Annotated in this window: 34 protein-coding genes and 1 pseudogene; 18 read left to right on the forward strand and 17 right to left on the reverse strand. The window is 39.1% G+C overall.

All coding sequences use genetic code 11. From position 1 onward, the window contains the following. On the forward strand, positions 1-547 hold a 547-nt coding region (locus KIT27_08560; protein MCW5589697.1), incomplete at its 5' end, for a hypothetical protein. Positions 548-784: 237 nt separating this feature from the next. Here the strand turns inward: KIT27_08560 and coaE are convergent. The 10 genes and pseudogenes from coaE to KIT27_08610 form a co-directional block, all read right to left on the reverse strand. Beyond that, entirely contained in the window at positions 785-1,381 is a 597-nt protein-coding gene (gene coaE, locus KIT27_08565) for a dephospho-CoA kinase (GenBank protein MCW5589698.1), read from the reverse strand. After that, entirely contained in the window at positions 1,381-2,280 is a 900-nt protein-coding gene (locus KIT27_08570) for a prepilin peptidase (GenBank protein ID MCW5589699.1), read from the reverse strand. Before KIT27_08570 ends, coaE begins: the two co-directional genes overlap by 1 nt. Before the next feature lie 23 nt (positions 2,281-2,303). Then, on the reverse strand, positions 2,304-3,530 hold the full coding sequence (locus KIT27_08575; GenBank protein MCW5589700.1) for a type II secretion system F family protein: 1,227 nt from the start codon (positions 3,528-3,530) through the stop codon (positions 2,304-2,306). 3 nt (positions 3,531-3,533) lie between these two features. Then, positions 3,534-5,252 carry a type IV-A pilus assembly ATPase PilB gene (pilB, locus tag KIT27_08580; GenBank protein ID MCW5589701.1) on the reverse strand — a complete coding sequence of 573 codons (1,719 nt, stop codon included), beginning with the start codon at positions 5,250-5,252 and terminating at the stop codon, positions 3,534-3,536. A gap of 474 nt (positions 5,253-5,726) precedes the next feature. Next, positions 5,727-5,846: pseudogene (locus tag KIT27_08585) on the reverse strand (prepilin-type N-terminal cleavage/methylation domain-containing protein). 123 nt (positions 5,847-5,969) lie between these two features. After that, on the reverse strand, positions 5,970-6,386 hold the full coding sequence (locus KIT27_08590; GenBank protein ID MCW5589702.1) for a prepilin-type N-terminal cleavage/methylation domain-containing protein: 417 nt from the start codon (positions 6,384-6,386) through the stop codon (positions 5,970-5,972). Between the two features lie 228 nt (positions 6,387-6,614). Further along, positions 6,615-6,911: an integration host factor subunit beta gene (locus tag KIT27_08595; GenBank protein MCW5589703.1), complete on the reverse strand. Its 297-nt coding sequence runs from the start codon at positions 6,909-6,911 to the stop codon at positions 6,615-6,617. Positions 6,912-6,963: 52 nt separating this feature from the next. Continuing rightward, complete coding sequence (locus KIT27_08600; protein MCW5589704.1) at positions 6,964-7,926, reverse strand: hypothetical protein; 963 nt, start codon at positions 7,924-7,926, stop codon at positions 6,964-6,966. Continuing rightward, positions 7,910-8,575 carry a hypothetical protein gene (locus KIT27_08605; GenBank protein ID MCW5589705.1) on the reverse strand — a complete coding sequence of 222 codons (666 nt, stop codon included), beginning with the start codon at positions 8,573-8,575 and terminating at the stop codon, positions 7,910-7,912. Before KIT27_08605 ends, KIT27_08600 begins: the two co-directional genes overlap by 17 nt. Beyond that, positions 8,575-12,810: an AMP-binding protein gene (locus KIT27_08610; protein MCW5589706.1), complete on the reverse strand. Its 4,236-nt coding sequence runs from the start codon at positions 12,808-12,810 to the stop codon at positions 8,575-8,577. Before KIT27_08610 ends, KIT27_08605 begins: the two co-directional genes overlap by 1 nt. A 362-nt stretch (positions 12,811-13,172) precedes the next feature. Here KIT27_08610 and KIT27_08615 point away from each other — a divergent pair, with 362 nt between their 5' ends. After that, a complete protein-coding gene (locus tag KIT27_08615; GenBank protein ID MCW5589707.1) occupies positions 13,173-13,736 on the forward strand; it encodes a TetR/AcrR family transcriptional regulator in 564 nt (187 codons plus the stop codon). On the opposite strand, the gene KIT27_08620 is transcribed toward KIT27_08615, so the two are convergent. Together KIT27_08620 and KIT27_08625 are read right to left on the reverse strand one after the other, a co-directional pair. Beyond that, positions 13,733-16,051 carry a non-ribosomal peptide synthetase gene (locus KIT27_08620; GenBank protein ID MCW5589708.1) on the reverse strand — a complete coding sequence of 773 codons (2,319 nt, stop codon included), beginning with the start codon at positions 16,049-16,051 and terminating at the stop codon, positions 13,733-13,735. The two genes, KIT27_08615 and KIT27_08620, sit on opposite strands and share 4 nt — an antisense overlap. Then, on the reverse strand, positions 16,048-17,040 hold the full coding sequence (locus KIT27_08625) for a diiron oxygenase (protein ID MCW5589709.1): 993 nt from the start codon (positions 17,038-17,040) through the stop codon (positions 16,048-16,050). Before KIT27_08625 ends, KIT27_08620 begins: the two co-directional genes overlap by 4 nt. A 170-nt stretch (positions 17,041-17,210) precedes the next feature. Between KIT27_08625 and KIT27_08630 the strand changes: the two genes are divergently transcribed. The 6 genes from KIT27_08630 (at position 17,211) to KIT27_08655 (ending at position 22,037) form a co-directional block, all read left to right on the forward strand. Next, positions 17,211-18,857, forward strand: coding sequence for a response regulator (locus KIT27_08630; GenBank protein ID MCW5589710.1), 1,647 nt, complete (start codon positions 17,211-17,213; stop codon positions 18,855-18,857). Positions 18,858-18,866: 9 nt separating this feature from the next. Continuing rightward, positions 18,867-19,181: an integration host factor subunit alpha gene (locus KIT27_08635; protein MCW5589711.1), complete on the forward strand. Its 315-nt coding sequence runs from the start codon at positions 18,867-18,869 to the stop codon at positions 19,179-19,181. Beyond that, positions 19,181-20,086 carry a response regulator gene (locus tag KIT27_08640; protein ID MCW5589712.1) on the forward strand — a complete coding sequence of 302 codons (906 nt, stop codon included), beginning with the start codon at positions 19,181-19,183 and terminating at the stop codon, positions 20,084-20,086. The genes KIT27_08635 and KIT27_08640 overlap by 1 nt, the downstream gene beginning before the upstream one ends. A gap of 5 nt (positions 20,087-20,091) precedes the next feature. Further along, positions 20,092-20,685, forward strand: coding sequence for a rhomboid family intramembrane serine protease (locus tag KIT27_08645; GenBank protein ID MCW5589713.1), 594 nt, complete (start codon positions 20,092-20,094; stop codon positions 20,683-20,685). 45 nt (positions 20,686-20,730) lie between these two features. Then, on the forward strand, positions 20,731-21,378 hold the full coding sequence (locus KIT27_08650) for a M15 family metallopeptidase (protein ID MCW5589714.1): 648 nt from the start codon (positions 20,731-20,733) through the stop codon (positions 21,376-21,378). A gap of 377 nt (positions 21,379-21,755) precedes the next feature. Then, positions 21,756-22,037 carry a hypothetical protein gene (locus KIT27_08655; GenBank protein MCW5589715.1) on the forward strand — a complete coding sequence of 94 codons (282 nt, stop codon included), beginning with the start codon at positions 21,756-21,758 and terminating at the stop codon, positions 22,035-22,037. A gap of 448 nt (positions 22,038-22,485) precedes the next feature. Here the strand turns inward: KIT27_08655 and KIT27_08660 are convergent, their stop codons facing one another. Both KIT27_08660 and KIT27_08665 read right to left on the reverse strand, forming a co-directional pair. Further along, entirely contained in the window at positions 22,486-24,246 is a 1,761-nt protein-coding gene (locus KIT27_08660; GenBank protein MCW5589716.1) for a hypothetical protein, read from the reverse strand. 317 nt (positions 24,247-24,563) lie between these two features. Further along, positions 24,564-25,238, reverse strand: coding sequence for a helix-turn-helix domain-containing protein (locus KIT27_08665; protein MCW5589717.1), 675 nt, complete (start codon positions 25,236-25,238; stop codon positions 24,564-24,566). Positions 25,239-25,461: 223 nt separating this feature from the next. Here KIT27_08665 and KIT27_08670 point away from each other — a divergent pair, with 223 nt between their 5' ends. Beyond that, positions 25,462-25,722 carry a helix-turn-helix transcriptional regulator gene (locus tag KIT27_08670; protein MCW5589718.1) on the forward strand — a complete coding sequence of 87 codons (261 nt, stop codon included), beginning with the start codon at positions 25,462-25,464 and terminating at the stop codon, positions 25,720-25,722. A 265-nt stretch (positions 25,723-25,987) separates the two neighbouring features. Continuing rightward, positions 25,988-26,509, forward strand: a complete 522-nt coding sequence (locus KIT27_08675) for a hypothetical protein (GenBank protein MCW5589719.1) — start codon at positions 25,988-25,990, stop codon at positions 26,507-26,509. Between the two features lie 140 nt (positions 26,510-26,649). On the opposite strand, the gene KIT27_08680 is transcribed toward KIT27_08675, so the two are convergent. Then, positions 26,650-27,903: an O-antigen ligase family protein gene (locus tag KIT27_08680; protein ID MCW5589720.1), complete on the reverse strand. Its 1,254-nt coding sequence runs from the start codon at positions 27,901-27,903 to the stop codon at positions 26,650-26,652. 163 nt (positions 27,904-28,066) lie between these two features. Between KIT27_08680 and KIT27_08685 the strand changes: the two genes are divergently transcribed. The 5 genes from KIT27_08685 to KIT27_08705 all read left to right on the forward strand — a co-directional run bounded on the left by KIT27_08685 (position 28,067) and on the right by KIT27_08705 (position 32,391). Further along, on the forward strand, positions 28,067-28,831 hold the full coding sequence (locus tag KIT27_08685; protein ID MCW5589721.1) for a polysaccharide deacetylase family protein: 765 nt from the start codon (positions 28,067-28,069) through the stop codon (positions 28,829-28,831). A 7-nt stretch (positions 28,832-28,838) separates the two neighbouring features. Continuing rightward, positions 28,839-30,020, forward strand: coding sequence for a cation:proton antiporter (locus tag KIT27_08690; GenBank protein ID MCW5589722.1), 1,182 nt, complete (start codon positions 28,839-28,841; stop codon positions 30,018-30,020). A gap of 2 nt (positions 30,021-30,022) precedes the next feature. Then, positions 30,023-30,571, forward strand: coding sequence for a 1,6-anhydro-N-acetylmuramyl-L-alanine amidase AmpD (gene ampD, locus KIT27_08695; GenBank protein ID MCW5589723.1), 549 nt, complete (start codon positions 30,023-30,025; stop codon positions 30,569-30,571). 66 nt (positions 30,572-30,637) lie between these two features. Then, positions 30,638-31,504, forward strand: coding sequence for a regulatory signaling modulator protein AmpE (gene ampE, locus KIT27_08700; GenBank protein ID MCW5589724.1), 867 nt, complete (start codon positions 30,638-30,640; stop codon positions 31,502-31,504). After that, the gene (locus tag KIT27_08705; protein ID MCW5589725.1) at positions 31,492-32,391 is read left to right on the forward strand and encodes a cobalamin-binding protein; all 900 of its coding nucleotides are present in this window, start codon (positions 31,492-31,494) and stop codon (positions 32,389-32,391) included. The genes ampE and KIT27_08705 overlap by 13 nt, the downstream gene beginning before the upstream one ends. A gap of 115 nt (positions 32,392-32,506) precedes the next feature. Here KIT27_08705 and KIT27_08710 read toward each other — a convergent pair whose 3' ends face one another. Both KIT27_08710 and KIT27_08715 read right to left on the reverse strand, forming a co-directional pair. Next, positions 32,507-34,957, reverse strand: a complete 2,451-nt coding sequence (locus KIT27_08710) for a hypothetical protein (GenBank protein ID MCW5589726.1) — start codon at positions 34,955-34,957, stop codon at positions 32,507-32,509. A gap of 202 nt (positions 34,958-35,159) precedes the next feature. Beyond that, positions 35,160-35,549, reverse strand: a complete 390-nt coding sequence (locus tag KIT27_08715; protein ID MCW5589727.1) for a hypothetical protein — start codon at positions 35,547-35,549, stop codon at positions 35,160-35,162. Positions 35,550-35,711: 162 nt separating this feature from the next. Between KIT27_08715 and aceE the strand changes: the two genes are divergently transcribed. Genes aceE through lpdA form a run of 3 tightly spaced genes read left to right on the forward strand, consistent with a single transcriptional unit; the run spans position 35,712 to position 41,402 of the window. Then, positions 35,712-38,378, forward strand: a complete 2,667-nt coding sequence (aceE, locus tag KIT27_08720) for a pyruvate dehydrogenase (acetyl-transferring), homodimeric type (protein ID MCW5589728.1) — start codon at positions 35,712-35,714, stop codon at positions 38,376-38,378. Between the two features lie 18 nt (positions 38,379-38,396). Beyond that, positions 38,397-39,965, forward strand: coding sequence for a dihydrolipoyllysine-residue acetyltransferase (locus KIT27_08725; protein MCW5589729.1), 1,569 nt, complete (start codon positions 38,397-38,399; stop codon positions 39,963-39,965). A 9-nt stretch (positions 39,966-39,974) separates the two neighbouring features. Next, entirely contained in the window at positions 39,975-41,402 is a 1,428-nt protein-coding gene (lpdA, locus tag KIT27_08730; protein MCW5589730.1) for a dihydrolipoyl dehydrogenase, read from the forward strand. Positions 41,403-41,565: the final 163 nt, after the last annotated feature.

Here is a 41,565-nt window from a genome sequence, read left to right on the forward strand (position 1 = left end):
GATGGTTTCACATGGAGGTGGCTCGAAAAATATATTACATATCGTAGCTAATAAAAATAACCTCTTAACTTTAAATTTGTCTCCAAACAATATTGTAGATATATTTATGCAAAATAAAACATCTGCGGCGAGAGAATATGTTGAAAAATTATGTGGGGGTGCAGTAACTACACTCGGCAGAAATCAAGCAATGGCTAGTCTTATTGGATCGGTTTTTGGAGCAGATAATTCTGATCTAGATATTGACGATAATTCTGACTTAGATATCGACGAGGATTCCTCTGTTTCAAATCCGCCTCCTCGAAAAAGAAATAAAACAGCAGCTGGTGTTAATCCTGTCAATTTTTCTACCTCACAACCAGTTTTAATGGGATCTAATCGAAATTCATTTTATCATAATCAACGTGGAGGTAATTCATCAGCAGGTTCTAGCTCTCAAGGCCAGAATAATGATACAAACTCAAATAATACAGGTAATCGACCAACAGATTCTAGTTCTCAAAGCTCGAATAATAATCGTAAAAGTATGAAACGTTTTCGACAATAAAGATGCCAAGGAGTGTATGTTGAAACACATACCTCCACAGTTTCAGCTCGTTAACAAAGCCTAAAATTGCTAAAGATTGGGTAGCCATAGAACGTTTTGGAAAATCACACCGAAAGTACTTGGAGCAATTTTTCATACTTAAACAAAGAGATACCTTCGCATGATACCTTTCAAGACAGGAGTTTCGCACTTGTGCGAAACTCCCGCAAGATTAATTTAGCTGCGATTGCTCTGAATCTATCGGCTTAAGATTAATAATTGTTGATGCAGCTTTTCGACTTGTTGAATTAAATGATGTATATCTTGGTTGTTATCAATAATACTATCGGCTTCTTGTAAACGATAAATTTTTGCAGGTTGGCTTTGGATAATTTTTTGGATGTGCTCAGGAGTGCATTGATCGCGGAGGCTGGCGCGTTTTATTTGTAAGGTTTCGTCGCTTTCAACAGTGATTAAATAATTTAAGGCACGGCGTAATGGTGAATTTGTTAATAAGGGAATTAAAATCAAACAATAAGGACTTTTCACGCTAGTGGTTTTTAATAAGGTGGTTTCTCCAATTAAGGGATGTAATAAATTTTCTAGCCACACGCGTTTTTCATCATCATTAAAAATAATATCGCGTAATTTGCTACGATTAAGATGTTGATTGGGTTGAATAATCTCAGGTCCAAAATAATCGGTAATTTTTTTTAAGGCGGGACTATTGGGGGCGACCACTTCACGGGCGATATGATCGGTGTCGATTACCTCAATGCCACGTTCTGCAAATAAACCGGCGACAGTGGATTTGCCACTGCCAATACCGCCACTTAAGCCCACTAAATATGTCATTAGAATTGATACAGTTGTAAATAAAATTGTGTGATCGCTGGTCCCCATAATAATGCAACCCAACCCGCTAGCGCAAGATAGGGACCAAAAGGAATCGGTTGGTGAGCTTTATTAATTCGTAATGCAATTAAACTAAGACCAATTACTGCGCCAAGGAATGCTGAGCATAAAATAATAAAGGGGAGTAATTGCCAGCCGAGCCATGCACCTAACATCGCCAGTAATTTAAAATCGCCATGACCCATGCCAATTTTTCCGGTGATTAATTTAAATAGCCAAGTGACCAACCATAACGAAACATAGCCTAAGATTGCACCTAATACGGCGCTGGTGATATCGGTAAAAATCCCATAAATATTTAATAATAATCCCAACCACAACATGACTAAGGTAATATTATCGGGCAATAATTGATGTTCTGCATCAATAAAGACTAAACAAATTAACGTCCACGTAAAAAAAATAGCAAAAATACAGGCCAGCGTAGCGCCGAATTGCCAAGCAACAATTAAAGAAATAATCACAGTTAATAACTCAACCAGAGGATAGCGCAAGGCAATAGGCTGTTTACAACACGCCGATTTTCCTCTTAAAAATAAAAAACTCACAATAGGAATATTATCAATTAATCGAATAGCTTTGTGGCAATGGGGACAATGCGACGCAGGTACAATTAAATTATACGGTTGAAGAGTATCATTGAGTGGTTCAGTGCGCGGCTGTTGATTTAATTCGTCGAGAAATTCTTCACATTGTTTTAACCAATCGCGTTTTAACATAAGCGGTAATCGATGAATGACTACATTTAAAAAACTGCCGACAAGAAGACTGAATATTCCCACCGTTAGCAAGAAAATGAAGGGATGGCTTTGTAAAATTTCAATGAACTCTAATCCCATGTTTGTAATCCTTTCTGAAGCAATTAAACCACGCTGCCTAATTGGAAAATAGGCAAATACATGGCAACGACCATGCCGCCAATGATGACTGCTAAAATAACCATAACTAACGGTTCAATCAAGGTGCTTAAATTATCCACGGCCACATCCACCAATTCTTCATAATATTCGGCAACTTTGGTTAACATGGTTTCTAAAGCACCCGATTCCTCACCAATGGCGACCATTTGAATCACCATATTGGGAAATAGTTGTGAATCTCGCATGGCTTGTTGCAATTGCGTACCCGAGGTGACTTTATCACGAATTTGAATAATAGCATCGCGAAAAATTCGATTTCCGGCAGCACCTGCTACGGCTTCTAAGGCATCGACTAATGGCATGCCGGCTGCAAACGTAGTGGAAAGAGTGCGCGCATAGCGTGCAATAATTGCTTTATTAAATAAATCACCAAAAATAGGAGCGCGGAGCATATATTTATCGATAGCGTAAGCAAATTTTTCCGAACGTTTCATGGCCGTCATAAACGCATAAACAGCAGCGCCCACGCCACCAAAAAAGATATACCAATACTCTTGCATCCATTCGGATAATACCACGACGTATTGCGTTAACGCCGGTAATTCGGCACCAAATCCCGCAAACACTTCTTTAAATTGTGGCACCACAAAAATTAATAACCCTGCACTGACTAATAACGAAATAACTAAAACAATGATCGGATACATTAACGCTTTTTTGATTTTCTTTTTTAAGCTTTCCGTTTTTTCTTTATAAAGGGCGAGTCGATTTAACATGCTTTCCAGCGCGCCAGATTGTTCACCCGCATAAACTAAGCTACAAAATAAATTATTAAAATGATCAGGATGTTTTTGAAAGGCTTCTGCAAGCGAACATCCTGCCTCAATATCATTTTTAATGCCAATGACTAATTTTTGCATGCTGGGATTTTCATGCCCACGTCCCACGATTTCAAACGATTGAGTGAGCGGAATACCTGCGCCAATCATGGTGGCTAATTGACGGGTAAATACCGTTAAATCTCGACTCGTAATTTTTTTTTCAGCGGGTGCAAATAAGCCGGTAGGTTTCTTTTTTACTTTACTCGCCAGGATACCTTGTTTGCGTAATTCTGCTTTAATTAACGCAATACTGGTGCCATTAATTTCGCCTTTGACTTTCGCGCCATTTTTATTGGTGCCTTCCCAAACGAATTCTACTATTTTTACAGCTGGTTTTTTCGCATTCATACATTAATCCTTCGTTACTCGGTTGGCTTCTGCTAAAGAAGTAATACCTTGCATCGTTTTAATTAATGCCGAACGACGTAAGGTTTGCAGGCCTTCTTCAACCGCTTTATCACGAATTTGAATGGAGTTTCCGCCATCCATAATAATTCTGCTGACACCCTCGGTGATTAACATCACCTCATAAATTCCTAATCGCCCTGAGTAACCATTGGTGCAGCGATCGCAGCCCACGGGCTTATATAATAATAAATTAGGATCATTGGCTTCTTCGGGTAAAAAATCTTCGCGCAGTAAAATTTCTGGTGGGGGTAATTCCATGGGTTGTTTGCAATGCTCGCATAATCGGCGTGCTAATCGTTGGGCAATAATTAAAGAAACTGAGGTGGCAATGTTGTAACCTGGTATTCCCATATTCGCTAAACGGGTGAGTGTTTCAGGTGCGCTATTGGTGTGTAAAGTGGATAACACTAAATGTCCGGTTTGCGAGGCTTTAATACAAATTTCTGCGGTTTCTAAATCACGGGTTTCCCCCACCATGATGACATCGGGATCTTGGCGTAAAAAGGCGCGAAGTGCGAGTGCAAAAGTAAATCCGGTTTTGGGATTGACTTGCACTTGGTTAATTCCTTCCAGCGGTAATTCAACGGGATCTTCTGCCGTGGAAATATTACGCTCCGTGGTATTTAAAATATTTAACGCCGTATAGAGCGACACGGTTTTACCACTTCCTGTGGGGCCAGTCACTAACACTAATCCTTGTGGGCGATGGATGGCATTCATGAACAGTTCGCGTTGAAAATCTTCATAGCCTAACTTATCAATGCCGACTTGTGATTGTGAAGCATCTAAAATCCGCAATACCACTTTCTCACCATACGTAACCGGGGTGGTATTCACCCGAAAATCCACGGAACGTCGCCGTGATAATTTCATTTTGATGTGACCATCTTGGGGAATTCTGCGTTCAGAAATATCGAGTTTTGCCATCACTTTTAAGCGAGCGGTAATGCGAGATGCTAAATTAATCGGAGGATTGGCAATTTCATATAAAATACCATCAATGCGAAATCTAACGCGATAATTTTTTTCATAAGGTTCAAAATGAATGTCGGATGCGCCTTTATTAATGGCATCGAGTAATACTTTATTGACAAAACGTACAATGGGCGCGTCATTGGCATCGGTAGCATTAACTTCTTGTTCGCTTTCATTCTCTTCTTCAATATTTAAATCGTCGAGCGACTCATCGTCGAATCCTGAAAATGAAGTATCTTCTTGTTGAGTTAAAATTTCTTCAATTAATTTGGTTAATTTATCTTCTTCAACTAAAACACTATAAGTATTAATTCCAGTATGAAATTTAATTTCATCTAAAGCATTTAAATTAGTGGGATCGGATAAAGCGACGTATAAACGATTGCCGCGCTGAAAAAGCGGTAGAGCATGATGCTTGCGAATGAGTTTTTCTTCGACTAAGGTTTTTGGAATTGCCTCGTGATCAAAATGTTCTATATCAATTAATGGCACGCCAAAATCCGTCGCGGCGGCGTGAGCAATTTGAGTGGCGGCGAGAATTTTTTTACTGACTAGATAGGTGACAAAAGGGACGTGCGCTTGGCTGGCATCTTTGGCGGCTTCTTTGGCTTGATTTTCATCTAACAGACCATCCAGCACGAGCCTGCGTGCGAGTCCGCTATAAGAAACTTTGGATGGTGTCGACATCTATCCTTCTCGCTTATTAAAATTCCACTACGCCGCTGAAAAAAAGTTTTCCTCAACTATAACTATAGACAATTCGCGAGCGTTAGCAATTCGTGGTTTGCTGGATTTTTCAGAGTATTAAGCGTATTCCGAGAGGTGATTTTTGCCTAGAGAGTGCAATGTTATCCGTTATTGTTTAATTAAGCCGCGGGTTACTGCACCGCCCGTGGCATCCCAACGAATGCGATTGTTAGAAACGACAGTCGGGGTAAGAATTAAAGTATCGGTCGCCAGTAGACCATTTTGAGCAACTGGGGTTACTGTAATCACGCCATCAGTCACGGTGAGACTGCTTATGCCGCCTTCAGGCACAGTAATATTGTTGGGCATGCCATTACTGCCTCCGGTGCAACCGGTGAGTGTCGCCCGATCATGCAAACATTCGGCAACACTGGCTTTCCAGGGTGCTGAAGCCAGAATAATTTCTGAAAGTCTCGCCCGCATCAAATAATTTTGATAAGCCGGAATCGCAATCGCAGCGAGAATACCAACAATGGCTACGGTAATCATGAGTTCGATTAAAGTGAATCCGAGAGAAAATTGTTGATGAATCATGGCGGTGGCTCCGGTTAATCTGTGCTGCTTACTGCGCCATTCTATAGAATCCACTTCTGTTTGCGGCTTCAAGCTCCTCCGGTAAGTGGAGGAGCTTGCACATTAGAACATCAATGTTAAACCTTATTGTTTAACATAACCATTAGTGACTGATCCACCCGTTAATCCCCAGTTGACGCGGTTACCGGCAGTTACAACGGGAGTGGCAACTAAGGTATCAGTGGCTAATATGCCATTTTGCGCAACAGGTACTACGGTTATCACCCCATCCGCAACGGTTAATGAAGTGATTCCACCTTCAGCTGCGGTAATATTAGCAGGAATACCATTGGTACCACCGCTGCAACCGGTTAAGGTGCCAAGATCTTGCACGCATTCGGCAACGGCGACTTTATACGGAGCCATTGAGAGCGTAATTTCCGAAAAACGGGCGCGGATCATGTAGTTTTGATAAGCAGGAATGGCGATAGCGGCGAGAATGCCCACGATGGCCACGGTAATCATGAGTTCGATCAGTGTAAAACCAGATTGCTTCGTCATAGTCAATGTCTCCTATTGGGTTACCTCGTCTGACGAAGTTAATGTTGCAGGATACATGCCAATATTGATAGAAGCATAAATGGTTATAATGATTTTTTGCTAACTATTTGTTTAAAAAAGCAATAGCGGGTGTATTTTATATGCACTAAAAGACACCATAAACTGTGGTAAGTGCAAAAAGTGACGTAAAATGGTTAGCAGTTGACGAAAAAGGTCAGTTTTTACAATTTACGCATCGCTACGTTGCAAATGATTGACACGCTCTTTGAGTTCTTTTCCTGGTTTGAAATGAACAGCGTATACCGAAGGTGTGCGCCAGGATTCGCCAGTCACTGGATTGCGGGCATGACGAGGTCCCCATTGCCGCAAGGAAAATATCCCAAAACCGCGAATTTCCACTCGTTGTTTATCGTTCAAGGAGCTGATAATTTTTTCTAAGATACTGTTAATTAACTGATCACTTTTCTGTTCTGATAATTCTGGGCAACGTTGACTGATGACTTGAACTAATTCTCGCTTATTCATAGCTATCCACACTCTCTACAGGCCACTAATATTGTCGGTGTAATATAACGAATTAAGCTTGGTTTGTAAAAATTTTTTGGTGGTAAACGGTGGGCACAATAAATTGCACAAAAGCATAAAACTCAGCAAAGATAGGACTATTTTCCAACTGCTTAGCAAGATATTCTGCGCCTGTGGTACCGCCAGTGCCGTGTTGTTGACCCATCATCCGCAGAACTAATTTAAGATGTTCGCAACGCCACGCTTGAAAAAGCGCATCCACTTCCAAGCAATCTTGCAGAATTAAGTAGGGTAGATGACATGTCGGTTGATGTTGATGACTGGTAATATAAATTCCACTGACAAAGGCATCCCAGGATAATTGTTTGTGTGCTTGTTCATAACAAGTTTTATCAAATAATAATTGCCAGGGAATATTCGCTGCGCGCGAGTGAGATGAAGTAATTACGGTATCGATGACTTTGGCATAATTATTTAAAAATTCGTCTTGGGAAAAATGTTGCAACGAAAAATCATTCAGCCATTGTTCAATACCCTCATATAAACTCAAAGAGCATTTAGCCTGATTTAATTGTGCCAGTTGTTGTGCTGTAAAATTTTGCGGATTAATGGTGATATTTTTACGGCCTAAACTAATTTCGAGTAATTTAAACTGCACGCTTTGCATTCCCGAGGCGGGTGTTAATAACTGACGAAAATCGATAAAGTCAATCACATCCATGGTATTAATGACAGAAAACTGTTGTAACAACAGTTTTTGGATAATCATAATTCGTTGTAAACGTTGATGGATACTTAAAAGATCCTGCTGATCGATGGCTTGAAAAAAATGAGTTAATAAATAATTAAGTTCATGCAAAATTTGTTTAAACCATAATTCATAGGTTTGATGGGTAATCATAAACAGCATCTCATCGTGGATGTTAGCGCCCATTGTGCTGCTCGCTAGTGTTTGCGAATTGAGAATATTATCTAAATTTAGATAATCATGATAATTTCTAATTTTTTGTTCCATACTGATCTTCCTTATTGCAGCTCTCTTGATCCTTCAAGAGGTGAGCTTGAATATGTCTTGCCCAAATATGATAAAGTTTGGCATTGGGATGGAGATAATCACGGGTTATTACCTCATGAGCGTAGAGCGAGGAGTAACTTTGTAAATCAATGAAAGTAATTCGTGGATTTAATAAGCACAGTTCTTGAATAACCGTATTGTAACGGGCGAGTGTGGCTTGTGCTTGTTGCAAGGTGTTATCTTTAAGCCAAGGATAATGTTGTTGTCGATCTTGAATTAACGGAGATTGACGGGCTGCCGAAGTGAGTGTCCAATCGGGTATCGTTAATACCAAGAGCGTTGAATTTTGCTTAATACTATTCACCAAATGATCGAGTATTTTTTCTAGATTTTGAAAAAATAACTCAAGCTTAATACCTTGAAAATGATCGTTAACGCCAACTTGTAAACTGATTAGATCGTAATCGTGAAGATAAATAAGGTCGGTTATATTGCTTAATAAATCAAATGTGGTCCATCCTGTTTTGGCAACTATTTTTACTGGCTGACTCTGTTTAAGTAAACGCGCTAATTGCCAAGGCCAAGCTTCATTTACCGCAACTCCTTCACCACAAGTATAAGAATCGCCTAATGCTAAGAATTTCATCATTAGCATGCTCCTAAATTTTTAGTGTGATAGCGCTTGGTTAACCATTGTTTGATCTCGTGCGCTAATATTTCTACATCGGGTTTTGTTAAAATGGAGAAGTGATCACCCTCAATCAAACAGGTATCCAGAGGATTAATTTTATTTTCCCAACCTAAGCTTAAATCTGTGTTAGTGGTGAGGGTTTGGTAGTCTTGCAAAGTCGATTGAGTTAATAATAATAATCCGTGAGAAAAAGTAGTCTTTTGCAAAGGTGATGCAAGCAGTGCCAATAATGACGTGGTAAATGATTGTAATCTTTTTTTAATTTCCACCGTGGAACAGAACGGTAAAAAATGATCACGTAAACGTTCGACTTGTTGAAAAATGGGTTGTGTTAAGAGAGTTTCAACAAAATTTTCATCGGGTGGTAAAGTGATTTCCGTTAATGTGCTTAATACTTGGTAAAGTTTATTAATTCGTGGCGTCGGAGAATAGTGGAGGAGTAAATTTGGATTGAGTGCGTCGATTAAAACGAGATACGTTTCTACTCCTAAGCGCGTTAATTTCTCAGCTACTTTTAGCGCTAGACTTCCTGCCAGCGACCAGCCTATCACACACAGACGTTGCGGTGAATAATCGCGAGTCATTGCTTGCACAATGTTGTTGACGATAGTCTCAAGGGTGAGAGAAAAATCCGTATTTTTTCTTGTGATAAGTGAACACTCCTCAACGGCATAAGTCGAACAGGGATAATGTAAGATGAGTTCATCCAACAGTGCCTGATAATAATGAGTTTGCTGGCTAGCACTAATTAAACAAATGGGCATCGCTTGAGAGTTTTTTAATCCTGCATCTGACTTTTTTTTATAAAATTTATTGTGCTGGTTTATGGCATGTTCACTAGAGTGATATAATTTATCTTGTTGCTGATGAATGACCCCTGCTAAATCGCTAATCGTGGCATGGTGTTTGATTTCTTGCAAATTCATCGACAGATGAAATTGTTGATTAATTTTATTCAGTAATTGCACCGCCTGCAAAGAACGCCCACCTACATCAAAAAAATCATCATTTTTTGAAAAATTACCATGATGTAAAATTACTTCCCAAATAGCATGAATTTTTTTCTCAAGAGAATTCATGTTCAATGCTGGATTTTCTTGGTATTCTGGCGTGGGATAGCGGGCTAATTCATGAGTGTTAATTTTACCATTTTTAGTGATGGGAAATTTATCAACTTGAATAATATGGCTGGGGATCCATTGTCGCGGCATGCCGGATTGCTTAAGAAATTTTTTTATCTCTAACATATTAATTTTTTCAGGCGATTTCCCTGTCATGTAAGCAAAAATTGCTTGATTTTTTCCCTCACCAAAAGCCGTGACGAAAACTTGCTGCGCTTTGGGGTACTGTTGCAAGGTTTCTTCAATTTGTTTTAAATCAAGTTTTACGCCATGTAATTTTATTTGCTGATCAATTCTACCTAATACCAGTAATTCACCTGTTGCCAAGAAACAACCCTTATCACCCGTACGATAGACTTTTTCATGAAAACCATTAATCTCAATGGTGGTAAATCGCTGATGATTATCATGGAGATAACCGCGCGCAATGGGACCACCAATATAAATTTCCCCAATTCCACCCAGTGGCGTCAAGTGTTTCATTGAATTTAAAATATAAAAATGAGTATTCGGACCTGGAAAACCCGCCGTGCATTGAGTCTGTTCGGGATTAATTTTGGCAATTGAACCAATCGTGGTTTCGGTGGCACCATAGGCATTATATAATTGCGCCTGCGCTAGCCAAGCTTTATCAAACTGACAACTTTCACCGGTTAAAATAATTTTTTTCAAACTTTTAAAATCAACTGGATTTAATGTCGCTAATAACGAAGGCGTCAGCGTTATAGTAGTGATGTGATGTTGTTGAAATAATGTTTTTAAATTAACCGGATTAATTCGCTGTGATTCGTCATTCAGATACAAAGTCCCACCATGGGCTAATGCCATTAACATATCCCAGAGAAAAGCATCAAAGGTAAACGGGGCTACTAAAAATATTTTTTCATCTGGAGTAGGATTTAAAGTATGCGTTTGTAAAAAAATCCAATGACATAATCCTTGATGTTCAATTAATACTCCTTTAGGCTGGCCAGTAGTTCCAGAAGTAAAAGGGATCATGGCTAAATCGTTGGCAACGAGCGGGAGGTTCGGATTAGTTTTACGGCATTGGGCTATGCGCTGAATAAAATCAGGGCTATCAATATTAATCACGAGAGAGTATTTATTGGGAATTAATGCTTGGGTTTCATGATTAACTAAAATAATAGCGCAGCGTGCCATATCTATTTTACGACAGCATTGTTGCTGATCTTCTGGCGTAATATCTAATGGCACAAAGGCCAAGCCTGCTTTTAAGCTGGCGATTATACTAATAATTAATTCGGCTGATCGTGGCAAGCAAATACCAATAATGCTGGATTTTGGCAAACTATAGTCTAACAATAAATGCGCCCATTGATTGGATATGGTATTTAATTCTTGATAAGTCAGCTGGGTTTGTTGAAATACTAATGCAATGTTATCTGGATATTGTCGAGTTGTACGTTCTATAAATTGTGAAGTATTGAGTGAATTTTTGTAAGGTAAATAGGTATCGTTAATTTGAGCGAATAAGCGTTTTTCATCTTTGGTGATGAAGTTAATATCATGAATAGAGGCTAATTTATCGAGCTTGCATAAATTATCCAATGCCAGTGAAAAATGCTGAGCAAAACGTTGGATTGCTGCTTGATTGAATAAATCTGGATTATATTCAAGCTGACAGGTCAACTCTTCAGGTTTTTGTATAATATTAATGGCTAAATCAAATTTTGCATTTTCTTCAGGAATCGTCAGCTCGTGGATGGTTAAGTCTTTAAATTCAATCGCTGCCGTCGATGGTTGCAGAACTAACAACATAGTAATAAGTTTAGAAGCTTGGGCTGGAAATAATTCGATAATTTTCGTGAAGGGTACTTGGCAATGATCGAATGCCTGCAAACAATTGCGTTTGACTAGTTCTAAAAATTCTTCAATAGTGGGAGTTTTTTGCCAAGCGACCCGAATGGGTAGAGTTTCAATTAAACAGCCGATCATGGATTCAAATTCAGGCCGATGCCGAGTGGAGCACGCCGTGCCAATTATAATATCTTGTTGTTCGCAATACTGGTGAAGTGTCAGAATTAATGCGGCATGTAACAGCATATATAAACTTAGGCGATAGCGTTGACACGTGGTGAGTAAATAAGGGAGACGATGTATCGTCGTAACATAAGATTCTCCGCGCTGATTAGGTAAGGTTTTTGCTAAAGGCCAAGATAATGGCTCAAAATCGGCTAAATAATGTTTCCAAAACTGTAAATCGTGTTGATAGGTTGCTGTGCTAAAATATTGCTGTTGGTATTGAATAAATTCAGCATATTGAATGGCCGGAGTCAGTTCCGCCCGATCATCATAGAGTAAACTTAATTCGCGTAAAAATAGCTGAATAGACCATCCATCAAAAATACTGTGATGAAATACCACGACTAACCAATGGCGTTGCGCAGCTAGTTTCAGTAATGCTCCACGCCATAAAGGAAAATCCTGATATTGAAATTTTTTTCGGCGCATTTTTTTAATGAAATTTTCAGCACAGTGCTGCGGATTTTCTGTATTGCTTAAATCAATTAAGGTATAAGAAAAATATTCAGGAATGATCACCATGTTCATAGTCTGTTGAGAAAAGGGTGAATTAATATCTCTGCGCGTTGGCTCTTGATTAGATACTTCAAAATGCGCATGTAAACTATCATGACGCTGAATCAGCGCTGTAAATGCGCGATTAAATTTTTTTTCGTCGAGTGCACCACATAATTCTATTTGAATGGCCACTTGATATAAACAACGTTGCACATCCTCTTGTTCACACAGCCACAAACGTTGTTGAATACTGCTGCTTGCATAATGCGTGGCGTTTAACTGTTGTGCAAGTTTGGTCAAGGTGAAGGGCATGGCAAGCCATGCCGCGAGATTTTGATTAGGCCACTCGTCGCGCAAGCGCATAATGATTAACGGTAGCGTTTTGGAATTGAGGCTAATCAGTTCATCGACTGAAAGTTGAGTACGCTGTAATTGCTGACTGAATATTTTCCACAATTTAAATTCTATGGCATTGGCTGGATGGCGCACGCTGGGCTGACATTCGAGAGTGCGTTGGTGTTTTTTTAACATAATGAACTCCGAGAAATCCCTGACTCAGATCCGAATTAAATAAAATCAACGTACAAATAAATAATTTTGTAGATAGTATAAGTTTAGTCTAATTGACATAAATTACCATCACAGGCAGATGAATTTGCTGGGCTAAAAAATGGCTAGATAAAAAATTTAGGATCTTGATTATAATCAAAGTGAACAAAGATAAAAAAATAGAAAATATAACTAAATAATATTGTAAATACTTATAAATATAATTTTCTCTGGATCCCGAGAAAGGTGTAATTCAATTAAAATAACTTCAATATGCGCTCGCAATGTTGCAGGATTTAGGTATAAAATATTCAGCAGATAGGTTCCACAGATAAGGTGACAAAATGGCAAAAAAACGCACGAGTCAAGAAGAATTAACCACGAAAGCTGCCGAATTATTTTCTGTGCGTGGCTATCAAAATACTTCAATTGCCGATATTGCTGGATTTTGTGGCATTCGTAAATCCAGTGTCTATCATTATTTTTCCAGTAAAGTGGAATTAGCAAAAACGACGGTAACTATTGAAACGCAGGCGCTCAAATTGTTAATTCAAACGGCCATGCAAATGGAATCTCCTTATTCGGCATTAAAAAATCTCACACAACATCTACAAAATATTTTATTTAATCAAACGCAAAATGGTGTTGTATTTAAATTAGCGATCGAATACACCAATCTCGATGGGGAATTAAAAGAATTAGTGCAAGCCTATTTTCAAGAATTACATCAAGCCTATAAAACTTTATTTAGCAAAATCCCTAGCGAAAATCCTAACCATGATGCCAGAGATTTAATCGATTTAGGCATGGGAAGCGCTCTCATGAATCCCATTTTAAAAGCTCATTCTGCTCAGCATCTGCTGGAAAAACTCGATCAACTCGTTGAAAAGGCTTCTGCACTCCACTAAGGTTTAATCGATCGCGCAGAGTTGTTGTGAATAAATTCACAAAAATCTTGAAAAATCGGATATTCAAAAACTGCGCGGATAGGGCAGTGAAGTTTAAGATCGCGCTGTAGTCTTGTCACGATTTGAACAGCTCGCAGTGAATGCCCCCCTAAATTAAAAAAATTATCGTTAGCTGTAATGGTGGGTCTATTTAAAATCTCTTGCCAGATGGCACCGATTTTATCTTCAAGGGTATGAGAACTGGTATTGCGAGTGAAATTAATGTGTTGTGTTGGAAGCGCTAGACGAGATGTGTCAATTTTTCCATTAACCGTTAACGGTAATTCATCGACGAAGATAATTTGCTGTGGGAGCATATAGCCTGCTAAACGTTGTTGTAAAAATTCAACAATAGCAGACAGCGATAGCTCAGTGGTATCCCCTACACAATAAGCAATAATTAAGGGTTCGGCATGTGTTTGCTGTAGCACCACATGGCATTGTTTAAGACGTGGATAGTTTAATAGACAGTGCTCAATTTCTTTTAATTCAATTCGAAAACCATGAAATTTAATTTGGCGATCATTTCTTCCCACAAATTCTAATTGTTGGTGCGCATTCCAGCGAACTAAATCACCGCTTTTAAAATAATGCAGTGTAGAAAATTGAGGTAATGTAATAAATTTTTCAGCCGTTAAATCGGGATTACCTAAATAACCTTCAGCAAGATGAGGGGCGCCAATATACAATTCACCGATTGCTCCTGGTGGTAATAACTGTTGATGGCTATCGAGTACTAAACATTGGCGATGAGTGATGGGTTTGCCTATTGGGATAATGCTTGGCAATGCCTCGTTTTTTCGTAGAGTGCAGGCAGTAGTTGCAACAATCGCTTCGGCAGGACCATAAAAATTAGTGAATTGAAAATGATTGGACGTATGTTGAAATAATGTGTTGACTAAATGAAGGGGAACCGTATCACCGCCTAAGGCTAAGTGATCTAACGATGCAAAAGCCGTTGGTAATTCCGCGATAATTTTTGCAAATAACGCTGGTGTTAAAATTAATTTATTAATGTGTTGTGATTGCAGCGTGCTGGCGAATTGATAGGGGTTTAACAAGCTTTCGGAGTTGAGTAAAAAAACCTGCGCGCCATGTGCTAAGGCCGACCACAACTCTATCACTGCACCGTCAAATGCCAAATTTAAAGCTTGTCCGACGGTATCATGAGAAGAAATATTAAAAGGTTGATTCGGTAAGATTAAATCCGCCAGTGCGGCGTGCGAAACCGGAATAAGCTTAGGTTCTCCTGTAGTACCGGAAGTAAAAATGGCGTAGCATAAACTTTGTTTTTTGGGTTGTAATAACAGCTTATCCGTTCCATCTAAGCAATTATCATCGGTCACCAATAATTCACAGCCAAGTTTTTTTAAGTCATCAGCAAATGCGGGTTGAGTTAATAATAGGGGGGCTTCAAGAAAATTTAAATAGTGTTGAATACGCTGTGGTGGCGAATTCAGGGCAATTGGAACATAAGCAAAGCCAGCTTTTAAAATGGCTAATATCATGATTATCGCTTCAACATTTTTATCGCTATAAAATGGAATAAAACAGGTGGTATCAGGCACTTTAGCTTGAATAATTTTGGCTAATTGTAGGGCATAATCATTTAATTCGGCATAAGTTAACGAGGTTTCTTCATCGCTTACGGCAAGCTGATGGGGGAAATTTTTCACATTTTTCTGGAATAAATCTAAAACAGTATGAGCAGGTGATTTTTTCGCTGGAATATTTGTGCCTAAAGCTAACAATCTCTGCCTATTTTTCGGCGAGATAAGTGGTAAATTGAAAAACGGCTGCGGCGTATGATGTTGAATTTCCCGATATAAAGTATAAAAACTTGAAATAAACTGTTGAATAATTTTAACAGGATATACTTGATGCGGATAATAGAGATGAATTTTTTTGATGATTGCATTCTCGCTGGTAATCACTAATTGTAAGCCCTCATAGTCGGGCACATTATCCATGTCACTAATCAGGCTTATTCTTGCTAAATACGAGGAGTGAGCTAGGGGGGGGGAATTAGTTTTATTTTCTGCGATAAAAATATTAACTTGATGTTCAAGGTTTTTTTTGTAATCGTTATAGTGCGTATTATGACGGACATCCACTTCAAGTGCTGTCGATAAATCCTCTTTCGTCATTAATACGCAGCCATCAATACGATCATGCCAGCGTAAACACAGCGCCATAAAGGTGCTAGTTATTTCAGCGATACTTAAGCGAGTTAAATAGGGTAACTTAAGTTTGGAATAAGATTTCGTTATTCTCATGATGGCACTAATCCTTGTGTGTGAAAATGGCTATAAACAGCTTGATGATTTAATATATTAGAATTTTCTAAAATTCTAATAATATTTTTTACCAAGGGATGATAATGACGAATCCGTAACGAATCATCATCGAGATAAATATCATTCATAATCAGTTTAATTTCATCTTTGGAAAAATCACAAGCATTTAAAATTTGTTCATCGAATGATTTTTGGATATCGGACTGCAAATAATGAATAATAAAATGAGGTAATACCGATCCCACGCTTAATTGATCTTGGCTTGTTAATTGCTCCCACAGCCACGTTAAAATATAGGAAAAAATATTAGCATGCCGACCTTCGTCACTTAAATGTTCGGCATTTAGCGTATTAAAATGAGGATTAACATGTTCATGATCTTGTTTAATTTCTACTAATGATTTGGTAATAGTATTTTCCGCAATACAGACCGCCATAATTTCTAAAGCATCTTGTAGTTTAGGATCTAGCAACGCTTGGCTTAATTGCAAACTTTGTGCGAATTGTAATTGTTGAGGGAGATTGAGCGGTGGAATATGGGTAAGATTTTCCATTTGCAGCATAAAATCTAAAGCCACATACGCATGATAAGTTTCATCCAGCACAATGGTTAAGGCATCAATTTTCAATGCTTGAGGAAATGAATAGTGATAATGATTATAAGCAATTTTATGCGCTACTTTATTCACGCATTCCATTTCAATCAGGGTAATATCATGCATAAATTTATACGCCGATTGCTGCAAAATATATTCGATGATAGAAGGTTTGCGTTGTTGCACTAAAGGATGAATGCAAAGTGGCTGGCGTTCGAGGGGAAAAAAATAGGGTTTTTCGGGATTTAATTGCAGGACATGATAAGGGCGGTTACGCACCGTGGCATTTTTTTCCCAAATACCTTGTTTGCTGCGATAAGCATTTGAAAATTCAAGGCTTGATCCTGCCACCTTGGCATGATTATCGTCCATGATGCTTCTCCCTTGCTAAGATAATAGCAATATAACAGCCTAATTTTGTATATTTATTATGAAGTATAGTTGTTATCGCTTGCTTTACCAGGCGGTTAAATTGCCTTATGCTCGGTTTGTTGCTAATATCCCGTTTTTATGTATTCTATAATCTAGTTAAGGGCGATAGCGTGGTGAATGAGCCAGAAAACTCCATCAATATCGATAGTGTCGAAGCAGAATTACAAGATTGGAAATCCATTCTTGATGCAGAAATTCGCGCGCAACGCATATTAGAATTTTTTCCCAAATTAGTTGAACGCAGTGATGATATTTTTTGGGTGCGTACCCCCGATTTATTACAACAAATCTATGTCAGTCCGGCATTTGAAAAAATATTTCAAGAAAAATGTGCCGATCTCTACCAAAATCCAGCCATCCTTGCCGAAAAAATTTTACCAGAAGATGCTGAAAAAATGTTTAATCAGCAGGTCGAAAAATTTATTCCTCAACATTTTCAGCGCAATGAACGATTTACCAATGATTATCGCATTTGTTTAAAGGACGGAGAAATTCGTTGGTTACGGGATTATAGTTTTCCGATTCAAAATGACGCGGGTAAATGCTTGGCAATTGCCGGAATTTGTCGTGATGTCACTGAAGAAAAATTACGCGAACACGAATTACAAGAGGCAAGAATGCGAGCCGAGGCTGCCAATATTGCTAAGGCAGAATTTTTAGCGACCATGAGTCATGAACTTCGCACACCTTTAAATATTATTTTAGGTATGGCAGATTTATTAAGCAACGATGAAATTACCCCAGAACAACAATTGCGTGCCAAGCATATTTATCGCGCCGGTAAAAATTTATTAACACTTATTAACGATGTCTTAGATTTTTCACGCCTCGAAGCCGGACGAATTCAATTTGAAAATTCGCAGTTCGATGTCTCGGGATTAATCGAAGATTTAATTGAAAGTTTTCAGGAGGCTAAAACCTCTGAACATCTTGAATTATCAGCTGAGCTTGATCCAGGCTTGCCAAAATTGGTCTATGGAGATGAAAATCGCGTCCGCCAAATTATTATTAACCTTCTCAGTAATGCCTTAAAATTTACTGAGCAAGGTTTTGTAAAAATTCGTGCGCGAGCAGAAAATTGCAATGAAAACAGCGTGACCGTGGTGTTTGAAGTGATAGACAGTGGGATCGGCATTCCTGAAATATCTCAGGACACTATTTTTGAGCGGTTTCATAAGCTCGATCAAAAACTGCAAAAACGCTATAATGGCGCGGGTTTAGGATTAGCAATTACCAAACAATTAGTGGAAAAAATGCAAGGAACGATTAGCGTCACGAGTCAAGTACACGTAGGTTCTACTTTTTCGGTACGCCTACCATTTGCACTTAATCCAATTCGTCAACGTTTTGGCCAGCCAGAAAATTTAATGGCGAAAATTCCCTTAAATTTACGAATTTTATTGGTTGAGGATGATGTCTTAAACCAGGAAATTATGTTGAGTTTGCTAAAGCCTTGCCAAGCAAAAATTGATTTTGCGCTCACAGGAGAATTAGCTTTAGAAATGCTAAAAAATCCTTATGATTTAATTTTACTCGATATTGATTTACCGGGAATAAGTGGGCTTGAAGTCTGCAAACGCTTCCGTAACTTGCAAGTAGCGCACCGAGAAATACCAGTTATTGCGGTCACGGCACATATTTTACCTGATGATCGTGAGCTTTATCGGGAGGCCGGAATTAATGAAATCGTCGCTAAGCCGATTATTAAAGAAAATTTATTCATGACTATTTTACATTGTGTCACAAATATTAATTGAGGTAGAGAAATGACAATCACCAAAGCAGATATTGCTAAATATTTATCAGAGCAAATGAACATTCCGCAAATTGAAGCAAAAGAATATATTGAGATTTTTCTCGATGAAATCAAATCGGTGCTAGAGCAGGGCGATAGCGTGAAATTACCAGGATTTGGTACCTTCGAGGTTCGTCATAAAAAATCGCGTATCGGTGGCAATTTGCGCGCGGGTGAAACTACCATCGTGAAAGCACGGAGTATTGTTTCATTTAAAGCCGGAAAAAATTTAAAAGCAAAACCCGTTTCTGAGGACGTGGATCACTCTGAAGTTACTTCTGCTTAATGAATCCGCATTCTAAGATATTAATTGTCGATGATGACGCGCTTATGCGTGAGTTACTCTGCGACTATTTGCAAAATGCCGGCTACTCGGCATTAACTGCCGCTTGCATTGAAGAAGGTTGGCAAATTATTCTCAACCAGCCGCAGCAAATTTCCACCCTTCTACTCGATCGCATGTTACCGGATGGCGATGGCTTATCCTTATTAAAACGTGTGCGCGAAATTCCTACTCTGGCAGGATTACCGATTATCACCATTTCAGCGGTGGGGGAAGCGGAACGCATTCGCGAAGGATTACAAGCCGGCACCTATTACTACCTAACCAAACCCGTCAATTCAGAAGTGCTCATCACGCTCATTCAAACGGCGCAACAAGATTGGCAAGATTATCAAAGCTTGCATCATGAAATTGCTAATCGTGCGGGTAGCATGCTTTTACTCGATAAAGCGCAATATCGTTTTAAAACCTTAGCAGAATCGCGGATGTTAGCGGTGAGTTTATCCAGTGCTTGCCCCCATCCTAATGATGTTGTTATCGGCTTATCGGATTTATTATTAAATGCCATTGAGCATGGTAATTTAGGCATTACCTATCGCGAAAAAACCAAATTATTAAAAGCCAATACCTGGCAACAAGAAATTGAACATCGACTTCAACTGCCCGAAAATCAAGATAAATGGGTCACGGTTATTTTTCAACGCGATGAAAAAGTCATTACTATCACTATTATTGATCAAGGTGTGGGGTTTGATTGGGAACCTTATTTAGACATGACCACCTCGCGCGCGGCGCACAGTCATGGTCGTGGAATTGCATTGGCAAATCAATTAAGTTTTGATGAATTAATTTATTTAGAACCTGGAAATTCGGTTATTGGGAAAATTTTTCTTACAGAAGATGAATAATTATTATGTTAACAGACGTATTTCAACAAGCCAACCAATTAGTTACCGACATCCAAATTCATTTACCGATCACTTTAAATTTACTGGCATTAATGTGGGGTATGCATCTTATTAATTTCGCCTTGGGTTATCGACTGACAATTTTAGGAATTTATCCGCGTCATATTGTGGGTTTAATCGGAATTATTTTTGCACCTTTTCTACACGCTAATTTTAATCATATCTTTTTTAATTCGATTCCCTTATTTGTGTTAGCAAACCTAGTTCTCTTGAGTGGAGTAACATCATTTATCGTCGTAAGTCTGATCATTATTTTTTGCAGTGGATTTATGGTCTGGCTTGTCGGTAGAAAAGCGTTGCATGTCGGCGCCAGTGCTTTAGTGATGGGTTATTGGGGATATTTATTAATGAACGCTATTCATCAAAGTACCATAGTGACTATTTTATTAGGTTTTGTCAGTATTTTTTATTTCGGTAGTTTATTAGCGTATTTATTGCCCGCGGGTAAAGGTGAATCCTGGGAAGGTCATGTGGCGGGATTTGTGGCAGGCATCATTGCCGTTTATTTAACGCCGTGGGCAATGCAATATTATTTATGATAATCTTAGTAATTCCATCTCTTTCACTTTTTTCTAGGTGTTATCATGTTCAGGAATGCGGATAATTTTGCAGGTTTTTTAGCGGCTGCCATGCTTTTTTTTACGCTCAACACCTTGGCTGCAACTTTTGTAGCAATGCCAATCCCGCCCCAGATTAAACAACAAATGATTGGCAGTACCTGGCACCCAGGTTGTCCATTAAATATTAATCAATTAAGCTTATTACGCTTGAGTTATTGGGGATTTGATAAGCAGTCGCATGAGGGCACATTAATTATTAATCACCATTTAGCCCCACAAGTTCTCGCTATATTTCGCGAGTTATATCTGCAACATTTTCCCATTGAGAGTATGCAATTAATTGAAGACTACCAAGGAAAAGAGCGTCTACAATTAGAAAAAATCAATACCACGGGATTTAATTGTCGAAAAATGGTGAGTAACGGTAAACAATATTCTTTACACAGTTATGGTATCGCGATTGATTTAAATCCCTGGCAAAATCCCTATGTTGCAAAAAATTCCGTGATCCCTCAAGGGTCTGATGCTTATCGCGATCGTCAATCATTACGGCCAGGGATGATTAATAAAAATAGTTTAGTATATGCAATTTTTTCGCGACACGGTTGGCAATGGGGCGGGGATTGGAAAAACGTTAAAGATTACATGCATTTTGAACGCAGAAATTTTTAAGTGCTATTCTTCGCGCTTTAATGTTGCCTTTTTTATCTAGCGCAAGCTACGAAAGCTTGTCTTCATGCTACATTATTTCGATTCTTTACCTCGGTATATCACTTATCATCGAATTGTTTTGCGCTTAGATTTTTTTAGAGGAAAAATCATGATATTTTTATTCTCGTCTGCACAGGATTTTAAATTTTTATAGATCGATTTTATCGATCATGGTTAATTTCTTACAAATAAAGTAGTCAATTTTCTAAATTTTAGATTCTAAAAGTGCCTTTAACAGAAAAAACAGCAAAAATAAATAAAATTTAAAAATATTTTTTCTAATTTATAAATTATCTGATATAATCAAAATGCTAAATTAATATTCAGGAGAAATTGACATGTCAAAGGCACTATTAGCTGCAAAGCAAAGAGTGAAAAAGCTTAAGCAAAAGTTGGATGCTGCTGAAAAGCAAGTCACCACTTTAGAAAGCAAAGAAACTTCTAAAGCTGCGAAAAAAACGAGTGGTAAAACCAAAGTTGCTAAAAAAGCAACTCGTGGTAGAAAACCAGGCGTTAAAAAAGCCGCTGGCAAAAAAACTGCCGTTAAAAAAGTGGCTAAGAAAGCAGGTGTAAAAAAAGCGGCTGGAAAAGGACGTGGTCGCCCACGTAAAGCTGCTTAAGACTGAACACTGCTTAATCGTAGTAAGTTAGTCACTAGTACATCGATTGCCGAATATTGTAAAAAATGTTCGGCAATTTTCTTTTGGGCTTACCTTGCGCGCGAGGAAAGCAAAAGCCTACCCACAGTAAGTACCTTATTCTCTCTTTGCGATCGTTATCTTTAATTGGATTTTAGGCTTTGTGGTCGAGCTAAAGCTAAGGCAACTTTTCCTCTTTGATAATGTTATCTGGAAACGTATTTGCCTGTCGTTAATGAAGTTTTTTAAATGAGTAGTCAGTGAGTGGCGATAAAATCTCATCAGTACACTAAGTGGCAAAGGATTTCAGGCACGATTGTCGGGAGCAGCCTCAACGATTTTAATCGGCTGCTTTCAAATAAGAAAAACAGAGCAAAAAACAATTTTTTTAGTCAAGAGTTAAACCCACTTAAATCCTTCCAGTCACAAATTAAGCAGCAGCCGCAGGTGTTGTGCGGTGCAATTGGAATTCTTCTGAGAAGTAATCGGTTAACTCGCGTTCTTCACCAAAAATGTTGTTTAAACGTTGGAGGAAGGTGTCTGTTTTGTTGGTATTTGAGTCATTCTCATTAGCAGGCGCTGCATCATCATGACAGAATTTATCCACATATGCCGCCACTTCGTATAATCGCGTTTGTACTTGGCTGATGTTGCGGAAGAAAGATTGGAAGGTGTTGCTAGGAATATTGTTATTTTCAATTTCAGCTAATATTGCTGATAATTCACTACGACTCATATTTGCATTAGGCAGAATACCATCATCATTTACCAAAACTTTTTTTAACCTGCGTAAAAAGCTATGTTTATTTCTACGTTTTTCCTTTTCATTAAAAAACGTTGGAGTTGTAGTCTTATCATTAACATAAGGTTGCAATTTTTCCATATCATTATTGATTTTAGTGATCAAATCATTTTTTAAGCTATCCTGTTTTAAAGTAGTTCCTTTAGTTAGACTAGGAACTTGAAAATAACGCTTAAAACACGAGAGTTTAGCTGGAGCTTGTGGATTTTGTTGATCCGCTGAACTAGCTGAACTAGCTGAACTAGCTGAACTAGCTGAAGTAGATGAGCTAGCTGAAGTAGGTGAGCTAGCTGAAGTAGGTGAGCTAGCTGAAGTAGATGGACTAGATGAAGGAGATAAACTAGCTGGATTATCTGAACTATGATTATCTACATCCACATCCTTCTTACACGTAAATTTTCTCCACAAGGACAACAACACATCTCGCAATACAAACTTTTTTTCATATCGAAAATCACTGGCATGATGATTCATGCTATTGTGTACGTTATTCTCATGCTCTCTTTTACGATCTTCTTCTATTGATACATTTGCATTTTGATTCTGCATAATATGATCTTGAGTGACCTGATTTACCAAAGTGTCTTTTGGAGATTGAGCTGGAGAATTTTCGCTTAAATTATTACCCGGTGTTAATGGTTTAATTGCAGCATTTTTTACCTTCTCCTCCTTATATTTCCTATATTTCCTCCACAATGGCACTATCACACCCATTACCACAAACGTGATAATACTCACTGTTGAAAGCACGATTAATGCCGCAGGGCCAGTCACGGGGTTTATCATCAGTAAACCTACTCCAAGCACAGCTACCGTTAATACTAGGGATTGCTTGGTTTTTTCGAGCGTGCGTTCTTTATAAAAAGCTTCTAACTTCGAACCTTTAGGTGCGCGCCAATAACGGTATAGATTGGAAAACATCATGAAAATATTACGCGCAGCATCAATACATAATGCGGTCATAAAAAAGATAGGTGTTAATGGTGATAATGCTACAAATGAAATGCCAATAGCCCCGGCGATAAAGCCAAATTTTAAAACGGCAGCGGTTAAGCCTAAAACAGCACCTAGGTTTTTATTTTTTTTCAAGTAAAAATAGCGCATTTCAATGGCCAGGATCGCAACTTCAATAATACCCGCGGTGAGAAAGAAACCTTTACCAATCAAGCCATGATGAAAAGTATCTAAATCGTATTCGTATTTATCAAAGAGAGATTTCTTTATTCCTTCAAATAGAAATTTGGTGAAAATCGCGGTGAAAATGGTCGATAATACTATTTCCATATTGGTTGTAAATTTCATCCACAACCAGGCCAGTGCGCGAAAAAACCGATTATTGTTTTCTTTTTCATTATTTTGTATTGTTGTAGAGTTTGTATTTTCTGACATGATTCAATTCCCGATTTAATCGTTAACTGCTGGCGGAGGAGCTAAACAGTATTGATACTTAGTACTTAATGTACACTAAAGACCTTGTGTTGTGAAATTACCCTTTCTTATCGAGGCCATAAGTGGCTCTTATGTGGCGGGGTTGGAGCGCAGCCGTAGCCTGGAACGGAGCGTCGCCTGGAACGGAGCGAGCCGTAGCCTGGAACGAAGCGCAGCGAAGATCCAGGATCCAGAGCTTCTTTAAAACTCCGATCCTGGATCTCCGCTGCGCTTCGTTCCAGGCTACCTTAGCGCTCCGATCCAGACTTGAGATCTTCTTAATGCGAATTAACCGCGTGAGTTTGTGTGGGTAAATAATCGATGCGGGCTTGCACCATAACGCCTAAATCGCGGTATTTTTTATCGAGTAATGTCACTGAAAAATCGCTATTTAATGGCTTAAGATAAGTATCTTCACCATCGATTAAAATTTGTTTGAAAGTGGCTTGTTTGTGGCCTTCGATATGAACCACGGCGTAGTCGCGATCTTTAGGTTTATAAGCCGGATCGATAACAATCAGCGTACCTTCTGGAAAACGTGGCAACATGGTGGAATCTTTAACGACTAAGGCAAATGCATTATCGCTCACGCTTAAATCGGTGGGGACATGTTGGGTGATTTCTTCGTCGGCTACTTTAGGCCATTGCGCAGCTTGCTCCCAGTTCAGCAAAGGGACTTGCACCCAGGCGCGAACGGTTTGAGCATAGGAGCCTTCGACTAAACCCTTGGGTAATGGTTCATCACCGATAAGTTGATTAATAGAAAGATTAAAATAAAGTGCGACGGGGCGGAGGGTTTCAATTTTAGGATTGCTGGTTTCGCCAGAGACCATGCGGTGAATAACGGGTTGGCCAATGCCCGTTTGACGCGACAGTTCAGATTCGGATAAGCGGCGGCTTTTCATTAATGCTCTGAGCACAGTGCTTAAATTGGATGTGTTTTGTGTAGTCATAACGTTCTCTCTGTGTGTGATTAATTTACGCCATTATATCATTTATATTATGTAAGTAAACATCATTTATTCAAAATAAAACGTTTAATTTTAATCAACATACAAAATTAATTCTTTAAACGCATAAATATTCTTTGACGTATTAATATTTATGTGTTAACTTCAAACCCAGCAGTGAATTATAGAAATTTATGTTATTGAAATCAGTTGGGGGAAAAGTAAGATGAAGATAAATCAACCTATCATGAATAAAGTGATTCCAACCAGTCCGCAAGTTCTGATAGCGGAACTCTTAAGCTTGCGTCAATATAGCATGAGTCGGTTGGCCAATGAGCTTTGCATTTCAAAAGCCTCGATCAGTCGTTTAATGAATGGCAGTATCAAACAACCTCATAATGCCACTTACCAAAAATTATTATCATTGTATTGTTCGGTATTTTGTAATAATCCTTCCATCACCCAGGCGCTGGAGCACGAGCACTAAACGTCTAGCACAACTTTTCCGAATTCCATGCTGATGTTGTTAGAGACAAATGAATTACACGATCACTGCGTCCCAAAAAAGCTGCTTGCAAGGGTGTGTAACGTTGTTTGTTGAGACATCAGTATGGTTTCTTGCTAAATGGGCAGAGTATGCTTTACTTAGTTATAGAGCTTGCTCTAAATCTATTGAAATTGCATATATTATCTGCAAAATTAATAGATGGTAATAACAAAGAATGCTTAGCAGTGTTACAGGGAGTATAACTATGATCGCAACCGCGGGTTTAGCGTTTTTTCCAAAAATTGTGTCGTTATTTCAATCGTATAATCAACCCACACCGCAACAACAGCAAGCCTTGCAATCGAGTATTAGCACTAGCAATCAGCATGTTGATATCAGCAAAAAAGCCTTAGAATTATCAGAAAAAGCCAGCGATGCCATTCAAGATATTGAGAAAAAAATTCATGCTATTTTGAAATTGGATAAGTTGGATGAAGCAAGCAAACACCAACTTCAGGCAGTGAATAGCGAAATCGATCACATCACACAACAGTTTGAAGTGGCGGGGTTCAATCCCGAAGCGGCTAACCATTTACAAAGTTTAGTGCAACAGCGGCAAGCCATTATGGGGCTAGATAAATTAAGCTCAGTGGAATTAAATCAATTACAACAGTTACAAAATACCTTGCAGAGCTTAGGAAAAAATCAGGGTGAACAAGCCTTATCGTTTAAAAATGCGCTGCAAAATTCAGGCACTAATTTATATCAAAAAATTGCGAGTTTTTAGCAAGGAGATTTTATCCAGGCTCTAAGCGTGAGTAAAACCATCAACACGATTATACCTGACGCACTTAACATGAGGTGAGCATCTTGAAGTGCCACTCATCTTTAAAAGAATATACCGCTCGTGATCTTTTCGTAATCTTTTTATCCCGCATTTTCATTGGCGCGGGGTATATTCTGCGGCAGCGCTGCAAAAAATAAACTCGTGAATATCACCAAAAAATAGCCCGTCGTCGATAAAAATAAAAAGCTATCGCAGGTTGCACCCACCGCGAAGGCTATGAGCATGGCCTGGGCGAGTGGTGTTAACTCCTTGCCTAAACCATGACTATAACGCCAAATTTGCCAAAATAAAAATAACAGTAATCCGAGTCCGACTACGCCAAATTGGAATAGGGTGATTAAATATTCGTTATGTGGATCGTTTAAACCATCGGGAAAATTAGGTGTATGTTCAACTTTTTTATTGTAACGCAAATAGAAACTACCCACCCCACTGCCAAGAATCGGATATTCTTTGATGAGTTGCAGGCTATTCGTCAGAAACGTTAAGCGCAAACCCAAGGAATTATTATCGAGTTGATGAACTTTGTATTGATCGACATTTTCCGACGCTGCTCGAATTTCGTTTTTAAAAATACTTGAATAATGATAACAAGCTAAAAAACCCAAAGGGATAATAATTAAAGTTGTGATAATGCCACGCCAATGCCATTTTTGCCATGACAATAAGATGAGTAATGCGGCAGAAATTAAATAGCCTGTTCTTCCAGAATTAATAAAATAAATTTGAAAGATAATCAGGGCTAATAATAATACATATATCAATAAGCGCCACCCATGCTTGGCAAACACTCTGAGTGCAATAATATAAGCGGCAAACGACATTAAAAAGCTAGTTTCAATATGATTTTTAAAAATAGTCCCGTCATCCACACTGGGATCGCTGTGGAGGATACCAAGCCATTTTGCATACGATAAAATTAAGGTGATTAACATAGCGATAAGAAATAAATTAATCCCACGATTTCGCCATTCTGCCTCACTAAATAATGGCATCAGTAAGGGAATAAACAGTAATTTTGCATAGCGATGTAATCCTTGGCCAATGTCTATCGCCCTACCTTGGCTATAAAGCGCGCTCACGCTAATCAATAGAAAATACATAAGCACAGCAATGGTAATAGGATTTTTAATGACGCGATTAAATTTTTCATATAAATTTCCAGCAATTATCGACAATAGCACAGCTGTCACTAAACATACATTCATGGCAAGAACGTTGATGGGTAAAAAAAGTAGCGTGGCGATGGCGGCGAGTTTACTAAGATAATCGGCAGCATAACGCCATCCTGAGTAATTAAACTGTGGGTTAGTTAAAAGCTTATCCGTTTGCAAAAATCTCATCTCACTGGTTGTTTTCGCGCTTTACCTTAACGCGTTCAGAAAATTAAATGAAGCTTGGAGTGTGCATTAATCGACAAGGCGAGTCAAGATTGTCGAGCAAAAACTGTCGACAACTCTAGATGTGAGGCATTGACTTCAGTAGAATAAGCCTTGAATGATGACTGCGGGCGTTTCAAGTGTGTTATTAATTTTAATGTATCATCGTATTTCCAATACTGGCATTCCCAATGACGTGGAAAAATTTTCCGATCATCTACGCTATTTAGCTCGGCATTATCCACTGATTTCTCCAGGCGATCCGCTGCATCCACGGCGATTATCAGTGTGTTTAACGTTTGACGATGCCTACGCTGATTTTTATCATGTGGTTTTCCCCTTATTACGAGAATTATCGATTCCAGCAGTGCTGGGCGTACCGGTATACTATATTGTGGAAACCACCTCACAGCCTAGTCAATCAAGATTAGCCATTTCTCCACAAGATGCTTTTAACCCCTCCATTTATGCTAACGCTGCACCCTTTTGTACATGGCAAGAATTACGAGAAATGGCTGGCACGGAGTGGGTAAAAGTCGCTTCGCATTCGTTTCATCATCCCACATTAACGGCACAGGATGTGGATTTATTTCAAGAAATTAATCACTCTAAATATGTGTTAGAAAATCAATTAAATCAAACCATCGATACCTTTATTTATCCCTATGGCCAAATGAATAAGTTGGTTCATGCTGAAGTTAAGCAGCAGTATCGCTATATTATGCGGGTAGGGTCAGCGTTAAATTATAATTGGATCAATAAAAATAATTTATTATATCGCGTTGATGCCGATCATTTTTGGCCAATGCAAAAACTTTGGAGCTTGGGCGATAGGGCACATTATTTTTTTAAATTTTTATTCAATCAGCTACGAGGAAAATAAAACATCTATGACTCACGACCCTATTATTTTTGCCCTATTTTTAATTTTTGCTGGCGCTGCGGTAATTGCAACAATCGTGCTCTACACTCGTCAATCTTTATTGGTCGCTTATATGTTATTGGGCGCTATGCTGGGTCCGTGGGGGTTAAACTGGTTTTCAGATTCAATGTTAGTGTCGCAAGTCGGCAATGTCGGAATTATATTTTTACTCTTTTTAATGGGACTCAGTTTAAAACCCAGTAATTTATTTAAAATGTTACAAAAAACCACGATAATTACTTTAATCAGCTCACTAATATTTTTATTTATAGGCTTTTTACTCAGCCGATTATTTGGCTACACCTGGAATGAATCGCTGCTAGTTGGCGCGGCGATGATGTTCTCCTCCACCATTATTGGGATTAAATTATTACCCACCACCATTTTGCATCACCAGCATACTGGGGAGGTGATGATCAGTATTTTACTAATGCAAGATATTATTGCCATCATCGTGTTATTGATTCTGCACGGTTTGGAGAGTGGAGGTTTTCATCTGGTTGAATTTATCAAAATGTTGTTTGCCTTACCCTTATTATTGGGAATTGCTTTTTTAGGAACCCGTTTTTTTTTATTACGCTTAATTCGTCGTTTCGATCGCATTCAAGAATATATTTTTTTAATTTCGATTGCTTGGTGCTTAAGTATGGGAATTTTAGCTGATGAGCTGGGTTTGTCGGCTGAAATTGGCGCTTTTATTGCAGGCGTTTCTTTAGCTACTAATCCGGTCTCTATTTATATTGCAGAAAGTTTGAAACCCTTACGCGATTTCTTTTTAATTATGTTTTTCTTTGCCATTGGGGCAAGTTTTAATATTCATTATTTTCCACAAGTGATAATTCCCGCGTGTGTGTTGGCAGCCGCGATGCTAATTGCTAAACCCTGGGTATTTCGTTTTTTATTAATTCGTGTCGGAGAAGTGCAACACATTGCCACAGAAATTGCTTTTCGCTTAGGACAGTTGAGTGAATTTTCATTATTGATTACCTACTTGGCATTAAATACTTTTTCAGGAAAACAGTTAATTGCATCACCTGCGGCCTATTTAATTCAGGCCGCCACCATAGTAACCTTTATTGTATCTTCGTACGTGGTGATTTTTCGTTATCCAACGCCCATTGCTTTATCCGATAAATTACGGCGAGATTAAAGATGAAAATTCAACAGCATTATTTTACTGCCATGCCCTTTATTCCTTCACCGAATTTTAACGAGCGCCCAGCCAATACCACTATCGATCTAATTGTTATTCACGCGATTTCTTTGCCGCCCGATCAATTTGGCGGTAATTTTATTGAAGCCTTTTTCTTAAATCAATTAAACACCACATTACATCCTTATTTTCAAACGCTCAGCGGAATACAAGTCTCAGCGCATGTGGTGATCTATCGCGATGGCACATGTCAACAATTTGTACCTTTGGATAAACGTGCCTGGCATGCGGGTCAATCAAGTTTTGCCGGTAGAGAAAATTGTAATGATTTTTCGATTGGCATTGAGCTTGAAGGCAGTGATCAGCAACCTTATACCGCTATACAATATACGCAATTGCAAGCCGTGGTTAATTGTTTACTTGCGAATTATCCGGCGATTACGCATGATAGGATTGTGGGGCATTGCGATATTGCACCAAATCGTAAAACCGACCCAGGTCCTCATTTCGATTGGGAACGTTTTAAAAATGGTTTATCAAAAACCTAACACAGTGCGCTATAATTACCTGAACCAAGGTGGATTAACCATCCGCATCATACACAAGGACTTACCATGTTTACATTATTTGTTGTCATTATAACATTGATGTTTGAATATGCCGTGGGATTTAATCCCCAATTTCGCTGTTATTTTTGGTTTGAGAGTTATTTAAATTTATTGCAACCTTGGGTTAAGCGAATTTCTAAATGGCGCGAATGGTCGGGTTACATTGCCTTTATGCTGCCTATTTTACTGCTCACCTTATTTTTTAATTGGCTTTTTTGTGAATGGATTTGGGGTTTGGTCGGATTATTATTTAATATTGCCATTTTAATTTATTGTCTTGGGCCTCGCGATTTATTACTACAATTTGGCTTATATAAAGAAGCCTATGAACGTGGCGATAACGTTGCTGCCAATCAACATTTACAAACGATGATCGAAGCACCAATTAACGCAGATGAATTAACTGCCAACCGCGAATTATCTCATCATTTATTCATACAAGCGAATCAACGAATTTTTGCCGTATTATTTTGGTATAGCATTTTAGGGGTAGTAGGTGCAGTACTCTATCGTTTTACCGTGATTTTTAAAAATATTGCTCAGCGCGAAAGTAGTGATTACGGTTTATATGCAGCTGTCACTCAATGCGTGCAAACGTTAATGGATTTTATCCCCGCCCGCTTAGTAGGACTTGCCTACGCTTGCGCAGGCGATTTTGTGCGCGGCTTTAATGCCTGGCGCGAATTTGCATGGGGTAATTTGCACAGCAGCTACGAATTATTAAAAGCCTGTGGTATCGGTGCAATTGCCGCGTCTAAACGCGCCAAATCGGGATTGGCTGAAAATGTTGCTGCGATTGAATTAATACAACGCAGTATTTGGTTGTGGGTGATTGTTTACGCTTTAATTATATTTTTTGGATGGTTACTCTAATTATAAATAATTTTATAAATAATTTATTCAAGCTGATTATCGCAGGGATTATTTTTATTTTAAACCCAGTTTATGCCAACATTATCGTCCGCGATGATGTTGGTAATATTGTTACTATCGCAAAACCTGCCACTCGCATCGTGAGTCTTGCTCCGCATTTAACAGAAATGATTTATGCGCTCAAGGCAGGTCAACAATTAATTGCGGTGAGTACTTACAGCAATTTTCCCCCGGCCGCGCAAAAACTTCCGGTGATTGGCAGCGATCACGGTTTAGATTTAGAACGCATTCTCGCCCTACATCCCGATTTAATTTTAGCTTGGCATTCCGGCAATCCGCGCGATGAAATTCAACAATTAAAAAAAATGGGGATCGCTGTTTATGAAAATAATCCACAACAATTAAATGAAATTGCTCATACCTTGCAAAACCTGGGCAAATTAACCGGACATGAGAGCTTGGCCAATACCTTGACAAAACAATTTAATCAGCAGCTAAGCGATTTAAAAAAAATGTATCACTCATCTCATCCGCTGCGCGTATTTTTTGAAATTTGGCATCAACCTTTAATCACGATAGGTCATCCACATTATATTAATCAAGCGATTGAATTATGCGGAGGAAAAAATATTTTTGCAGACGAATCTCTTGCCACCTTTCAAACTACACCAGAAGCGGTATTGGCACGCAATCCACAAATTATTATTGCAAGCTCAGACGATCCCAATTGGCAAAAAACCTGGCGTTTATTTACAACGATGGCAGCGGTCAAACACCACCACTTATTTACCCTCAATGCCGATTTAATCGAACGCCCAGGCCCTCGTTTGATTCAGGGGATTAAACAACTCTGCGCGATGGTGAGTGATGCTTCGAGAGAGGGGTAGTCTAAAAAATTTTTAACTGATGGTGATGAGGTAACCATTCTGTTAGCCGATTTAATTACTCCAGGAGTTTCGCGCAAGTGCGAAACTCCTGTATTCATGCAACTTGGATTTTAGCTTATATTGTGTTGCGAGGAGTGTTTTTCCCAGGTTGCATTTCAACATCGCTATCCCTACCAGTTTGCGGTGCTTGATCAACTTGCATTGTACTAGCGACTGCTGGGTTATTAGTAACAGGGCGACTCAATTGTAAAATTTGTGCGGTAGGAGTCGCAGTCGCAGTACTAATAATGGACGATATGGAAGAAGAGGTATTATTACTCTTAATGCTCGGCCAATGCTGCCTGAAGGCAGAAGAGGTATTTGCTCTTGTTGCGTTACTCGATAAATTAGACATGATCTCGCTAGTTGAACTCGAGCTGTTGTTCGATAAGCTAATTGTCGTAACTGAAGAAGACCCTTTAGGGTGGTTAGCACTGCTTGTGCTCGAGTTAGAGCTACTGCTACTTGAACTAGAGCTTGAGCTGACTGATGTAGCGTTGGTCATTTTGACCTGATAAGGTAGATTTGAGGTCTGCTTCGTACTAACAATAGACGATGCGGAAGAAGAGGTACTCACTCTTGTTGCGTTACACGATAAATTAGACATGATCTCGCTACTTGAACTCGAGCTGTTGTTCGATAAGTTAATTGTTGTAACTGAAGAAGACCCTTTAGGGTGGTTAGTACTGCTTAAATCTGCCTTAGAGCGACTACTAATACTGGAGCTAGAGTCATTACTGCGGTGGTCATCGTGGTTATAAGTAGTTTGCTCGGAGAAAGTTGAGATTTCCGTTTTAGGGCGTTTAATTAATCTTGTGGGTGTTTCATTAGAGGTATTGCATGTTGTATTGTGGTCATTATTTGACATGTTATCTGCTTGCGTGGAAGCTATAGAGCGTTTTGGATTGGGTTTGTCGCCGCTCGCTTTGTTAATGATGGAATCTGTGTCAATAAATTTTGCATTAGCTTCTTCATCTCCTACGCTTTCGATTCCAAAATCGTTTGTATCAATTTTTTTCTTTCTTATATGTCGGAGGAGGGATCGACTCATAGATCCTAACTTTTTAGGATCTGGTACATCTCCTGATTCTTTATAGCGTCGATATTGCATTATGAGAGTCGAAATAATCATGTTAGGCTTACTGTTATCATTTTCGGAATGGTGATCTTCTGGCCCAGAATTTTGGGAATCCTGTTTTTTATCAGCAAATAACTTTTCCCAAACGAGATCTAAAGTTACTATAAGATCATTAAACTCATCCGCGCCTGCACTCATTAGCGTATCAAACTTAAATAGCTCTCCAAAAGTTGTCCACTCGCTTACTTTTTGTAGAATATGGTAAAGTCGAGACGCTGTATTGGGGTTACTTTTTGTAACAACCTTCTTTGTAATATCAGGATTGGAAAACCAAGTATTATAATCAAATAAAGTATCATCTTCATCTTCTTGCCAAGGTCTGTTTGCAAAGTCGGTAAAAAAAGGTAAACCCCTATTCATCATTAAATTGCCAAAGGGATTCGCGCTTAAAACTACTACCCATCTTACAGTAGGTTTTAATGCTAATATATCATTTAACGTTATGTTTTGTTTAACTGGGGTATATTTGGATATCTCTTGATTAGAACATAAGGATACGATGTTGTTAAAATAGCTTAAAAAGAATATAACTTCTGCTTTAGTTTTAAGAAGCGAGGAAGTCAATAAATCAGAAATTTTTAGAGTTACCTTACTGTGTAAATCAATTTGGTTAATGCCATTAAGAGCTTTGGGATCGGCTAGTAATCTTTTCGAATGAGGATCTAATTTCAATAACGCATCTAATGAACCATATTGATTATTGCTAACAAGAAACGGTAATATAGGTTTAATATCTCGAAGAAATTTAATATCTTCTTCATCAAGCATAAAAAGATAGTTTTTGATATATTCTGCGAAGCTTTTATTTACCGCTTCTTGTTCAGTTTGGGTTAAGTAAGCTTTATTTTTATATAAATCACATCTCGCTAATAATTTTGCTATTTCTTCGACCTGACCCGCTGTTAGGATTTTCGCTAATTTGGCGATCTTGTTATCATCTGGTGTATTAACAGAACTAGATAAAGTATTGGGTGTTGGATGATCATTACTACCTATACCTAAAAGTTTTTTTATTAGTTTTTGTTGTTCAATATAGAAGAGATCAATAATTTTCGAAAGGTTAGCATGAGGTATTTTATAATAAGACATTATCTCTTGATAATGGGTATCGAAGATATCAATCTGCTCTGGATTCAAGGTATTTAATTCTGAAATAGGATCTTTAGTAATGATATTCGTAAATGATAATGATGATGCTGAAGTTGGGGGAACCTGAATAGTTATACTAGGTTCTTTCTTTAGTTTTTCAATTAACTTTTGCTTTTTGTGAGAAGTGGGGTTTACGGTTTCACTTGAATCTTGAGCATGTATGCTTGAAATAGAGGTTATAGTTACGCTTGATTTTTGAGTATTGGTGCTTGAGGTAGTTGAACTACTATTTGTAAACATTTCTTTTACCTTCTTATTATTTTAGTAGAATATCGAATTTTCGCATCCTAATTGAATGGCGCATATTTGTCAATACTCTTACGCGCTGCGACTTAAGCATAAAACGATAAAGAGTCATAAAAATTTTAAATTGGCTAATGAGAAAACTTAACGATAAGCATCACCCTTTTAAATGAATTTTTTATTTGTCGAATAATAAAATTTATGGTGAGTGTTGTAAATGAAATACATGAGCGCTGCAACGTTCTGCAATGGTGGCAGCATCCTTTGTATCCTCACCGCCATGACATACTGACGTGGCTCCTATTTTTTCGGAATAATAGTTTGGTGAGTTTGCTATCCAGGGTAATGGTACAGATGCGTCGACTGAAAAAGAGGTATCATCTTTGTAGATACATGTTAAGACCGAGGGTAACTGCTGGGTAACATCTTCGTTAACAAAAATTGAAGTGCCGATAAGGGGATTGGAGGAGGCATTGTACGTTTGAGGGCATTGGCAATTACCTGCGCTATCACATACCAGTTGGCTGGCAAATGCGGATGAAAAAAATAAACCCACGAACAATACACTCAGAATGACAATTTTTTTCATTTTAATAGGACTCGTTTCTATTACCTTGATTAGAGATAGTATAGCATAGCCCGCATAAAAGATGCACTGCTAGCTTTAATGGCGCCTACAAATGCAATTTCGCATTTTGCGGCGGAATGAGTATAATCCTCATCAATTAAAACACAGTGTGCTAGAGGTAACTTGTCCGTGGCAAACGTCAACGATATCGATCCCCAGGAAACTGCAGAATGGTTAGCAGCTTTAGACGACGTATTACGCGCCGAAGGTGTGGAACGTACCCATTTTTTGCTGAATCAACTGTTACAGCACGCGCGTGCCGCTGGTGCTGAAATTCCTTTTAAAGCGACCACGCGTTATCTCAATACTATCTCTCCAAACCAAGAGCAACCGCTTCCCAACGAGGGCAGTGTCGCCAAGCGTGTGAGTAATTTAATCCGTTGGAATGCCCTGGCCATGGTTTTGCGTGCCGGTAAAAAAGCACCCGGTGTTGGCGGTCACATTGCTAGTTATGCCTCAGCTGCCACGTTATATGACATTGGTTTTAATTATTTTTTTCACGCGGCCAATACGGATCACGGCGGTGATTTAATTTATATTCAAGGCCATAGTGCCCCTGGAATCTATGCGCGAGCCTTTTTGGAAGGCCGATTAAGTGCTGCCCAACTCGATAATTTTCGCCAAGAAGTCGAAAAAGACGGTTTATCTTCTTATCCTCACCCGTGGCTGATGCGAGATTTTTGGCAATTTCCTACCGTTTCCATGGGACTTGGGCCCCTGCAAGCGATTTATCAAGCGCGATTTTTAAAATATTTACATCATCGCGGTTTAGTCGATACCTCCCAGCGTAAAGTCTGGGTATTTTGCGGCGATGGCGAGATGGATGAACCGGAATCGTTGGGGGCAATTGCGCTGGCTTCACGGGAAAATTTAGATAATTTAATTTTCGTGATTAATTGCAATTTGCAACGCCTCGATGGTCCTGTGCGCGGTAATAGTAGCATTATTCAAGAATTAGAAGGCGTATTTAGCGGGGCTGGATGGCAAGTTTTAAAAGTCATTTGGGGCAGTCGCTGGGATGAGTTATTTGCGCGCGATAAAAACGGTTTGCTGTTAAAACGCATGGAAGAAGCCGTTGATGGCGATTATCAAAATTATAAAGCGCACGATGGCGCGTATGTTCGCGAACATTTTTTTGGAAAATATCCTGAATTAAAAGCAATGGTCGCGCATTTATCGGATGAGGAAATTTGGCGTTTAAATCGCGGTGGTCATGATCCACAAAAAGTCTATGCGGCCTATCACCAAGCGGTGAACACTAAAAATAAACCCACTGTAATTTTAGCGAAAACCGTAAAAGGTTACGGCATGGGTTCAGCCGGTGAAGGATTAAACATCACTCATCAACAGAAAAAAATGAATATCGAACAGTTAAAACAATTTCGCGATCGCTTTGACATTCCCATTAGCGACGACGAGATTGAAAAAATTCCTTTTTATCGCCCGGCCGATACGAGTGAAGAAATTCAATTCTTAAAAAACAAACGACAAGCGCTGGGAGGATTTTTACCCGCGCGTCGTCATCGTTCCAGTCAAAGCCTTAACGTACCCGATCGCAGTGCATTTAACAGCTATTACGAAAGCAGTGGCGATCGAGAAATTTCCACCACCATGGCATTTGTGAGAATTTTAAATACCATCATTAAAGATAAAGAATTGGGTGAGCGCGTGGTGCCGATTGTTCCCGATGAATGTCGCACTTTTGGGATGGAAGGCATGTTTCGCCAATTAGGGATTTATTCGCAAGTGGGACAATTATATACCCCAGTCGATCGCGATCAGGTTATGTATTATCGTGAAGATAAAAAAGGTCAAATTTTAGAAGAAGGAATTAACGAAGCGGGTGCATTTTCTTCGTGGATTGCTGCTGCCACTTCATATAGCGTCAGCGATTATCCGATGATTCCTTTTTATATTTATTATTCCATGTTTGGTTTTCAACGTATTGGCGATTTAGCATGGGCCGCCGGCGATTCCAGTGCACGAGGATTTTTATTGGGCGCTACCGCAGGTCGTACCACACTCGCGGGAGAAGGTTTGCAACATCAAGATGGGCATAGTCATATTTTAGCCTCAACCATTCCCAATTGTGTGGCCTACGATCCGACTTACGCCTATGAATTAGCCGTGATCATTCAAGATGGTTTGCGCCGCATGTATCAAGAGCAAGAAAATATTTTTTATTATATTACCTTGATGAATGAAAATTATACTCATCCCGCAATGCCTGAAAATGTCGAAGAAGCCATTTTAAAAGGCCTGTATTTATTAAAACCAGCCGCACAAAAAAATCAACATCATGTGCAATTATTAGGTTGTGGTACAATTTTGTTAGAAGTATTAAAAGCACAAGAAGTCTTAGCTTCCGACTACAATGTAACCGCCGATGTTTGGAGTGTGACGAGTTTTAATGAATTACGTCGTGAAGGCTTAGCAATACAACGTTATAATTTATTGCATCCTGAGGCCAAACCTAAAATTCCTTACGTCACCGACTGTTTAAAACAACAAACAGGTCCCGTGATTGCTGCCACCGACTATATGAAACTCTATGCCGATCAAATTCGTGAATTTGTACCCGCACCATTTTATTGTTTAGGCACCGATGGTTTTGGACGTTCCGATACGCGCGAAGCCTTACGCCATCATTTTGAAGTGGATTGCAAATTTATTGTTGTTGCAGCGCTGAAAGCGCTCAGCGATCAACTCGCCATTCCGGCATCGATGGTCACGGATGCCATGAAAAAATTTGGCATCGATCCTGAAAAACCCAATCCCGTTGATCATTAATTTCAGAGGAGAAAATCATTGTCTACATTAAAAGAAATTTTCATCCCTGATATTGGTGGCGCAGAAAATGTCGATGTGATCGAAATTCTCGTCAGTAAAGGACAGGCGATTAAAAAAGAAGAGCCATTAATTACATTGGAAAGCGATAAAGCGACCATGGAAATTCCGTCACCTCAAGCAGGCAATGTTCATGATATTCATGTCAACGTTGGCGATAAAGTGTCACAAGGAAAATTGATATTAACGTTAGACGTGAGTGATGAAAATGCCGAAGTTCCTTCAACACCTACCGCTGAAAAAAAAGTTGATGCACCCGCAAATACTGCAAAAACCAAGGGAAATACAACACAGCAAACCGTGAATGTGCCCGATATTGGTGATGCTAAAAACGTTGAAGTGATTGAAATATTAGTGAACGTCGGCGATGAAGTTGCTCTTGACGATCCATTAATTACCTTAGAATCTGAAAAAGCGTCAATGGATATTCCCGCACCGTGTAGCGGTAAAATTACTCACTTATTAATTAAAGTCGGCGATAAAGTTTCGCAAGGTGATGCAATTTTAACGATGACCACCGAGACTGCTACATCATCGAACCCACCTGAAATTATCCAAACATCAGCGAATAATACTACGGTTTCTAAACTTGCAGCCGTTATTGATCACAGTGAAATTATTAAAACCAATGCCAAGGTTTATGCAAGCCCAAGCGTTAGAAGAATTGCGCGTGAATTTGGTGTCGATTTAAACTTAGTAACCGGCAGTGGCCGTAAACATCGCATTCTCAAAGAAGATGTGCAAACCTTTGTGAAAAACGCGTTGCAACAGCGGAATCAAACGGGTACAGGATTCGGATTTAAACCGGCACCCGCCATTGATTTTTCGCAATTTGGTGAGATAAATACTTTACCGTTAAATAAAATAAAACGATTAACGGGTGAAAATGTTCACAGGAGTTGGATAAGCATTCCACACGTCACCCAATTCGATGAAGTCGACATCACCGAACTTGAACAGTTTCGCCAAGCCCATAAAGACGATAAACGCATGCAGGGTGCGAAATTAACACCCTTAATTTTTATCATGACTGCTGTGGTAAAATGTTTACAAGCCTTTCCAACGTTTAATAGCTCACTCGATGCCAGTGCTGAAAATTTAATTATAAAAAATTATTTTCATTTAGGCATTGCGGTGGATACACCCAATGGTTTAGTAGTACCTGTGGTACGCAATGTCGATCAAAAAACTATTTTTCAATTAGCGATTGAATTAGCGGAAATCAGCCAAAAAGCGCGCGATAAAAAATTAATGCCGAAAGACATGCAAGGTGGTAGCTTTACCATTTCCAGTTTAGGTGGGATTAGCGGCACCGGCTTCACTCCGATTGTGAATTCACCGGAAGTGGCGATTTTAGGAATTTCACGCTCCAAAATTCAACCGGTCTTTACTGACGGAGAATTTCTTCCACGTTTAATCATGCCTTATGCGTTATCTTACGATCATCGTGTCATCGATGGCGCAGAAGCAGCGCGATTTACCAAACTATTAAACGAATATTTAAACGATATTCGCGAATTACTATTATAAGGGGAAACCATGAGTAACATAATTAAAGCTGAAGTTGCCGTATTAGGCAGTGGTCCAGGCGGATACAGCGCTGCTTTTCGCGCGGCTGATTTAGGCAAACAAGTTGTCTTAATCGAACGTTATAATGAATTGGGTGGTGTGTGTTTAAATGTGGGTTGTATTCCATCCAAAGCCTTATTACATGCTGCAAAAGTATTAGATGAAGCCGCGGAAATGTCGGCGCACGGCATTGAGTTTGGCCAACCCAAAATTAATCTTGAAAAATTACGTGCATTTAAAGCCGGTGTTATTAAAAAATTAACCGGTGGCTTAACTATGATGGCCAAGCAACGCAAAGTGACGGTGGTGCAAGGCGTGGGGCAATTTATTTCAGCGCATGAAATAGAAGTCACCAATAAAAATGGCGAAAAAACCCTAGTGCAATTTGACAATATGATTATTGCCGCGGGTTCTCGTGTAGTGAAATTACCCTTTTTACCAGACGATCCCCGCATTATCGATTCCACTGGTGCTTTAGAATTAGCGGATACACAAGGTGACATGTTAATTTTAGGGGGTGGAATTATTGGTTTAGAAATGTCGTGTGTTTATCACGCATTAGGTTCCAAAATTAGTATCGTTGAAATGCTTCCGCAATTAATTGCCGCAGCCGATGCCGATGTCGTCAAACCTTTGCATAAATGGCTGGAAAATCGTTATCAAAAAATTATGTTAGAAACCAAAGTTACCAAAGTGGAAGCGAAAAAAGATGGACTATGGGTCACCTTTGAAGGCAAACAAGCACCAGAAAAACCTCAACGTTACGATCGCATTTTATCCGCAGTGGGCCGTCGTCCTAACGGCGATTTAATCGCTGCCGCTAAAGCCGGAGTGAACGTCGATGAGCGCGGATTTATTGCCGTTGATAAACAACAACGCACCAATATCCCGCATATTTTTGCCATTGGAGATATTTGTGGCAATCCTATGCTTGCACACAAAGCGGTTCCTGAAGGACGTTTAGCCGCAGAAGTGATTGCAGGTAAAAAACATTTTAACGATGTCAAAGTGATCCCATCGGTTGCCTATACCGATCCAGAAATTGCCTGGGTGGGTGTGACTGAACGTGAAGCAAAAGAACAAGGCATCACTTACGATAAAGGCGTATTTCCTTGGGCCGCAAGTGGGCGCTCACTGGGCATTGGCCGCAGCGAAGGCATGACCAAATTAATTTTTGATGAAAATCATCGTGTGATTGGTGCAGGAATTGTGGGACCCAATGCCGGAGAATTAATCGCCGAAGTTGCCCTGGCCATTGAAATGGGCTGCGATGCCGAAGATATCGCCTTAACCTCTCATCCGCATCCTACGTTATCAGAAACCGTGATGCTGGCCACTGAAATGTTTGAAGGCACGATTACCGATTTAATCGCCCCGAAAAAAAATAAGGAAAAATAGTAATGTAGCCTGGAACGCAGCGCAGCCGTAGCCTGGAACGTAGCGCAGCGAAGATCCAGGATCCCAAGCTTGTTAAAAACACCGATCCTGAATTGCACGTTGTTCAACTCAGGTTAGATTTATGCGTAGTAGCGTAGCCTGGAATTTCGCTGCGCTACAATCC

It is taken from the genome of Legionellales bacterium (assembly GCA_026125385.1).
Classification (GTDB): domain Bacteria; phylum Pseudomonadota; class Gammaproteobacteria; order JAHCLG01; family JAHCLG01; genus JAHCLG01.

Coding starts and splice junctions, on each gene's coding strand:
- coaE (MCW5589698.1), bottom strand. CDS start 1,381: ATGACATATTTAGTGGGCTTAAGTGGCGGTATTGGCAGTGGCAAATCC.
- KIT27_08570 (MCW5589699.1), bottom strand. CDS start 2,280: ATGGGATTAGAGTTCATTGAAATTTTACAAAGCCATCCCTTCATTTTC.
- KIT27_08575 (MCW5589700.1), bottom strand. CDS start 3,530: ATGAATGCGAAAAAACCAGCTGTAAAAATAGTAGAATTCGTTTGGGAA.
- pilB (MCW5589701.1), bottom strand. CDS start 5,252: ATGTCGACACCATCCAAAGTTTCTTATAGCGGACTCGCACGCAGGCTC.
- KIT27_08590 (MCW5589702.1), bottom strand. CDS start 6,386: ATGACGAAGCAATCTGGTTTTACACTGATCGAACTCATGATTACCGTG.
- KIT27_08595 (MCW5589703.1), bottom strand. CDS start 6,911: ATGAATAAGCGAGAATTAGTTCAAGTCATCAGTCAACGTTGCCCAGAA.
- KIT27_08600 (MCW5589704.1), bottom strand. CDS start 7,926: ATGGAACAAAAAATTAGAAATTATCATGATTATCTAAATTTAGATAAT.
- KIT27_08605 (MCW5589705.1), bottom strand. CDS start 8,575: ATGATGAAATTCTTAGCATTAGGCGATTCTTATACTTGTGGTGAAGGA.
- KIT27_08610 (MCW5589706.1), bottom strand. CDS start 12,810: ATGTTAAAAAAACACCAACGCACTCTCGAATGTCAGCCCAGCGTGCGC.
- KIT27_08615 (MCW5589707.1), top strand. CDS start 13,173: ATGGCAAAAAAACGCACGAGTCAAGAAGAATTAACCACGAAAGCTGCC.
- KIT27_08620 (MCW5589708.1), bottom strand. CDS start 16,051: ATGAGAATAACGAAATCTTATTCCAAACTTAAGTTACCCTATTTAACT.
- KIT27_08625 (MCW5589709.1), bottom strand. CDS start 17,040: ATGGACGATAATCATGCCAAGGTGGCAGGATCAAGCCTTGAATTTTCA.
- KIT27_08635 (MCW5589711.1), top strand. CDS start 18,867: ATGACAATCACCAAAGCAGATATTGCTAAATATTTATCAGAGCAAATG.
- KIT27_08640 (MCW5589712.1), top strand. CDS start 19,181: ATGAATCCGCATTCTAAGATATTAATTGTCGATGATGACGCGCTTATG.
- KIT27_08645 (MCW5589713.1), top strand. CDS start 20,092: ATGTTAACAGACGTATTTCAACAAGCCAACCAATTAGTTACCGACATC.
- KIT27_08650 (MCW5589714.1), top strand. CDS start 20,731: ATGTTCAGGAATGCGGATAATTTTGCAGGTTTTTTAGCGGCTGCCATG.
- KIT27_08655 (MCW5589715.1), top strand. CDS start 21,756: ATGTCAAAGGCACTATTAGCTGCAAAGCAAAGAGTGAAAAAGCTTAAG.
- KIT27_08660 (MCW5589716.1), bottom strand. CDS start 24,246: ATGTCAGAAAATACAAACTCTACAACAATACAAAATAATGAAAAAGAA.
- KIT27_08665 (MCW5589717.1), bottom strand. CDS start 25,238: ATGACTACACAAAACACATCCAATTTAAGCACTGTGCTCAGAGCATTA.
- KIT27_08670 (MCW5589718.1), top strand. CDS start 25,462: ATGAAGATAAATCAACCTATCATGAATAAAGTGATTCCAACCAGTCCG.
- KIT27_08675 (MCW5589719.1), top strand. CDS start 25,988: ATGATCGCAACCGCGGGTTTAGCGTTTTTTCCAAAAATTGTGTCGTTA.
- KIT27_08685 (MCW5589721.1), top strand. CDS start 28,067: ATGATGACTGCGGGCGTTTCAAGTGTGTTATTAATTTTAATGTATCAT.
- KIT27_08690 (MCW5589722.1), top strand. CDS start 28,839: ATGACTCACGACCCTATTATTTTTGCCCTATTTTTAATTTTTGCTGGC.
- ampD (MCW5589723.1), top strand. CDS start 30,023: ATGAAAATTCAACAGCATTATTTTACTGCCATGCCCTTTATTCCTTCA.
- ampE (MCW5589724.1), top strand. CDS start 30,638: ATGTTTACATTATTTGTTGTCATTATAACATTGATGTTTGAATATGCC.
- KIT27_08705 (MCW5589725.1), top strand. CDS start 31,492: ATGGTTACTCTAATTATAAATAATTTTATAAATAATTTATTCAAGCTG.
- KIT27_08710 (MCW5589726.1), bottom strand. CDS start 34,957: ATGTTTACAAATAGTAGTTCAACTACCTCAAGCACCAATACTCAAAAA.
- KIT27_08715 (MCW5589727.1), bottom strand. CDS start 35,549: ATGAAAAAAATTGTCATTCTGAGTGTATTGTTCGTGGGTTTATTTTTT.
- lpdA (MCW5589730.1), top strand. CDS start 39,975: ATGAGTAACATAATTAAAGCTGAAGTTGCCGTATTAGGCAGTGGTCCA.